This window comes from Lentzea sp. NPDC060358, assembly GCF_042725365.1.
Lineage (GTDB): Bacteria > Actinomycetota > Actinomycetes > Mycobacteriales > Pseudonocardiaceae > Lentzea.
The window spans coordinates 1-52,328 of sequence record NZ_JBHXCW010000028.1; the positions used below are offsets into that span (position 1 = coordinate 1).

General features: G+C 71.5%; 51 protein-coding genes and 1 riboswitch. Of the genes, 24 read left to right on the forward strand and 27 right to left on the reverse strand.

Going from position 1 to position 52,328, the window contains the following annotated elements:
- Positions 1-25 precede the first annotated feature (25 nt).
- Positions 26-2,356 carry a Tex family protein gene (locus ACFWGZ_RS08825; protein ID WP_382450896.1) on the reverse strand — a complete coding sequence of 777 codons (2,331 nt, stop codon included), beginning with the start codon at positions 2,354-2,356 and terminating at the stop codon, positions 26-28.
- A 48-nt stretch (positions 2,357-2,404) separates the two neighbouring features.
- Between ACFWGZ_RS08825 and ACFWGZ_RS08830 the strand changes: the two genes are divergently transcribed.
- From ACFWGZ_RS08830 to ACFWGZ_RS08840, 3 genes are all read left to right on the forward strand, one after another.
- The gene (locus ACFWGZ_RS08830) at positions 2,405-3,502 is read left to right on the forward strand and encodes an alkaline phosphatase family protein (protein ID WP_382450897.1); all 1,098 of its coding nucleotides are present in this window, start codon (positions 2,405-2,407) and stop codon (positions 3,500-3,502) included.
- Positions 3,503-3,547: 45 nt separating this feature from the next.
- The gene (locus ACFWGZ_RS08835) at positions 3,548-4,408 is read left to right on the forward strand and encodes a patatin-like phospholipase family protein (protein WP_382450898.1); all 861 of its coding nucleotides are present in this window, start codon (positions 3,548-3,550) and stop codon (positions 4,406-4,408) included.
- Positions 4,409-4,517: 109 nt separating this feature from the next.
- A complete protein-coding gene (locus tag ACFWGZ_RS08840; protein ID WP_382450899.1) occupies positions 4,518-6,698 on the forward strand; it encodes a hypothetical protein in 2,181 nt (726 codons plus the stop codon).
- Here ACFWGZ_RS08840 and ACFWGZ_RS08845 read toward each other — a convergent pair.
- The gene (locus tag ACFWGZ_RS08845) at positions 6,695-7,504 is read right to left on the reverse strand and encodes a phosphotransferase (protein ID WP_382450900.1); all 810 of its coding nucleotides are present in this window, start codon (positions 7,502-7,504) and stop codon (positions 6,695-6,697) included. The genes ACFWGZ_RS08840 and ACFWGZ_RS08845 overlap by 4 nt on opposite strands.
- Before the next feature lie 24 nt (positions 7,505-7,528).
- On the opposite strand from ACFWGZ_RS08845, the gene ACFWGZ_RS08850 reads away from it, so the two are divergent.
- The 3 genes from ACFWGZ_RS08850 to ACFWGZ_RS08860 are packed head-to-tail and all read left to right on the forward strand — an operon-like array spanning position 7,529 to position 9,855.
- Positions 7,529-8,104, forward strand: a complete 576-nt coding sequence (locus ACFWGZ_RS08850; protein ID WP_382450901.1) for an RNA polymerase sigma factor — start codon at positions 7,529-7,531, stop codon at positions 8,102-8,104.
- Complete coding sequence (locus ACFWGZ_RS08855) at positions 8,101-8,913, forward strand: hypothetical protein (protein WP_382450902.1); 813 nt, start codon at positions 8,101-8,103, stop codon at positions 8,911-8,913. The genes ACFWGZ_RS08850 and ACFWGZ_RS08855 overlap by 4 nt, the downstream gene beginning before the upstream one ends.
- A 27-nt stretch (positions 8,914-8,940) precedes the next feature.
- Entirely contained in the window at positions 8,941-9,855 is a 915-nt protein-coding gene (locus ACFWGZ_RS08860) for an alpha/beta fold hydrolase (RefSeq protein WP_382450903.1), read from the forward strand.
- On the opposite strand, the gene ACFWGZ_RS08865 is transcribed toward ACFWGZ_RS08860, so the two are convergent.
- Positions 9,765-10,268, reverse strand: a complete 504-nt coding sequence (locus ACFWGZ_RS08865; RefSeq protein WP_382450904.1) for a hypothetical protein — start codon at positions 10,266-10,268, stop codon at positions 9,765-9,767. The two genes, ACFWGZ_RS08860 and ACFWGZ_RS08865, sit on opposite strands and share 91 nt — an antisense overlap.
- A 50-nt stretch (positions 10,269-10,318) precedes the next feature.
- Entirely contained in the window at positions 10,319-11,839 is a 1,521-nt protein-coding gene (locus tag ACFWGZ_RS08870; RefSeq protein ID WP_382450905.1) for a wax ester/triacylglycerol synthase family O-acyltransferase, read from the reverse strand.
- A gap of 221 nt (positions 11,840-12,060) precedes the next feature.
- Here ACFWGZ_RS08870 and ACFWGZ_RS08875 point away from each other — a divergent pair, with 221 nt between their 5' ends.
- Positions 12,061-12,876 carry an esterase/lipase family protein gene (locus ACFWGZ_RS08875; protein WP_382450906.1) on the forward strand — a complete coding sequence of 272 codons (816 nt, stop codon included), beginning with the start codon at positions 12,061-12,063 and terminating at the stop codon, positions 12,874-12,876.
- A gap of 1 nt (position 12,877) precedes the next feature.
- Here ACFWGZ_RS08875 and ACFWGZ_RS08880 read toward each other — a convergent pair whose 3' ends face one another.
- Positions 12,878-13,663: a helix-turn-helix transcriptional regulator gene (locus tag ACFWGZ_RS08880; RefSeq protein ID WP_382450907.1), complete on the reverse strand. Its 786-nt coding sequence runs from the start codon at positions 13,661-13,663 to the stop codon at positions 12,878-12,880.
- A 68-nt stretch (positions 13,664-13,731) separates the two neighbouring features.
- On the opposite strand from ACFWGZ_RS08880, the gene ACFWGZ_RS08885 reads away from it, so the two are divergent.
- Positions 13,732-14,469: an SDR family oxidoreductase gene (locus ACFWGZ_RS08885; protein WP_382450908.1), complete on the forward strand. Its 738-nt coding sequence runs from the start codon at positions 13,732-13,734 to the stop codon at positions 14,467-14,469.
- Between the two features lie 25 nt (positions 14,470-14,494).
- On the opposite strand, the gene ACFWGZ_RS08890 is transcribed toward ACFWGZ_RS08885, so the two are convergent.
- Complete coding sequence (locus ACFWGZ_RS08890) at positions 14,495-15,478, reverse strand: DUF2332 family protein (protein ID WP_382450909.1); 984 nt, start codon at positions 15,476-15,478, stop codon at positions 14,495-14,497.
- Positions 15,479-15,565: 87 nt separating this feature from the next.
- On the opposite strand from ACFWGZ_RS08890, the gene ACFWGZ_RS08895 reads away from it, so the two are divergent.
- A complete protein-coding gene (locus ACFWGZ_RS08895) occupies positions 15,566-16,324 on the forward strand; it encodes an enoyl-CoA hydratase/isomerase family protein (RefSeq protein WP_382450910.1) in 759 nt (252 codons plus the stop codon).
- Between the two features lie 71 nt (positions 16,325-16,395).
- A complete protein-coding gene (locus ACFWGZ_RS08900; RefSeq protein WP_382450911.1) occupies positions 16,396-16,836 on the forward strand; it encodes a hypothetical protein in 441 nt (146 codons plus the stop codon).
- 55 nt (positions 16,837-16,891) lie between these two features.
- On the opposite strand, the gene ACFWGZ_RS08905 is transcribed toward ACFWGZ_RS08900, so the two are convergent.
- The 7 genes from ACFWGZ_RS08905 to trxA all read right to left on the reverse strand — a co-directional run bounded on the left by ACFWGZ_RS08905 (position 16,892) and on the right by trxA (position 20,601).
- Complete coding sequence (locus tag ACFWGZ_RS08905; RefSeq protein ID WP_382450912.1) at positions 16,892-17,491, reverse strand: MBL fold metallo-hydrolase; 600 nt, start codon at positions 17,489-17,491, stop codon at positions 16,892-16,894.
- Complete coding sequence (locus ACFWGZ_RS08910; RefSeq protein ID WP_382450913.1) at positions 17,491-18,579, reverse strand: S-(hydroxymethyl)mycothiol dehydrogenase; 1,089 nt, start codon at positions 18,577-18,579, stop codon at positions 17,491-17,493. Before ACFWGZ_RS08910 ends, ACFWGZ_RS08905 begins: the two co-directional genes overlap by 1 nt.
- A 13-nt stretch (positions 18,580-18,592) precedes the next feature.
- A complete protein-coding gene (locus tag ACFWGZ_RS08915; protein ID WP_382450914.1) occupies positions 18,593-19,111 on the reverse strand; it encodes a VOC family protein in 519 nt (172 codons plus the stop codon).
- A 127-nt stretch (positions 19,112-19,238) separates the two neighbouring features.
- Positions 19,239-19,508, reverse strand: coding sequence for a DUF4235 domain-containing protein (locus ACFWGZ_RS08920; protein WP_382450915.1), 270 nt, complete (start codon positions 19,506-19,508; stop codon positions 19,239-19,241).
- A complete protein-coding gene (locus tag ACFWGZ_RS08925) occupies positions 19,505-19,792 on the reverse strand; it encodes a DUF3618 domain-containing protein (protein ID WP_382450916.1) in 288 nt (95 codons plus the stop codon). Before ACFWGZ_RS08925 ends, ACFWGZ_RS08920 begins: the two co-directional genes overlap by 4 nt.
- On the reverse strand, positions 19,789-20,178 hold the full coding sequence (locus tag ACFWGZ_RS08930; protein ID WP_382450917.1) for a phage holin family protein: 390 nt from the start codon (positions 20,176-20,178) through the stop codon (positions 19,789-19,791). The genes ACFWGZ_RS08925 and ACFWGZ_RS08930 overlap by 4 nt, the downstream gene beginning before the upstream one ends.
- 51 nt (positions 20,179-20,229) lie before the next feature.
- Positions 20,230-20,601: a thioredoxin gene (gene trxA, locus ACFWGZ_RS08935; RefSeq protein WP_382450918.1), complete on the reverse strand. Its 372-nt coding sequence runs from the start codon at positions 20,599-20,601 to the stop codon at positions 20,230-20,232.
- Positions 20,602-21,135: 534 nt separating this feature from the next.
- Between trxA and ACFWGZ_RS08940 the strand changes: the two genes are divergently transcribed.
- The 9 genes from ACFWGZ_RS08940 to ACFWGZ_RS08980 all read left to right on the forward strand — a co-directional run bounded on the left by ACFWGZ_RS08940 (position 21,136) and on the right by ACFWGZ_RS08980 (position 30,916).
- Complete coding sequence (locus tag ACFWGZ_RS08940; RefSeq protein ID WP_382450919.1) at positions 21,136-22,041, forward strand: ABC transporter substrate-binding protein; 906 nt, start codon at positions 21,136-21,138, stop codon at positions 22,039-22,041.
- Positions 22,031-22,864, forward strand: a complete 834-nt coding sequence (locus ACFWGZ_RS08945; RefSeq protein ID WP_382450920.1) for an amino acid ABC transporter permease — start codon at positions 22,031-22,033, stop codon at positions 22,862-22,864. Before ACFWGZ_RS08940 ends, ACFWGZ_RS08945 begins: the two co-directional genes overlap by 11 nt.
- Entirely contained in the window at positions 22,851-23,609 is a 759-nt protein-coding gene (locus tag ACFWGZ_RS08950) for an amino acid ABC transporter ATP-binding protein (protein WP_382450921.1), read from the forward strand. Before ACFWGZ_RS08945 ends, ACFWGZ_RS08950 begins: the two co-directional genes overlap by 14 nt.
- A gap of 1 nt (position 23,610) precedes the next feature.
- Entirely contained in the window at positions 23,611-25,275 is a 1,665-nt protein-coding gene (locus tag ACFWGZ_RS08955) for a PAS domain-containing protein (protein WP_382450922.1), read from the forward strand.
- A 322-nt stretch (positions 25,276-25,597) separates the two neighbouring features.
- Positions 25,598-27,871, forward strand: coding sequence for a chitobiase/beta-hexosaminidase C-terminal domain-containing protein (locus tag ACFWGZ_RS08960; protein WP_382450944.1), 2,274 nt, complete (start codon positions 25,598-25,600; stop codon positions 27,869-27,871).
- 103 nt (positions 27,872-27,974) lie between these two features.
- Positions 27,975-28,355 carry a TIGR03618 family F420-dependent PPOX class oxidoreductase gene (locus ACFWGZ_RS08965; RefSeq protein ID WP_382450923.1) on the forward strand — a complete coding sequence of 127 codons (381 nt, stop codon included), beginning with the start codon at positions 27,975-27,977 and terminating at the stop codon, positions 28,353-28,355.
- The gene (cbiE, locus tag ACFWGZ_RS08970; protein WP_382450924.1) at positions 28,336-29,481 is read left to right on the forward strand and encodes a precorrin-6y C5,15-methyltransferase (decarboxylating) subunit CbiE; all 1,146 of its coding nucleotides are present in this window, start codon (positions 28,336-28,338) and stop codon (positions 29,479-29,481) included. Before ACFWGZ_RS08965 ends, cbiE begins: the two co-directional genes overlap by 20 nt.
- Positions 29,478-30,218, forward strand: a complete 741-nt coding sequence (cobM, locus tag ACFWGZ_RS08975; protein ID WP_382450945.1) for a precorrin-4 C(11)-methyltransferase — start codon at positions 29,478-29,480, stop codon at positions 30,216-30,218. Before cbiE ends, cobM begins: the two co-directional genes overlap by 4 nt.
- Positions 30,215-30,916: a cobalt-precorrin-6A reductase gene (locus tag ACFWGZ_RS08980; RefSeq protein WP_382450925.1), complete on the forward strand. Its 702-nt coding sequence runs from the start codon at positions 30,215-30,217 to the stop codon at positions 30,914-30,916. The genes cobM and ACFWGZ_RS08980 overlap by 4 nt, the downstream gene beginning before the upstream one ends.
- On the opposite strand, the gene ACFWGZ_RS08985 is transcribed toward ACFWGZ_RS08980, so the two are convergent.
- Genes ACFWGZ_RS08985 through ACFWGZ_RS08995 form a run of 3 tightly spaced genes read right to left on the reverse strand, consistent with a single transcriptional unit; the run spans position 30,888 to position 33,933 of the window.
- Positions 30,888-32,339 carry a precorrin-2 C(20)-methyltransferase gene (locus tag ACFWGZ_RS08985; RefSeq protein ID WP_382450926.1) on the reverse strand — a complete coding sequence of 484 codons (1,452 nt, stop codon included), beginning with the start codon at positions 32,337-32,339 and terminating at the stop codon, positions 30,888-30,890. The genes ACFWGZ_RS08980 and ACFWGZ_RS08985 overlap by 29 nt on opposite strands.
- On the reverse strand, positions 32,336-32,956 hold the full coding sequence (locus ACFWGZ_RS08990) for a precorrin-8X methylmutase (protein WP_382450927.1): 621 nt from the start codon (positions 32,954-32,956) through the stop codon (positions 32,336-32,338). Before ACFWGZ_RS08990 ends, ACFWGZ_RS08985 begins: the two co-directional genes overlap by 4 nt.
- The gene (locus tag ACFWGZ_RS08995) at positions 32,953-33,933 is read right to left on the reverse strand and encodes a hypothetical protein (RefSeq protein WP_382450928.1); all 981 of its coding nucleotides are present in this window, start codon (positions 33,931-33,933) and stop codon (positions 32,953-32,955) included. The genes ACFWGZ_RS08990 and ACFWGZ_RS08995 overlap by 4 nt, the downstream gene beginning before the upstream one ends.
- Positions 33,934-33,982: 49 nt before the next feature.
- A riboswitch (cobalamin riboswitch) is annotated at positions 33,983-34,054 on the forward strand.
- A gap of 55 nt (positions 34,055-34,109) precedes the next feature.
- Between ACFWGZ_RS08995 and cobN the strand changes: the two genes are divergently transcribed.
- Positions 34,110-37,676, forward strand: coding sequence for a cobaltochelatase subunit CobN (cobN, locus tag ACFWGZ_RS09000; RefSeq protein WP_382450929.1), 3,567 nt, complete (start codon positions 34,110-34,112; stop codon positions 37,674-37,676).
- Here the strand turns inward: cobN and ACFWGZ_RS09005 are convergent.
- From ACFWGZ_RS09005 to ACFWGZ_RS09015, 3 genes are read right to left on the reverse strand one after another with little or no spacing between them, the layout of a single operon-like run.
- Positions 37,637-38,326, reverse strand: coding sequence for a helix-turn-helix transcriptional regulator (locus ACFWGZ_RS09005; RefSeq protein WP_382450930.1), 690 nt, complete (start codon positions 38,324-38,326; stop codon positions 37,637-37,639). The two genes, cobN and ACFWGZ_RS09005, sit on opposite strands and share 40 nt — an antisense overlap.
- Entirely contained in the window at positions 38,311-38,832 is a 522-nt protein-coding gene (locus ACFWGZ_RS09010) for an EF-hand domain-containing protein (protein WP_382450931.1), read from the reverse strand. Before ACFWGZ_RS09010 ends, ACFWGZ_RS09005 begins: the two co-directional genes overlap by 16 nt.
- A 54-nt stretch (positions 38,833-38,886) precedes the next feature.
- Entirely contained in the window at positions 38,887-41,430 is a 2,544-nt protein-coding gene (locus ACFWGZ_RS09015; protein WP_382450932.1) for an AAA family ATPase, read from the reverse strand.
- A 281-nt stretch (positions 41,431-41,711) separates the two neighbouring features.
- On the opposite strand from ACFWGZ_RS09015, the gene ACFWGZ_RS09020 reads away from it, so the two are divergent.
- Positions 41,712-44,327, forward strand: coding sequence for a LuxR C-terminal-related transcriptional regulator (locus ACFWGZ_RS09020; protein ID WP_382450933.1), 2,616 nt, complete (start codon positions 41,712-41,714; stop codon positions 44,325-44,327).
- On the opposite strand, the gene ACFWGZ_RS09025 is transcribed toward ACFWGZ_RS09020, so the two are convergent.
- The 3 genes from ACFWGZ_RS09025 to ACFWGZ_RS09035 all read right to left on the reverse strand — a co-directional run bounded on the left by ACFWGZ_RS09025 (position 44,281) and on the right by ACFWGZ_RS09035 (position 46,234).
- Positions 44,281-44,640 carry a lipopolysaccharide assembly LapA domain-containing protein gene (locus ACFWGZ_RS09025; protein ID WP_382450946.1) on the reverse strand — a complete coding sequence of 120 codons (360 nt, stop codon included), beginning with the start codon at positions 44,638-44,640 and terminating at the stop codon, positions 44,281-44,283. The genes ACFWGZ_RS09020 and ACFWGZ_RS09025 overlap by 47 nt on opposite strands.
- Before the next feature lie 100 nt (positions 44,641-44,740).
- On the reverse strand, positions 44,741-45,094 hold the full coding sequence (locus tag ACFWGZ_RS09030; RefSeq protein WP_382450934.1) for a DUF742 domain-containing protein: 354 nt from the start codon (positions 45,092-45,094) through the stop codon (positions 44,741-44,743).
- A 216-nt stretch (positions 45,095-45,310) separates the two neighbouring features.
- Positions 45,311-46,234 (reverse strand): anti-sigma factor RsbA family regulatory protein, encoded by a 924-nt coding sequence (locus ACFWGZ_RS09035; RefSeq protein WP_382450935.1) that lies wholly within the window; start codon positions 46,232-46,234, stop codon positions 45,311-45,313.
- A gap of 101 nt (positions 46,235-46,335) precedes the next feature.
- Here ACFWGZ_RS09035 and ACFWGZ_RS09040 point away from each other — a divergent pair, with 101 nt between their 5' ends.
- Positions 46,336-47,157 (forward strand): MerR family transcriptional regulator, encoded by an 822-nt coding sequence (locus ACFWGZ_RS09040; protein WP_382450936.1) that lies wholly within the window; start codon positions 46,336-46,338, stop codon positions 47,155-47,157.
- Between the two features lie 19 nt (positions 47,158-47,176).
- On the opposite strand, the gene ACFWGZ_RS09045 is transcribed toward ACFWGZ_RS09040, so the two are convergent.
- Genes ACFWGZ_RS09045 through ACFWGZ_RS09060 form a run of 4 tightly spaced genes read right to left on the reverse strand, consistent with a single transcriptional unit; the run spans position 47,177 to position 50,187 of the window.
- Positions 47,177-47,809: a GTP pyrophosphokinase family protein gene (locus tag ACFWGZ_RS09045; protein ID WP_382450937.1), complete on the reverse strand. Its 633-nt coding sequence runs from the start codon at positions 47,807-47,809 to the stop codon at positions 47,177-47,179.
- A 16-nt stretch (positions 47,810-47,825) separates the two neighbouring features.
- The gene (locus tag ACFWGZ_RS09050) at positions 47,826-48,806 is read right to left on the reverse strand and encodes a D-cysteine desulfhydrase family protein (RefSeq protein WP_382450938.1); all 981 of its coding nucleotides are present in this window, start codon (positions 48,804-48,806) and stop codon (positions 47,826-47,828) included.
- On the reverse strand, positions 48,797-49,657 hold the full coding sequence (locus ACFWGZ_RS09055) for a cobalamin-binding protein (RefSeq protein ID WP_382450939.1): 861 nt from the start codon (positions 49,655-49,657) through the stop codon (positions 48,797-48,799). The genes ACFWGZ_RS09050 and ACFWGZ_RS09055 overlap by 10 nt, the downstream gene beginning before the upstream one ends.
- Positions 49,657-50,187 carry an NUDIX domain-containing protein gene (locus ACFWGZ_RS09060; RefSeq protein ID WP_382450940.1) on the reverse strand — a complete coding sequence of 177 codons (531 nt, stop codon included), beginning with the start codon at positions 50,185-50,187 and terminating at the stop codon, positions 49,657-49,659. Before ACFWGZ_RS09060 ends, ACFWGZ_RS09055 begins: the two co-directional genes overlap by 1 nt.
- A 177-nt stretch (positions 50,188-50,364) precedes the next feature.
- Between ACFWGZ_RS09060 and ACFWGZ_RS09065 the strand changes: the two genes are divergently transcribed.
- Both ACFWGZ_RS09065 and ACFWGZ_RS09070 read left to right on the forward strand, forming a co-directional pair.
- Positions 50,365-50,712 carry a hypothetical protein gene (locus ACFWGZ_RS09065; protein ID WP_382450941.1) on the forward strand — a complete coding sequence of 116 codons (348 nt, stop codon included), beginning with the start codon at positions 50,365-50,367 and terminating at the stop codon, positions 50,710-50,712.
- Positions 50,713-50,781: 69 nt separating this feature from the next.
- Complete coding sequence (locus tag ACFWGZ_RS09070; protein ID WP_382450942.1) at positions 50,782-51,795, forward strand: hypothetical protein; 1,014 nt, start codon at positions 50,782-50,784, stop codon at positions 51,793-51,795.
- Here the strand turns inward: ACFWGZ_RS09070 and ACFWGZ_RS09075 are convergent.
- The coding region (locus tag ACFWGZ_RS09075; protein ID WP_382450943.1) for an IucA/IucC family C-terminal-domain containing protein at positions 51,785-52,328 on the reverse strand (544 nt) is incomplete at its 5' end. The genes ACFWGZ_RS09070 and ACFWGZ_RS09075 overlap by 11 nt on opposite strands.

The window sequence follows — 52,328 nt, forward strand, 5'->3', positions numbered from 1 at the left end:
CGGGAGGGGCCGTCGTCGTCGGGGACTACTTGCCGAAACCGGCCTTGCGGAGCGCGTCCGCCATCGACCCGTTCGCGGGCGCCGGCGCGGTGCGCTGCTGCCCGCCGCGCTGCTGGCCACCCCCGCGCTGCTGCGGACGGCCACCGCGGTCGCGGCCACCGCCGCCGCCCTGCTGCTTCGGAGCGGGCTTGCCCGGCTCGTCGGTCAGCCGCAGCGTCAGGCCGATGCGCTTGCGGGCCTCGTCGACCTCCAGCACCTTCACGCGCACCACGTCACCGGACTTCACGACGTCGCGCGGGTCCTTCACGTAGGTGTTCGACAGGGCGGAGATGTGCACGAGACCGTCCTGGTGCACGCCGATGTCGACGAACGCGCCGAACGCGGCCACGTTCGTCACGACGCCCTCCAGCACCATGCCGGGCTTGAGGTCGGCGATCTTCTCGACGCCGTCCGCGAAGGTCGCCGTCTTGAACGCCGGGCGCGGGTCGCGACCCGGCTTCTCGAGCTCGCGCAGGATGTCCGTGACGGTCGGCAGACCGAACTTCTCGTCCACGAACTGCTCCGGCCGCAGCTTCGTGAGCACCGCGGTGTTGCCGATGAGCTCGGCGCCCGCCGCGGTCTGCATCTTCCGCACGACCGGGTACGCCTCGGGGTGCACCGAGGAGGCGTCCAGCGGCTCGTCGCCGCCCCGGATCTTGAGGAAGCCCGCGCACTGCTCGAACGCCTTCGGGCCGAGCCGTGCGACCTCCATCAGCGCCTTGCGGGTCTTGAACGGCCCGTGGGAGTCGCGGTGCAGCACGATGTTCTCCGCGAGCCCGGCGGTGATGCCGGAGACGCGGGTCAGCAGCGGCACGGACGCGGTGTTGAGGTCCACGCCGACCGCGTTCACGCAGTCCTCGACCACCGCGTCGAGCGAGCGCGACAGCTTCGACTCCGCGAGGTCGTGCTGGTACTGGCCGACGCCGATCGACTTGGGGTCGATCTTCACGAGCTCGGCCAGCGGGTCCTGCAGGCGGCGCGCGATGGACACCGCGCCGCGGATCGACACGTCGAGGCCGGGCAGCTCCGACGAGGCGTAGGCCGACGCCGAGTACACCGACGCGCCCGCCTCCGACACCACGATCTTGGTGAGGTTCAGCTCGGGGTGGCGCTTGATCAGGTCGGCGGCCAGCTTGTCGGTCTCGCGCGAGGCCGTGCCGTTGCCGATGGCGATCAGGTCGACGTCGTGCTGCTTCGACCACGCCGCGAGCTTGGCGATCGACTCGTCCCATCGGTTCGCGGGCACGTGCGGCTGGATGACGCCGTGCGCGACGACCTTGCCGGTGGCGTCGACGATCGCGACCTTCACACCGGTGCGGTAGCCGGGGTCGAGACCCATCGTGGCGCGGGTGCCGGCCGGGGCGGCTAGCAGCAGGTCGCGCAGGTTCGACGCGAACACCTTGACGGCCTCGTCCTCGGCGAACGCGCGCAGGCGTCCGCGCAGGTCGATGCCCAGGTGCACGAGGATGCGGGTCCGCCACGCCCACCGCACGGTGTCGGTGAGCCACTTGTCGCCGGGACGGCCCCGGTCGTCGATGCCGAACTTCGCGGCGATGCGCACCTCGAACGACGAGGGACCCTCCTCGCGCGGCTCCTCCGGCTCCAGGACGAGGTCGAGGACCTCCTCCTTCTCGCCGCGGAACAGCGCCAGGATGCGGTGCGACGGCAGCTTCGCGAACGGCTCGTCGAACTCGAAGTAGTCGGAGAACTTGGCGCCGTCGGTCTCCTTGCCCTCGCGGACCTTGGAGACGACGCGGCCGCGCGTCCACATCTGCTCGCGCAGGTCGCCGATCAGGTCGCCGTCCTCGCCGAACCGCTCGACCAGGATGGCCCGCGCGCCCTGCAGGGCGGCCGCCGCGTCCGCGACCTCCTTGGCGGGGTCGACGAACTTCGCGGCCTCCTCCTGCGGGTTCAGGCCGGGGTCGCCCAGCAGCGCGTCGGCGAGCGGTTCGAGACCGGCCTCCTTCGCGATCTGGGCCTTGGTGCGGCGCTTCTGCTTGTACGGCAGGTAGAGGTCCTCGAGCCGCGCCTTGGAGTCGGCGGCGTGGATCTGCGCCTCCAGGGCGTCGGTGAGCTTGCCCTGCTCGCGGATCGAGTTGAGGACGGCCGCGCGGCGCTCCTCCAGTTCGCGCAGGTAGCCGAGGCGTTCCTCGAGCGTGCGCAGCTGGGCGTCGTCGAGACCCCCGGTCGCCTCCTTGCGGTACCGGGCGACGAACGGGACGGTCGCGCCACCGTCGAGGAGTTCGACAGCAGAGCCGACCTGGCCAGCGGCCACGCCGAGCTCGTCAGCGATCTTCTGGTGGATGAGCGTTGTCACAGCGCGCCATTCTGCCCGCTGCCGGTTTCGACGTGGCACGGTGTCCAGGTGACCATCGCCGAGGTCGTCCCCTCATTGCTCGCGGGCCTGGACGTTCCGGGTGCCGACAACACGCTCGGACTGCCGCCCGCCCGGCGTGTCGTCCTGCTCCTCGTGGACGGGCTCGGGCACGAGCTGCTCCGCGCGCACGCCGCCCACGCCCCGTTCCTGGCGGGCCTCGCGCCGCGGCGGATCGACGCCGGCTTCCCGTCGTCGACCGCCACCAGCCTCGCCTCGATCGGCACCGGGCTGCTCTCCGGTGAGCACGGCATCGTCGGCTACACGTTCGCCGTGGGCGACGAGGTGCTGAACTCGCTCACCTGGTCACGCGCCGGCGACCACCACCACGACCTGCGCAAGGCGCTCGTGCCCGAGGTCGTGCAGCCGCACCCGACGGTGTTCGAACGCGCGGCGGCCGCCGGCGTGGCCGTCAGCTCCGTCGCCCCGATCGCCCACCGCGGCAGCGGGCTCACGCGGGCGGTGCTGCGCGGCTCGTGGTTCCGCGGCGCGGCGGGCTTCGGCGACCTCGCGCTGGGCGCGGTCGCGGGCGTCGAGCAGGACCGCTCGTTCTGCTACGCCTACCACCCCGACCTCGACGCGATCGGCCACCTCTACGGCCCGGGGTCGCCGGAGTGGTTGCTGCAACTGGAGTTCGTGGACTCGCTCGCGTCCCGGATCGCCGGCCGGATGCCCGCCGGCTCGCTGCTCGTCGTGACGGCCGACCACGGCATGGTCACCGCGGGCGACCGCATCGACTTCGACACGGAACCGGTGCTGTGGCAGGGAGTCCGGGTGATCGCGGGGGAGCCGCGGGTGCGGTACCTGCACACGGAGAGCGACGAGGTGCTGGACGTGTGGCGCGAGTTCCTCGGCCCGCGGGCGGACGTGCTCACGCGCGAGGACGCGGTGGACGCCGGGTGGTTCGGCCCGGTCAGCCCGCTGGCGGCCGACCGCATCGGCGACGTCGTCGTGGCGATGAAGGACACCGCGGTGCTGCTGCGCGGCCAGGCCGAACCGATGTGGAGCGGCATGACGGGCTTCCACGGCTCCCGCACGAACGACGAGATGGCCATCCCGCTCCTCGTGCACTCAGTAGCTTCAGCGTAGCCTGAAACAAGCCCTTCGCGCTGGTCAGCTCTAGGATCACCGGACGTGACGATCGAACTGCCAGGACCTGTCGCGTTCGTGCTCGGCGGCGGCGGGAGCCTGGGCGCGGCGCAGGTCGGCATGCTGCGCGCACTGCACGAGCACGGCGTGCGCCCCGACCTCGTCGTCGGCACCTCGGTCGGCTCGGTCAACGGCTCCCTGCTCGCCCTCGACCCGGATGGGGCCGCGTCGAGGCTGGCGGTGATGTGGGAGGGCATGACGCGCCAGCGCGTGTTCCCCGGCGGCCCGCTGGCGCAGCTGAGGTCGTTGCGCACCAACAAGACCTACCTCTTCCCGAACACCGGCCTGGCGGGCGTGCTCGCCGAGGGCCTCGGCGGAAGCGAGTCCTTCGAGGACCTCACGCTGCCGTTCGGCGCGGTGTCGGTGGACTGCGTGACGGGCGAGGCCGTGAACATCACCACGGGCCCGCTGGTCCCGGCGATCCTCGCCAGCGCCGCCATCCCGGGCGTCTACCCGCCGGTGAAGATCGACGACCGCGTCCTCTACGACGGCGGCGTGCTGGCGAACGTGCCCATCCGCCAGGCCCTCGCGATGGGCGCGAAGTCGTTGGTGGTGCTGGACTGCGCCTTCCCCGGCCACCTGCCGACCGTGCCGGGGACGCTCGCCGAGACGCTGCTGTTCTGGGCGACCCTGGGCATGCGCAACCAGGCCGTGCTGGAGGTGGAGCTGGCGTCGCAGCAGGCTCCGGTGCTGTACCTGCCGGGGCCGCCGGTGCAGGCGGTGACGCCGCTCGACTTCTCGCACACGGCGGAGCTGGTGGAGGCTTCTCACCTGGCTTCGGCGGCTTTCCTGACTTCGCTGGAGGTGGCGGGGGCCGGGTTGTACGGGCACCCGTCACACGGCTGATCGGGTGAACGTTCGTCGACCGGCTAACGAGCGACTGCCCCGGTTGGACTTACTCCACACATCAGATCGCGCTTGGCGGACGCGGTCGCGGCCTGGGAGTGCGCGCGACATGACGCCTGCTGAGATGGAGTTGTACAACGCGATCGAGCGGGGAGGACGGGTCGAGTTCGCCGGTGGAGGCCGGGAGATCGGAGCCGAGTTCCTGGCGGTGCAGCTGCTGCGGGGCATCGGTTGCCGTCCGCGCAAGCTGACTCTGCACGAGGTCGTCGTGACGGGAACTCTCGACGTCGAGGCAGGTGAGATCGGCTTCGCGGTGAAGTTCGAGCGGTGCACCTTCAACCACACCCCCAACTTCGAACAGACGAGCGTCGCGGGCCTTTATTTCAAGGACTGCATGCTTCCAGGCCTGCTCGCTTCGCAGGTGCGAGTGCTCGACGGACTGTCGTTGCAGGGCTGCACCGTGAACGGGTGCGTGCAGCTCACCGGCGCTCAGGTGGGCGGGCAGCTGAACATGCGCGACTGCGTCATCGATGGGCCGGCGGGTGGCGCGTTGAAGGCGGACGGGCTACGCGTGGAGCAGGACGTCTACTACTGCGGCAAGTTCAAGGTCACCGGCCTGACGCACATGATTGGTGCGCACATCGGCGGGCAGTTCATCTGCGAGGGTGCGACCTTCCGCAACCCCAGCCGGGAACGCGCGGCGGATCTGAGCGGGCTCGTGGTGAAGGAACACGTCTTCTGGGGCAAGGGGATGTCCGTGGAGGGCGAGGTGAACTTGAGCGGAGCTGACATCGCGGGGCGGCTGGTGTGTGAGGACACTCGCTTTCGCAGCTCTGGTGCCACGGCGGTACTGGCGACGGGCTTGAAGGTCGGTCAGTACGTGGAATTCTCCAAAAGGTGCCAGGTAGAGGGTGAGCTGCGTCTGCTCGGCTGCCAGGTCGGCGGGTGGATGAGGTTCGCCGGCGGCAAGTTCTCCAACAGGAGCGGCGTTGCCCTCAACCTGGCACGGATCACGACCGGACTTAATCTCGTTCTGCGCAAGGGAACCGTCGTTCGCGGTCAGCTCTCCCTGGTGGGAGCGCGGATTGGCGGCACTCTGGGTATTCAGGGAGGCAGTTTTCTCAACCCGAGCGGGACGGCTGTCAAGGCTACCGGGATGAAGGTGAACGGGGACCTCATTCTCGGCGTGCGCCGCGACGTGCGCTTCCATTCTCAGGGCGAGGTCGTGCTGAGCGAAACGCAGGTGGGAGGCAACCTCATTTGCACAGGAGGGCTGTTCGAGAACGAGGACGGTGACGCTTTGGTGGCCCGCGGCATCAGGGCGGGCATGGACGTGGCTCTGTGCAGGCCGTTCATCGCCCGCGGCCGCGTCGACTTCGCCGGTGCCAGGATCGACGGGAAGCTCGACTTCACCGGTGCGACGCTGAAGAGCGAGGGAGACGCGGTTCGGTGTGACAGCGTCAGAGTCGGTCACACGGTGTCATTCGAGGCGGCACTTGCGACGGGATGCGTGCGGATGTGCGACGCCAAGATCGGATCGGAGATCAGCTTCGTCGGAGCGCATCTCAAGGGCACGGAGGCGCTGAAGCTGACCGGCACCCAGGTCCGAGGCCCGCTGAGGCTGAAGTTCGCCCGGCATCCGGCAGGATCGATGGACCTCCGGCGGGTCCGCGCAGGGTCACTCGCCGATCAGGAGGGCGACTGGTCTCACGAGACCAAGATGGACGACTTCATCTACGGCGCGCTGCTCGACGACTCGATGTCTCCGTCCCAGCGGCTTTGCTGCCTTCCTGTCGGCGACGCCTACGTCCCGCAGGTCTACCTCCAGCTCGCCTCCGTCTACGCGAACGCGGGACTGCACGATGCGGCGACCGATGTGCGGATCGCGAAGGAGGACGTCAAACGGCGGAAGCTGAAGGGCGCGCTCGGACGGCTGCATCGGATGGTGTGGTGGCTGCTCAAACCCACTGTCGGGTACGGGTACCGCCCGCTGCGCATCCTCTGGTGCCTGGGCGTGCTCACCGTGCTGGGTGGAGTGATCTTCCACCTGCTGCGGCAGGACGGGCAGAACTTCGCCCCCATGAGAGCGGACCTGAAAACCGGTTGGTTCGAACCGTGGCTCTACACGATCGACCTCCTCCTGCCGATCATGAGCCTCGACCACAGCCAGCTGTGGGTACCGCTGCACGCCGCGCGGTGGGCCTCGCTCGCGTTCACGGTGCTGGGCTGGGTGCTGGCGGTCTGCCTGGTCACCGGGATCGGCCGGCTCTTCAAGCGCGACGAGCGCTAGCAGCCCAAGACGCGTTCGACGTTGTCCTCGGCGATCGCCGCCATCGCATCCCGGTGCGGGAAGTCGCCGTCCAGCAACCGCAACGGCCCCTCCACGAGCGAGAGGTGCGTGGCCAGCCGGTACAGGTCGAGCCGTGCGGGGTCGAGCCCCGGCGCCGGGCGGTAGTGCGGGCCGAACCGCAGCTGCAGGAACACGTGCTCCCACTCCACGTCGAAGTACATCGCGCCCTCGATGTCGATGAGCACCGGGCGTCCGTCGGCCACGAGGACGTGGTCGGGGCCCAGTTCGCCGTGGACCAGGCCGTAGCGGGTGCGTGGCGAGATCGCCGCATGTCGTTGGCGCAGCAGGGTTTCCAGGCGCGAGCGCGCCTCGGCGATGCGCGAGACCCGCGCGCTGCACGCGTCCAGGTGTCCGAGGGCGCGGTCGAGCACGACGTCCGGCACGGGGGGCGCGTCGGGTGGTTGCAGTGCGCTCGGGCGGCCGTACCGCGGGCTGAGGCGCTGGTGCATGGCCTCTATGTCGTCCCACAGGCGTTCCGGGGCCGGGTGGTCCTCCAGGAACGTGCTGCCCAGGTCCTCGACGACGACCACGTCGTGGTCCACCAGCACCAGCCGCGGCACGCTCATGCCCGCCTCGGACAGCGCCGTGTGGGCCGTGAGGAACAGGTCGCGGCCGCTCGCGTTGCCGAACAACGGGTCGTGTTCGTGCGTTGGCCAGTAGTCCTCGGACGCGCGCGTGCGCGACGTCCGCCAGCCCGGCCACCCCCAGGTGTGCCACGCTCCCCAACCTAGAGGTGCCAACACCACGGGGGCGAGCGGACACGAACGGGTATGACGACCGAAGACCCTGACGACCGCGCGTTGTGGTCGCAGGCCGCCGGGGGCAGTGCGCAGGCCTTCGGGGTGCTGTTCGACCGGCACGCGAAGGCGGTCTACAACCACTGCTTCCGGTTGACCGCCTCGTGGGCGGAGGCCGAGGACCACCTGCAGGGCACGTTCCTCACGGCCTGGCGCAAGCGCGCGGACGTGCGGATCGAGCGCGAGTCGGCGTTGCCGTGGCTGCTCACGGTGGCGACGAACGTGGTGCGCAACGAGCAGCGGTCCCTGCTGCGCAGGCTGAGGAACCTGCGGCGGGTCGGGGCGGAGCCGCCGGTGCCCGACCACGCGGACCGGGTGGCCGAGCGGCTCGACGACCAGCGGCGGATGAAGGCGCTGCTGGATGCGGTGGACGGGTTGCCGCGCAACGAACGCGAGGCGCTCGCGCTGTGCGTGTGGTCCGGCGTCTCGTACGCCGACGCGGCCGCCGCGCTCGGCATCACCGAGGGCAGCGTGCGGGCGCGCGTCAGCAAGGCCAGGGCCAGGCTCCAGCACCACCAGGAACTCGTGCACACCGGGGAGGACCGATGACCGAGCTGCTTCCACCCGTGCGCGACCTGCCGCCGGGCCGGCACACGCGCATCCGCGCCGAGATCGAGCGGGCGGCCGGGCGCAGGCGCGGCCGGCTCGTGCCGGTCCTCGCCGGTGCCGCCGCGGTGGCCGCCGTGGTCACCAGCGTGCTGCTGCTCCAGCCGCCCCCCGAGCCGACACCCGCCGTGCACGTCACCAGCGCGCCACCGGCCCCTCTGCCCCCGGAGGAGGTCAAGGCGGTCGAGGAGGGGTGTTCGAGCTCGGCCGGCACCGGGCAGGCGAAGCTGCGCCAGTACCGGGACGAGGAGACGCGCTGGGCGTTGCTCTACTCCGGCAACGCCGCCCTGACCTGCACCATCGGCGCACCGGACCAGCAGTACAACTCCGGGTTCGCCCAGACCGCGATCGGGTGGCTGCCGGGGCACTTCTCCCTCGACACGGTCAGCGCGAGCGTCGGCGGCGACCGCGACGGCAGGCCGGGCTTCGCCGGGAGGCCGGGTTACCGCACGATCGTGGGCCGGGTCGACGGCCAGGTCACGCGGGTCGCGGTCGAGGTGGACGGCCGGACCCTGGAGGCCGGGGTGGCCGCCGGCACGTTCGCCGTGCGCGTCTACTACCCGCCGGACTGGCAGATCCCGGTGGAGGACGGCGACATCACCGTGCGCGCGTACGACGCCAACGGCGCGTTGCTCGGTGACAGCTCCGACCTGGCGAAGTCCTGCTGGGCCGACCCGCAGACCGGTGCCGTCCTCTACGGCGACACCCGCGGGCCGCGGGACCAGTGCCTGCCCGCGTCGCCCTGGAAGTAGGGGCGGTCAAGCGACATACTGGTTGGTATGACGACCGTGGCGAACTTCGGCGGCACCAGCCACTACGCGGACCTCGACGGATCCGTGCACTGGGTCGACTTCGGCGGGCCGGACGACGGCCCGCGGGTCGTCCTGGTGCACGGGCTGGGCGGGTCGCACCTCAACTGGGTGCTGCTGGCACCGCTGCTCGCCCGGCGGGCGCGGGTGGTCGCCGTGGACCTCGCCGGTCACGGGCTCACCCACCCCGAGGGCCGGCAGACCACGGTCCCGGCCAACGCCCGGCTGCTCGGCCGGTTCGTCCGGGAGGTCGTCGGCGAACCGGTCGTGCTCGCCGGCAACTCGATGGGCGGCATGATCTCGCTCCTGCACACCGCCGAGGACCCCGAGCTGGTCCGGGGACTGGTGCTGGTGGACCCGGCGCTGCCGATGGTGTTCGGCACGCGGCCCGACCCGGCGATGCTCGGGACGTTCTTCCTCTACTCGGTGCCGGGGCTGGGCGAGCGGTTCCTGGCGAGGTCGCGCGCCGTGGACGCCCGCAAGCAGGTCGACCGGCTGCTCGACCTCGTCTGCGCCGACCCGAAGGGCATCCCCGAGGAGCTCAAGCTCGCGTCGGAGCACCTCATCGGCGAACGGGCCGAGGTCGACGGGCTCGACGCGGCGTTCCTCGCGGCGGCGCGCAGCACCGTGCTCACGACGTCCAAGCGCGGTGCCTACTACGCGGCGATGCGCAAGATCCGTGTGCCGGTGTTCCTGATGAGCGGGGACAAGGACCGGCTCGTCAACGTCGCCGCGGCCCGGTTCGTGGCCCGCAGGAACCCCCACTGGCGCTACGACGAGTACGCGGGCGTCGGTCACGTGCCCCAGATGGAGATCCCCGAGGTCGTGTCCGAGCGGGTGCTCGAGTGGATGGACGCCAACCGCCTCAGCACGCCCGCCAGCTGACCGAGCGTGAGCCGCTCCCGCAGCACGGGAGCGGTCCCGGTCAGCACGAAGTGGTCGTCGTGCTGCTCGATGCCGGTCAGCGCGATGCCGCGCGGCAGGTCCGGCACCGCGACCACCCGCGGCGGCAGCCACCGGTGCAGCCGCACGTGGACCTCGGACCCGGCCAGCCACACGGTCAGCGGCAACCACCGCAGCCGTTGCAACTCCGGAATGTCCGAGAAGGCCACTTCGAGACGGAACTCGACGGGCGACGACACCAGCGTCGCGGGCGGGTTCACGTGCACGTCGTGGCACACGACCGAGGCGCGGCGGGCACGCCAGCGCGACCACCGCACGTCCTCCAGCTCGATGCGGACGTCGTCGAGCTGGCCCAGCGCCAGCCCCACGGCGCCGAGCCGGGCGTCGAGTCCCACCACGGTCAGGTGCAGGTCGTGCTCGCCCGCACGGACCGTCAGGTCGTGCCTCAGGCCCCGGTCTCCGGCTTCGTCCCGTTGGTCGCCGCTCGGGAAGCAGCCTTCGGCGCTGCCCCGGTCGCCGTCCGCGGGGCGCGAGCGCGAGGAGCGCGCGGCTTCGCGGGAACGGCCGGCGCCGCCACGACCTCGGTCTCCTCGGCCGCCAGCGCGACCATCTCGTCGAACCCGGCGCGGATGCCGTCGGCGAGCAGCTGCACGTCCGGCACGCCGTCGAAGTCCGCGTTGATGCCGAACGTGAACCGGTCGAGGTAGGAGAAGATGCCGACGGTGATCCGGATCGTCGACGCGATCGGCACGTACGGGAACATCTCCACGAGCGGGCGGCCGAGCAGGTAGAGCGGGATGCGCGGGCCGGGCACGTTCGTGGTCACGGTCTGCAGGATCTGCTGCGGGAACCGCATCGCGGTCCGCGAGCCCAGCGCCATCAGCGTCGGCGCGGCGAAGTTCGACAGGTTCGTGATCACGTCGGCACCGGCGGCCTGGCGCGAGCCCTTCAGGTCGTCCATCTGCTCGCGGATCGACGCGAGGCGCTTCACCGGGTCCGCCTCGCCGACGGGCAGGTTCACCAGCACGGCGCTGACGCGGTTGTTGAGCTCGTTGTGCTGGTCCGCATTGCGCATCGACACGGGCACCATCGTGCGCACGACCATGCCCTCGGTCAGCTCGCCGCGCTTGTCCAGCAGGTCGCGGAAACCGCGCGTGATCGCGGTGAGGATGACGTCGTTGACCGTGCCGCCGGCGGCCCTGCGGATCTGCTTGATCTCGGCCAGGTCCGCCCGCGCCCACACCCAGCGGCGGTGCGGCCCGATCGGGCCGTTCAACGACGTGGCCGCCCGCGTCACCAGACGCTTCGCCGTGCCGGGAAGGGATCCGAGGACGGACTTGCCGAAGTCGACGATCTCGCTGAACGAGCGCAGGTTCCGCGCGAGCGCGGGCAGCGCGGCCAGGTGCTGCACCGGCGTCACCACGGCGTCGCGCACGCCGTCGACCACGAGGTCCAACGTGGACGGTGCCGGCGCGGGCCGCCACCGCGGCGGCTCGGGCAGCACGCTGTCCCTGCGGAAGTCCAGGATCAGCTGGAGCATGTCCGAACCGGACACCCCGTCGATCATGCAGTGGTGGACCTTCGAGATGATCGCCCAGCGGCCGTCCTCGAGGCCCTCGACGAGCCACGCCTCCCACAGCGGCTTCGAGTCGTCGAGCTTCTGCGCGAAGATCCGGCCCGCGAGGTTGCGCAGCTGGTCCTCACCGCCCGGCGACGGCACCGCGGTGTGCCGCACGTGGTAGAGCACGTTGAAGTGGTCGTCGTCGACCCAGACCGGACGACCGACGTGGAACGGCAGGGCCTTCACCTTCTGCCGGTAGCGCGGCACCTGGTCCATGCGCGCGAGGAAGAGGCGGATCACGTCGCCGTACGACGGCACCGGACCGTCGAACACGAGGACGGAGCCGACGTGCATGGGCACGTTCTCGTCCTCGATGAAGTAGAACCCTGCGTCGAGTGAGCTCATCCGATCCACTCGAAAAAGACTAGAGCACGATTGTGTCTCGATCGACGTCCATGCAGGTGAGAGGCGTTTCACCGCTGTGAGGTTGCCGACGCGTTACCTCCGGGTGGCGAATCGAGACTCGAAAGTGCTGGCGAAAAGATCGATCACGAAACATCATGGACACACCGGGCGGAGCTGCTCGGGGCGCCGGCTCGGGGTTGTCGACGTGTGGGGAGGCTCGGATGTCTGCCGTACCTTCGGACGAAGTCCTCGAAGCTGCTGCTTCGCCCCTGCGGCTCGTCAGAGAGAGCGCTCCCGGTCTCTTCTGGTACCTCACCGAGCCCACCCGCTGCGCCCTGGACGTCGGCGAGTTCGTCGCGACCCGGTCGATGCTGCGCGGTGCGCCCTCCGGTGACGGCCACCCGGTCCTCGTGTTCCCCGGCCTCGGCGCCGCGGACCCGTCCACGGTGATGCTGCGCCGGTTCCTGTCCGGCCTGGGCCACGACGTCCACCGGTGGGGCTTGGGAACGAACATCGGCCCGACGCGGCGCGCGGTCGACGGCATGCACGCGCTGGTGAAGAAGGTCTCGGACGCGCACGGCGGCCCGGTGTCCATTGTGGGCTGGTCGCTCGGCGGGATCTTCGCGCGCGAGATGGCGCGCGACCACCCGCACCGCGTGCGCCAGGTGATCACGCTCGGGTCGCCGTACAACATGAGCGATCCCGTGCAGTCGCGGGCGATGCCCGCGTTCGCGCTGTTCTCCCGCCTGCACATCCCGCGCGAGGAGTTCCCGCCGCCGGAGGCCACGCGGCCGCCGATCCCGGTGCCCGCCACGTCGGTCTACTCCAAGACGGACGGGATCGTGTCGTGGGAGTCGTGCGTGGAGGAACCGGGACCGCGCCGCGAAAGCGTGCAGGTGTCCTCGTCGCACCTGGGCTACGGCTTCAACGCCACCGTGCTGTGGGTGGTGGCGGACCGGCTGGCGCAGGCGGAGGGCACGTGGGCGCCCTTCGCCGCGCCACCGGGGATGGCACGGCTGTACCCGCGCGCCGCCTGAGTCAGCACGGCCGGGGGTCCGAGTAGACCACCAGGGTCTGCTCGGGCTGCTCGGCCGGGTGGAACGCCGTGAACGCGTAGTCGAGCGGCCCGAGTCCGGGGTGGCGCAAGCGTTTCCGCCCCGCCGGCCGCTGCGCCTGCACCTCGTGGTGCGGCCACCAGGCGCGCACCTCCGGGCTCGCCTCGTGCAGGTCGTCGATCAACCGGGTGAACCGCTCGTCGCCGGGGTGGCGCCCGGCGAGGGCGCGCAGCCGGGCGAGCAGGCCGCGCGCCTCCCGCTCCCACTCCACCACGACGTGCCGCGCCTCCTGAGCGGTGAACGTCCAGCGCACGAAGTTCGGCGTCTGCCCGGCGAGGCTGGGGAAGAGCGCGGCAGCCGCCTCGTTGTGCGCCAGGACGTCGTAGGTGGCGCTGATGACATACGCCGGGTGCGGCTGCAGGAGTCCCGGCACCGCAGCGACCTCCGCGGCCAGCGGCTCGGGTTCGGCGACGTCCTCCCTGGCGCGCCCGGCGAGCCGGAACAGGTGGTCCTCCTCGGGTCGGTCGAGCCCGAGGGCGGTGGCGAGCGCGCCGAGCACCTGGTCGGACGCCTGGACGTCGCGGCCCTGCTCCAGGTACGTGTACCAGGTGGCGCTGATGCCCGCGAGCACGGCGAGCTCCTCCCGGCGCAGGCCGGGCGTGCGGCGCCGGGACGTGCGCGGCAGGCCCGCCTCGGCCGGGGAGAGCCGCTCGCGGCGGCTGCGCAGGAACCGGCCGAGCTCGTGCCGCTGGTCGGCGGGGTTTCGCATGCTGGCACCTCCAGTTCCAGAATAAACGGGCTCTGGATACCAGGCTGAGCGCCGCGCAGGCTGAACGCATGGTTGGGATCGAGGACAAGGTCGTGGCGATCACCGGTGCGAGCAGCGGGATCGGCGAGGCGACTGCTCTGCTGCTCGCGGAACGGGGAGCGCGGCTCGTGCTCGGGGCGCGCCGGGAGGACCGCCTCGCGAAGCTGGTGGCGAGGATCGAGGAGCTGGGCGGCACGGCCGTGCACACGCGCGTCGACGTGACCCGGCGCGAGGACCTGCATGCGCTGGTGGCGCTGGCCCGCGCACGGTTCGGCCGGCTCGACGTGCTGGTGGGCAACGCGGGCGTGGGACCGATCTCCCCGCTCGACGACCTGCGCGTCGACGAGTGGGACGAGATGGTCGACGTCAACATCAAGGGCGTGCTGCACGGCATCGCGGCCGCGCTGCCCGTGTTCCGGGAGCAGCAGGCCGGGCACTTCGTCACCACCGCCTCCACGGCCGCGTTCACCGTCGTGCCGAGCATGGCGGTCTACGCGGGCACCAAGGTCGCCGTCCGGGCGATCTGCGAGGGCCTGCGCCAGGAGGCGGGCCCCTCGGTGCGGGTGACCACGGTGTTCCCCGGCTTCGTGCACACCGGCTTCGCCGAGGCGTCGAGCAACGACGAGGTGCGCACGCGCATCGCGGGAATGCGGGACGAGATCGCGATCCCGCCGGACTCGATCGCCCGCGCCGTCGCGTTCGCGCTGGAGCAGCCGGACGACGTGGACGTGAACGAGATCGTGGTGCGGCCTGCCGCGCAGAGCTGAGTCGCCGTCCACAGTGGACGGCCGGTCAGCTGTAGATGGTGACCGTCAGGCGGGGGTTCGAGCGGAAGTCCGTCGACTCGTGGGCAACGCGCGCGAGCGGCATCGACCCCGCCGCCGCGGTCAGCGTCGTCTCGATCTCGTGGCGCTCGTCCTCGGTCAGGTAGGACCAGAACGAGCTGTGCCAGACCACCGTGCAGATGTCGCGGTCCTCCGGTGGCACCAGGTTCTCGCGCAGCCACCGCCCGGCGGGGGAGCGGTCGACCCGCACGCCGACCTTCGTGGCGAGCTCGATGGCGTCGTCGAGGTCCCACCGCAGCGAGTCGTGCTCCGGCGGGATGAACGACTGCAGGATCATGGCGTGCCTGGGGTCGGCGGGGTCGCGCGGCTGCAGGTCGCAGCCGGCCCGGTCGACGATCTCGAGCGCCGGCGGCCGCGGCCCGGTGGCGGCCAGCCGGACAGGGGAGTCCTTCTCGCCCCACTCCCAGCCGAGCCCGAACCACCGGTACCGGTCCAGGATCAGGTTGAGCCCGGCGCACGCCCCCAGTTCGAGCAACCGGACCCGCGGAGCGCCGATCATCGTGAGACCGCGCAGCAGGAACCCGGCCGTCTTGGGCTGGTGCTGCTGCACCGTGCGGTCCAGCGCCGCGAGGATCTCGCCCGCGTTCTCGACGATCGCGGTCCGCGCCGCGAGCCAGGCGAGCAGCGCCGCCGAGTCGGACTCGCCCGCCATCGCCGCGGCGTGCGCGCTGGCGAACCGCCTGCTGAGCTCCGGCGCCTTGCCCGACAGCATCAGCAGCCGCACGCCCGCGAGCGCCTGGACGCCGAACAGGGGGCTGTGCACCGCGGTGTGCGAGCAGAGCAGGTCGGCGACCGGCCCGCCCCGGTCGAGCTCGCCCGCGAGCTCCGACACGATCCGCGCGGACACCGGCGCGGTGGTGCGCAGCCGCGCGGAGAAAGTGCGAAGGGTGGAAGCGCCTGTGCTCGCCGCCGTCACGTTGCCTCCCCTCACCGGCACCGGAACCTTACAAGCACGTGAACGCCGGTGAACCATGTGAGGTCACATGTTCCGCGCAGTCCCGTCGGTATCGTGCGGCCCGTGAGCGAGTTCCTGGAGCTGTCCGCGGCCGGTCCGGTCGCCACGTTGACGATCAACCGCCCGGCCAAGCGCAACGCCATGAGCTACGACATGTGGTCGGCGCTGCCCGGCCTGATGGCCGAGGTTTCCGCAGCTGAGAGCATCCGCGTACTGGTGATCAGGGGTGGCGCGCACTTCTCGGCGGGCGCCGACATCGCCGAGTTCTCGACCCTGCGCCGGGGCGCCGCCGGAGCCGCGCACTACGGCGAGGCGGTGCACAACGGCGAGCGCGCGATCGTGCAGCTCGACAAGCCGACCATCGCGGCGGTCTCCGGGTTCTGCGTCGGCGGCGGCTGCGAGATCGCCCTCGCCTGCGACATCCGGGTGGCGGCACCGGACGCGCGCTTCGGCATCACGCCCGCGAAGCTCGGCATCGTCTACAACTTCACCTCGACCAAGCAGCTCGTCGACGCGGTCGGCCCGGCGTGGGCGAAGCAGATCCTGTTCTCGGCGGATCTGATCGACGCCGCGACGGCGCTGCGGATCGGTCTCGTGAACGAGGTCGTGGAATCGCTCGACGCCCGCGTGCGGGAGCTGGCGGAGCAGATCGCGGGACGGGCGCAGGTGTCGGTGCGCGGGGCGAAGAAGATCGTCAACTCGATCACCGACGGCGGGCACGAGGACGACTTCGTGCGGGAGCTGTACGCGGAGGCGGCGTCCAGCGCCGACTACGCGGAGGGCGTGTCGGCGTTCCTGGAGAAGCGGGCGCCGAGGTTCTGAACGGCACCACACCCGGTCCGGAACGGCGAAAAGCACGGTCGGAGACGCGCTCGCCGCCCTAGGATCGAAGCGTGACCACGAGTCCCACCGAAGTCGTCCTCACCAGCCGGGGCTCGGGCGTGATCCAGCGCGTGCTCGCCGGGGTCTCGATCGTCGCCGCCGTGGCGGGCGGTGTCGCGGTCGCCCGGTCGGACCAGCCGTGGTGGGGCATCGCGTTGTGCGAGCTGGGCGTCCTGGTGGGCGTGTTCGTCATGCTGGCGATCTGGTCCTCGGCGGCGGACAACGCCGAGGAGACCACCGCGTTGCGCGCCACGGGCAGGACGGTGCTCGCCGACGTGCTGGACAGCGAGGCGCACGACAACGGCGACGGCACCTCGCACCTGCTGACCCTGCGGATCCCGGTGCCCGGCGACGGGTTCGAGGTCCGTCACTGGTGTCATCACTACGACGGCGAGCAGCAGTTCCCGGTGTTGATCGACCCCGCCACGCGCACCTGGGCCGTCATCCACTGAGCACGCCGGTGAAGGGCCCCGTCGGGTTGTGCGGCAACGCCCGACGGGGCCGTTCCTAGAACACCTCGTCGCCGATGGTGGTGTCCGGGCCGTGCCCGGTGTGCACCACGGTCTCCTTCGGCAGCGTCAGCAGCTTCTCCCGGATCGACTGCTCGATCGTCGGCCGGTCCGAGAACGACCGCCCGGTCGCGCCCGGCCCGCCCTGGAACAGCGTGTCGCCGGTGAACACCGCACCCAGCGACGGCACGTGGAAGCACACGGCGCCCGGCGAGTGGCCGGGCGTGTGCAGCACGTGGATCTCCTCGCCGGCGACGGTGAGCACCTGGCCGTCCTCCAGCGCCTGGTGCGGGAGGACGCCCGTGTGCGTCAGCGACCAGACCACGTGGTCGGCCTGGTGCAGCGCCATCGGGGCGTCCGTGGCGTGCGCCAGGTCCGGTGCGACGCGGACGTGGTCGTCGTGCGCGTGGGTCAGCAGGACCGCCACGACACGGCGCCCGTCGACGACCTTGAGGATGTCGTCGACGGAGTGCGGGGCGTCGATCACGACGCACTCGGTGTCGTCGCCGATGACCCACACGTTGTTGTCGACGTCGAACGTCTCGCCGTCGAGCGAGAACGTGCCGGACGTGACGGCGTGGTCGACCCGCAGCGCCATCAGAACACCACGACCGATCGCAGCACGTCGCCGTGGTGCATCTTCTCGAACGCGCCCTCGACGCCGTCGAGCGCGATCTCCTCGGTGACGAACGCGTCGAGGTCGAAGCGGCCCTGCTGGTACAGGTCGACGAGCATCGGGAAGTCGCGGCTGGGCAGGCAGTCGCCGTACCACGAGGACTTGAGCGACCCGCCGCGCGAGAAGAAGTCGATCAGCGGCATCTCGAGCTGCATGTCCGGCGTCGGAACACCCACCAGGACAACGGTTCCGGCGAGGTCGCGGGCGTAGAACGCCTGCTTCCACGTCTCCGGGCGGCCGACCGCGTCGATCACGACGTCCGCGCCGAACGAGTCCGTCAGGTCCTGGATCGCCGTCACGACGTCGTCGACCTCGCGGGCGTTGATCGTGTGCGTGGCGCCGAAACCCTTGGCCCACTCCAGCTTCCGCGGGTCGGTGTCCACGGCGATGATCTTGCCGGCGCCCGCGATGCGCGCGCCCGCGATGGCGCCGTCGCCGACACCGCCGCAGCCGATCACGGCCACCGAGTCGCCGCGCGTGACGCCACCGGTGTTGACGGCCGCGCCGACACCGGCCATCACACCGCAGCCCAGCAGGCCGACGGCGGCTGCGCGGGCCGACGGGTCGACCTTCGTGCACTGTCCGGAGTGGACGAGCGTCTTCTCCGCGAACGCGCCGATGCCCAGCGCGGGCGAGAGCTTCGTGCCGTCCGCCAGCGTCATCGGCTGCGCGGCGTTGAACGTCGAGAAGCAGTACCACGGCTTGCCGCGCTTGCAGGCGCGGCACGTGCCGCAGACCGCGCGCCAGTTCAGCACGACGAAGTCGCCGGGCGCGACGTCCGTGACACCCTCGCCGACCGACTCCACGACGCCCGCGGCCTCGTGTCCCAGCAGGAACGGGAAGTCGTCGTTGATCCCGCCCTCGCGGTAGTGCAGGTCGGTGTGGCAGACACCGCACGCCTGGACCTTCACCACGGCCTCGCCCGGTCCGGGATCGGGCACCAGCACCGAGGTCAGTTCCACGGGTTGACCCTTGCCCCGGGCGACGATGCCCTTGACCTCTTGCGCCACTGCGACTCCGTTCCTACTTGATCAGCGTCGTGCCTTCGAACTCACCGAGAACTTCCCGGTAGAACTCAATCCCTACACCGTTGGGGTCGCGGATGTACAGGCTGTCCTCGACGCCCCGGTCGGGTCCCAGGTACTCGATCCCGGCCTCGTCGAGCTTGCCCTTGATCTCGTCGAACCGCTCGGGGGAGGTGGACAGCGCCAGGTGCTGCACCGCGCCGATCGTCTCGGAGAACGGCGGGTGGTCGTGGCCGGGGAAGTCGAAGAACCCCAGCAGGTTCTTGGCGCCGAGGTCGAAGAAGAAGTGGCTGGAGCCGCGGTAGTCGCGGTTCTCGACGAGCTCCACGAGCGGGAAGCCGAGGAACTCCTGGTAGAACTTGATCGTCTCCTCGACGTCCTTGCAGATCAACGCGATGTGGTGCACGCCGCGGGTGGGCGAACCACCTCGGTCGGCGAGCGGCTTCACATAGCGGTCGCGCAGTTCGTCGCGCTTGGCCCTGATGGCATCGAGCTCGGCACCCTCTGGCTGTGGCATGCCAGCAGAATAGTTGAGGGTTCAAACGTTCGCAGGACCAGAAAGCCCGGCCGCCGGGGTCCTCGGCCGCGACTGTCGCGGACGAAACGCACAGGACCGGTCCGGGGCCGGGCTCGCCAGGTCGCCGTCAGTCTTCCTCGTCGCCGGGCCACTCGCCGGTGAGCCGCTGGAAACCCTTGGCGCCACCGCGGTCGATCGCGGCCTTGACCAGGCCGAAGATCGCGCCCTGCAGTGCCGCGGCCAGCAGCACCTCGCTCCAGGCGCGGTTGCGCATGGTGGCGCTCGGCGCCTCCTTGTCCCCCGCGATCAGCTTCCACAGCTGACCGAAGATCGCGGTCGCCAGGAACCCTCCCAGCGCACCGACCAGCATGCCCAGCGGGCGGTAGAGCAGCTTCACCGGTTCCTCCTCGAGATCGCCCAGATCGCCACGACGAGCGCGATCAGCGCCGCGGCGAGCGCACCGGGGTGCCGGCGCGCCTTCTCGACCTGCTCGGCCACGGGCTGGGGCAGCGAGTCGACGGCCTGGTTGGCCGCCGCTGTCATCCGCACGACCGTCTCCTGCGCCTGCTCCTTCACGCGACCGGGCACGTCGACCTTGTGCGCCAACGCTTCCACGGTCTCACCCAGCTCACGCCGAGTGCGCTCGACGTCGCGCTGGAGCTGTTCCTTCGGGTCGCTCATCGGTGCGCACTCTCCTTGATCGTCGCGATGTCCCGCTGGACGTTGTCCATCGCCTGCCGCGGCACCGGCGGGGCGGCCTGCTTGACCTGCCCCTTGCCCACGAGCGCGAAGACGCCCGCGAACAGCAGAAGGGCGGCCGCGACGATCAACGCGGCCGCCCACGGCGGAACGACGAGTGCCAGCAGCAGGATCAGACCCGCCACGACGCTGAGACCACCCCACCAGGCGAACACGCCGGCCGCGCCGAACATCCCGGCGCCGACTCCGGCGTGCTTGCCCTTGTCCTTGAGCTCGGCGACGGCGAGACGGATCTCATCGCGCGCGAGCCTGCTCACCTGCTCGGACAGCTGGCTCACCAGCTGCGCGGTCGACGTGTCGGAGTTCATGCACGTCGTTTACCCCGAGTCCGGTACCGCCAATCAGCCCTGTCGCGCCGATCAGCCCTGCTGGGCCTGGGCTTCGGCGACCTTCGCGTGGACCTCGTCCATGTCCACCTTGCGCGCCTGGTCGATCAGGTCGTCGAGGGCCGGGGCGGGCAGCGCGCCCGGCTGCGAGAACAGCACGACGCCCTCGCGCACGATCATCAGCGTGGGGATCGACCGGATGCCGAACGTGGCCGCGAGCTCCTGCTGCGCCTCCGTGTCGACCTTGCCGAACGTGATGTCCTCGTTCTTGTCGGACGCGGCCTCGTACGTGGGCCCGAACGCGCGGCACGGACCGCACCACTCGGCCCAGAAGTCGACCAGGACGATGCCGGAACTGCCGACCACCTCGTCGAAGTTCTCCGTGGTCAGCTCGACCGTCGCCATGTGTGTCCTCCTCGTTTGCTGGTGCTCTCCCGTCAACGAAGCGGGCGGCGGTGGAATTCCCCGCGGTGCGTCCGGTCACGCGCCGCGGCCGGGGCGGGCGGGGACGGCTCGGTTGGTGGGGGAGTGGGTCGACGGCCGCACGCTGTCCACCAGGCACGCCGCCCACCAGGCGCGCTGTCCACCAGGCACGCCGCCCACCAGGCACGCCGCCCGCCCGCCAGGCGCGACGCCCGCCCGCCAGGCGCGACGCCCGCCCATCAAGCACAACGCCCGCCCGCCAGGCGTGACGCCTGCCCATCAAGCACAACGCCCGCCCGCCAGGCGTGACGCCCGCCCATCAAGCACGACGCCCGCCCATCAAGCACGACGTTCGTCCGCCACGCTTCAACAATGTGTGGAAGCCTTCAACCGCACGTGTGCGCAGGTCAGGCCACCGACACCACCGATCGGCCCACCTCCCACGACCAACACGTCCGAAAAGTTCTGTTCAACTTTTTGTGGACGTCTTCAACTCGGCGTTGTACGGTCCCCGCCATGAAGCCGCGCCTGCTCGTGACCTCGCTGCTCGTACTGGGGCTCGCCGCCTGCGGGTCCACGTCTGACACCAGTTCGCAGACGTCCACGCCCCCGTCGTCCGACCTGGGCTCGGTCAAGAAGGACGACAAGCTCGCCGCGCTGCTGCCGCCCGAGATCGCCTCGGCGGGCAAGCTGCGGGTGGGGTCGAACATCCAGAACCCGCCGAACAACTTCTACGACCAGGACGGCAAGACGCCGCTCGGGTCGGAGGTCGACCTGGTCAAGGCGATCTCCGCGAAGCTCGGGCTCACCGCCGAGCACAGCGACATGGCGTTCAGCTCGCTGATCACCAGCCTCGAGACCGGTCGCGTCGACGTGACGATGGCCGCGATGAACGACACGGCCGAGCGCCAGCAGAAGATCGACTTCGTCGACTACTTCACGTCCGGCATCACGATCATGGTGCAGAAGGGCAACCCGCAGGGCGTCAAGTCGGTCGACGACCTGTGCGGCAAGGGCATCGCCGTCAACCTCGGCAGCTCGCAGGAGCAGTTCGCCAAGGAGCAGAGCGAGAAGTGCAAGGCGTCGGGCAAGCCCGAGGTGCAGCTCAGCGTCACCGACAGCGACACCGGCAACCAGAACCAGCTGCGCACCGGCCGCGTCGCCGCGATCCTGAACGACCTGCCCACCGCCGTCTACGTCTCGAAGACCGCCGGTGACGGCCAGTACTTCGAGGTCGTGCCGCTCGCGCCGATCAACGGCGGCCCGTACGGCATCGGCGTGAACAAGAAGAACGCCCAGCTGTCCGAGGCGATCAAGGGCGCGCTCCAGTCGCTGATCGACGACGGCACGTACGAGAAGATCCTCACCACCTGGGACATCAAGCAGGGTGCGATCACCAAGGCCGCGATCAATGGCAAGTGATCTCCAGACCGGCGAGGTCCGGCGGGACGAGCTCGTCGTCGTCCCGCTGAGCCACCCGTGGCGGTGGGTCAGCGGCGCGGTGATCCTCCTGGTGCTCGCGGGCCTCGGCTGGGCGATGGCCGAGGCGCAGATCCAGTGGGAGGACGTGCCGGGGTTCTTCACGCACCCCGCGATGCTCGAAGGCGTGGTCAACACCATCGTGCTCGCCGTCGCCGCCCAGGGCGGCGCGATCGTGCTCGGTGTCGTGGTGGCGCTGATGAGGCTGTCGGCGAACCCCGTCGCGCGGTGGTTCGCGGTCGGCTACATCTGGCTGTTCCGCGGCCTGCCGGTGCTGCTGCAGATCCTGATCTGGTTCAACCTCGCGCTGGTGTTCCAGAACATCAGCATCCCGATGCTGTTCTCGGTGCCCACCAACGTGGTCATGACGGCGTTCGTCGCGGCGCTGCTCGGCCTGGGCCTCAACGAGAGCGCGTACATGGCCGAGATCGTCCGCGCCGGCCTGAGCAGCGTCGACTCCGGCCAGACGGAGGCGGCCAAGTCGATCGGCATGACGCCGCTGACGACGTTGCGCCGGGTCGTGCTGCCGCAGGCGATGCGCGTGATCATCCCGCCCACGGGCAACAACTTCATCAACATGATCAAAGGCACCTCGATGGCGTCGGTGATCGCCTTCCTGGAGCTCATCCACGCCGCGAACAACATCTCGTCGCGCAACCTGGAGATCATGGAGACCCTGTTCGCCGCCGCGGCCTGGTACCTCGTGATGGTCTCCCTCGCGTCGATCGGGCAGCACTACCTGGAGCGTGCTTATGGCCCTCGTTGAGGCGATCGGTGTCCGCAAGTCCTTCGGCCACACCGAGGTGCTCAAGGGCATCGACCTGGAGGTGGAACGAGGCGAGGTCGTCTGCCTGCTCGGGCCGTCGGGCGCGGGCAAGTCGACGTTCCTGCGCTGCGTGAACCACCTCGAGACCATCGACGCCGGCCGGATCTGGGTCGACGGCGTGCCGGTCGGGTTCCGCTCGCACGGCGGCAAGCTCCACGAGCTGCGCGAACGCGAGGCCGCCCACCAGCGCCGCGACGTCGGCATGGTGTTCCAGCGGTTCAACCTGTTCCCGCACCGCACGGCGCTCGAGAACGTCATGGAGGGCCCGGTCCAGGTGCTCGGGCGCGGCCGCGCCGAGGTGCGGGCGGAGGCGCTGGCGCTGCTGGAGCGGGTGGGGCTGGCCGAGAAGGCCGACGCCTACCCGGCGCAGCTCTCGGGCGGGCAGCAGCAACGTGTCGCGATCGCGCGCGCCCTGGCGATGAAGCCGAAGCTGATGCTGTTCGACGAGCCCACGTCCGCGCTGGACCCGGAGCTGGTCGGCGAGGTGCTCGACGTGATGACCTCGCTGGCCCGCGACGGCATGACGATGATCGTGGTCACCCACGAGATCGGCTTCGCCCGCTCGGTCGCCGACCGCGTGGTGTTCCTCGTCGACGGCGCCGTCGTGGAGACCGGCGGCCCGTCCGACGTGCTCGACAATCCGCAGCAGCCGCGCACGCAACAGTTCCTGGCAAAGGTGCTCTGAGTTGATCGACGCCTCGTACCTGTCCCAGTTCCGCGAACCGGAGGGGTACCTCGACTTCGCCCGCTTCGGCCCTCCGTCGCTGCCGGTGGTGACGGCGACCGCGCGGCTGGTGGAACAGGCCTCGCTGGCCGGCCCCACCACGGTCGACACGCTGATGCGCGAGGAACAGCGCGTCAAGGCCGCCGTGGCGCGGTTGTGCCGCACCGACACCGACCACGTGGCGCTGGTGCCGAACACGTCGATCGGCCTGTTCCAGGCGGCCTTCGGGCTGTCCGGCACGGTCATGTACTCGGCGTCGGAGTTCCCGTCCAACACCTACCCGTGGGTGCGGGCGGGACTGCCGTCGGCGGTCTTCGAGGGCCCGGTCGCCCCGGCCGCCGTGGCGACGCGCCTGACGCCGGAGGTCTCGGCGCTGTCGGTGTCCGCCGTGGACTTCCGCACCGGCTACCGCGCGGACCTCCCGGCACTGCGCGAGGTCGTCGGCGACCGGCTGCTGATCGTCGACGGCATCCAGGGCTTCGGCGTGGTCGACGAGCCGTGGGAGGTCGCCGACGTGCTGGTGGTCGGCGGCCAGAAGTGGCTGCGGGCCGGCTGGAGCACCGGCTTCGTCGTGCTCTCCGACCGGGCGCTGGAACGGCTCTCGCCCGTGCTGTCGGGCTGGACCGGCGCGGTGGACGCGGGCCTGTTCGACAACGCGGTGCACGACGCCGCGCCCGACGCCGCCTCCTGGAACATCACGAACCTCTCGCCGGTCGTGTCCGGTGCCTTCGCCGAGGCCCTGGAACTGGTGGAGCTCGCGGGTGTTCCCGCGCTGGACTCCGCGGTGAGCTCGCTCGTGGCCGAACTGGAGGAGATCGTGCTGTCGTGCGGCGGCAAGATCGTCTCCGCCCGCGACCGCCGGGCGGGCATCCTGGCGTTCACGATGCCCGAGGCCGCCTCGGTCGTCGGCGAGGCCCTGAACGCCTTCGGCATCACCGCGACCGTCCGCCCCGAGCACGTCCGCCTGTCACCGCACGCCTCCACCTCGCGCGGCACGCTGGAACGCGTCCGCGCCGCCCTGAAGTCGCTGTCGGGCCCGGCCTCCTCACCGGTTCCGGCGGCGTTGTCGGCCCTGGTGCCCACGGTCGACTCGCTGGCCTCCGCGCTGGGCCCGGACACCGAGGTCGTGGTGCACGACCTGTCCCGGCTGCCGAACTCGATCATCGCGATCGCGGGGTCCCTGACCGGCCGCCAGGTGGGCGGGCCGATGACCGACCTGCTGCTCGGGCTCGTCCGCCGTGGCACGACCACCGACATGCCCGGCTACGAGACTTATGCGCCGGACGGCCGGGCGATCTGGTCGTCGACCACCTTCGTGCGTGACGCCGCCGGTGTCGCGGTGGGCTGCCTGTGCGTCAACAAGCTCGCGGCGCACGAGGCGTCCGGGCCGGTCGAGTCGTTCCCGCAGGACGTGGACACGCTGCAGCGGGTGCTGGTCGAGAAGGCCATCGCCGACGTCGGCGTGCCGGTCGAGCTGATGAAGAAGGTGCACAAGTCGCAGGTCGTGCGGGTGCTGGACGAGGCGGGGTTCTTCCTGATCCGCGACTCGGTCGACCACCTGGCCGGGGTCCTCGAGGTCACCCGGTACACGATCTACAACTACCTCAACGAGAACCGGGGGACCTGAGCCGGCGGCGGGGGAGAACGCGGGGGTGTGGCTCGCGTTCTCCGGGACGCGCGGCTCGTCGACCGCGCACCGGTTGCCGCTCGGCCCGGTGCAGGTCTCCCGCAGCCGTCCCGAGGTCCCTGCTGCAGGCGGTGGATGCAGTCATGCGCCGAAGCTATGGCTCGAAACCGTCGCAAGCTCCACCTCGTTCGGGTGAAAACAGTGGTCGCGCGGGTTCGTGCACCGGTCGAGCCCCCGGTCTTTCCCGCAACTTGCCTCTTCCCTTCCACGTCACATCGTGTTTACCGTTCAAGCCGTGAGAGCGCTCTCAAAGGTGAGATGGCTGGCCGGTCTGGCCGCCGCAGCGATTGCCCTGTCGTCATTCGCGTCGTCCTCGGTCGCCTCCGCGGCCGACGACTACACGCAGAGCGTGACGGCGCTGGACGCCACTCAGGCGAGGATCAACTTCACGCCGACGACCCCTGCCCTGTACGTCGACGTGCACTACCTGGTTTCCGGTGCGAACCAGCAGAACTTCCGCATGACCAACAACTCCGGCACGTGGCAGAAGACCGTCGGGTCGCTGTCGTCGGGGACGCAGCTCGAGTACTGGTTCACCTACGAGAAGAGCGGGCCGCAGTACGACACCCCGCACTTCACCTACACCCACGGCAGCACGCAGGCGCCGGTCGCGACGCCGTCCTTCAGCCCGCCGGGTGGCGCGTACACGTCCGGTCAGACCGTGACGATCTCCACCGCCACCAGCGGCGCGACGATCCGGTACACAGTGGACGGCTCGACGCCGACCACCTCCAGCCCGGTCTACAGCGGGCCGATCTCCGTGCCCAGCAGCCGGACGGTCAACGCCATCGCCACCAAGTCGGGCCTGGCGAACTCGTCCGTCGGCAGCGCCACGTACACGATCGGCACGACGCAGGGGTGCGTCCAGTCGGACAACCCGAGCTTCGGGCCGAACACCCGCGTCTTCGACCCGAGCATGTCGGCGCAGTCGATCCAGTCGCAGCTCGACACGGACTTCACCAACCAGAAGGACACGCTGACCGCGCAGATGGCGCCCCGCCGGGTCGCGCACCTGTTCAAGCCGGGCACGTACAACGTGCACGACGACGTCGGCTACTACACGTCCGTCTCGGGCCTCGGGCGCAACCCCGGTGACGTCGTGATCAACGGCGACATCACCGTCGACGCGTTCAACGAGTCCGACAAGGGCGTGGCGCTGCAGAACTTCTGGCGTTCCGCCGAGAACATGGCCGTCAACCCCAGCAACGGCACCAACCGCTGGGCCGTCGCGCAGGCCGCGCCGTTCCGCCGCATGGACATCCGAGGCAACCTGGCGCTGTACCCGGCGTCCTACGGCTTCGCCTCCGGTGGCTACACGGCCGACACCCGCGTGTCCGGTCAGACGGCCTCGGTCTCGCAGCAGCAGTGGTACACGCGCGACACCAACTACGGCAGCTGGGCCGGCGGCGTCTGGAACATGGTGTTCTCCGGAACGCCGGGCGCCTCGGGCAACACGTTCCCGAACCCGCCGTCGACGAACCTGGCGACCACGCCGATCTCGCGCGACGTGCCGTACCTCTACTTCGAGAACGGCAAGTACCGCGTGTTCCTGCCCTCGTTGCGCACCAACGCCTCCGGCGCCTCGTGGATCAACGGCGGCACGCCCGGCAGCTCGCTGCCGATGAGCCAGTTCTACGTCGTGAAGTCCGGTGACACCGCCGCGACCATCAACGCGGCACTGGGCCAGGGCTGCAACCTGTTCTTCACGCCCGGCATCTACAACGTCAACCAGACGATCAACATCACGCGGCCCAACACCGTCGTGCTGGGCATCGGCTACGCGACGCTCGTGCCGCAGAACGGCGTCACCGCCATGCAGGTGGCCGACGTCGACGGCGTGCGGATCAAGGGCATCCTGTTCGACGCGGGCACGACCCTGTCCCCGTCGCTGCTGACCGTCGGCCCGTCCGGCTCGTCGGCGTCGCACGCGTCCAACCCGACCACGCTGCAGGACGTGTTCTTCCGCGTCGGCGGGGCGGTCGCGGGCAAGGCGACCAACAGCCTGGTCGTCAACAGCCACAACACGATCATCGACCACACCTGGATCTGGCGCGCCGACCACGGCAACGCGGGCACCTGGGGCTGGAACGAGGCCATCGGCGACACCGGCCTGGTCGTGAACGGCAACGACGTGCTGGCCACCGGCCTGTTCGTCGAGCACTACCAGAAGTACCAGGTGATCTGGAACGGCGAACGCGGCCGGACCATCTTCTTCCAGAACGAGATGCCCTACGACGTGCCCAACCAGGCCACCTGGAACCGGCCGAACGGCCAAGCGGGGTATGCGGCCTACAAGGTCGGCGACAACGTCCAGAACCACGAGGCGTGGGGGCTCGGCAGCTACTGCTTCTTCAACGTCAACCCGTCGGTGCGCGCCGAGAACGCGTTCGAGGTGCCCAACCGGTCCGGGGTGAGGCTGCACAACCTGCTGACCGTCTCGCTCAACTACCAGGGAACGATCACCCACGTGGTCAACAACGTGGGCGGGGTGACGCCGCCGGGCACGGTTCCGGTGAACGTCGTCAACTACCCGTGACGGCGGGATGAGGTGCGGCCCGTCACCCGGACGTGACGGGCCGCACCCGAGCGCGGCGGTGCTGATTTCGTTTCCCCGCGCCCCGCATTGCATGATGCGTGGCATGTCGATCGAGCGTGGTGCCGAGTTCGCCGAGTTCTGGTCCGAGCGGCACCTGTGCACGCTGTCCACCGCGCGTCCGGACGGCACCGTGCAGGTGGTGCCGGTCGGGGTCACGCTCGACCGGGAGACCGGCGTCGCGCGGGTCATCACCGACGGCGCGTCGTGGAAGGTCAAGCACGTCCGCGGGGCCGGGTACGCCGCGGTGTGCCAGGTGGACGGCCGGCGCTGGTCCACCCTGGAGGGACCCGCGGTGGTGAGGGACGACGCGGAGTCCGTCGCCGACGCCGAGCGCCGCTACGCCGAGCGCTACCGGCAGCCGCGCGTGAACCCGACCCGCGTGGTGATCGAGATCCAGGTGAAGCGTGTCACCGGAAGCGTCTGACGTCGTCGTGGTCGGCGTCGGCGCCGACGGGTGGGACGGGCTCTCACCGGCGGCGCAACGAGCGGTGCGCGGCGCGAAGGTGCTGATGGGCTCGCCGCGGCAGCTCGACCTGGTGCCGGGGGAGTTCGAGCGGGTCGCGTGGCCGTCGCCGCTGGTCCCGGCGTTGCCCGAGCTCTTCGAGAAGCACCGCGACGTGTGCGTGCTCGCCTCCGGCGACCCCATGTTCCACGGCATCGGCACGACGCTGGTCCGGCTGCTCGGCGCCAGGGTCCGGGTCGTCCCGCACCCCTCGTCGGTCTCCCTCGCGGCGGCGCGGCTCGGGTGGGCGTTGAACGAGGTCGAGGTCGTGTCGCTGGTCGGGCGGTCTCCCGACCTGCTGCGGGCCGCGCTCAGCCCGGGACGGCGCGTGCTCGTGCTCGGCGGCGACCCGGAGACCGTCGCCGGGATCGCCGGGCCCGTCACCGTGCTGGAGCAGCTCGGCGGGCCCGCCGAGCGGGTGTACGAGTGGGCGGGGCAGGCCGCGGACCCGTTGTGCGTCATCGCCGTGGACTACGCGGGACCGGCGCACTCCCGCGCGCCGGGACTGCCGGACGACGCCTACGAGACCGATGGCCAGCTGACGAAGCGCGAGGTGCGGGCGATTTCCCTGTCGAGACTGGCACCGCTGCCGGGGCAGCTGCTGTGGGACGTGGGGGCCGGGTCCGGGTCCATCGCGATCGAGTGGGCGCGGACGCACCCGACGTGCCGCGCGATCGCCGTCGAGCAGTCCGCCGAACGGGCCGGGCGGATCGTGCGCAACGCCGCGTCGCTCGGCGTCCCCGGCGTGCAGGTCCACATCGGACGCGCCCCGGAGGTGCTGGAGCCGCTGGAGAAGCCCGACGCGATCTTCATCGGCGGCGGGCTGACGGTGCCGGGCGTGGTGCAGGCCTGCTGGGACGCGCTGCCGGCCGGCGGCCGGCTCGTGGTCAACGCCGTGACGCTCGAGTCGGAGGCCGTGGTGGCGCAGTGGTACGCGCGGCTCGGCGGCGACCTGGTGCGGATCGCGGTCAACCGCGGATCTGCCGTCGGCGGGTTCACCGGCTGGCGTCCGCACATGCCCGTGACGACGTGGAGCGTGACGAAGTGACCGTGCACTTCATCGGGGCCGGTCCCGGTGCCGCCGACCTCATCACCGTGCGCGGCCGGGCGTTGATCGAGTCGTCGCCGGTGTGCCTGTACGCGGGTGCGCTGGTTCCGGTGGAGCTGCTGGACTTCTGCCCCGCGGGAGCGCGCAGGGTCGACACCGCCTCGCTGACGCTCGACGAGATCGTCGCGGAGCTGGCGGCCGCGTCGGAGCAGGGCCTCGACGTCGCCCGCCTGCACTCCGGGGACCCGGCGGTGTTCAGCGCGATGGCCGAGCAGATGCGCCGCCTGGACGCGCTGGGCATCGCCTACGACGTCACCCCCGGTGTGCCCGCCTTCGCGGCCGCCGCGGCGTCGTTGCAGCGCGAGCTGACCGTGCCGGGCGTGGGGCAGACGGTGATCCTCACGCGGACGTCGCAGCGCGCCACGCCCATGCCACCCGGTGAGGACCTGGACACGCTCGGCCGCAGCCGCGCGACGCTCGTGCTGCACCTGGCCGTGCAGCGGATCACCGAGGTCGTCGCCGAGCTCGTGCCGAACTACGGCGCGGACTGCCCGGTCGCGGTGGTCGCGTACGCGTCCCGCGAGGACGAGGTCGTGCTGCGCGGCACGCTGGACGACATCGCCGCGCAGGTGCGGGCGGCCGGGATCAAGCGGACCGCCGTGATCGTCGTCGGGCAGGTGCTGGGGGCCACGCAGTTCCCGGACAGCCACCTGTACTCGGCCACGCGCGTCCGATGATCCTGATCCTCGGCGGGACGGGGGAGGCGCGGGAGCTCGCGTCCAGGGTCCCGGCGGTGTCGTCGCTCGCGGGCCGGGTCAGCAACCCCGCGCTGCCCGCCGGGCAGGTCCGGATCGGCGGCTTCGGCGGGGTCGACGGGCTCGCGCGGTGGTTGCGGGACAACGAGATCACCGCCGTCGTCGACGCCACGCACCCGTTCGCCCGGCGGATCACGGCGAACGCCTTCGAGGCCTGCGCACGGGTCGGCGTGCCGTTCCTGGTCCTGCGCCGGCCCGGGTTCCCGCCCCGCCCCGGCTGGCGCTGGGTGGACAGCGTCGCCGAAGCGGCACGGGGGCTGCCCGGTGACCGGGTGTTCCTCACGACCGGCCGGCAGGACCTCGCGGAGTTCGCCGCGTGCCCGCAGTGGTTCCTGGCCCGGATGGTCGAGCCGCCGCAACCGCCGATGCCACACCGGATCGAGGTCCTGCTGTCGCGTGGACCGTTCACAGTGGACGGTGAGCTGGAGCTGATGCGCACGCACCGGATCGACGTACTCGTCACCAAGGACAGCGGCGGCTCGATGACCTCGGCCAAGCTCGAAGCCGCGCGGCAGCTCGGAGTTCCCGTCGTGGTCGTGCGCCGGCCACCGCTCCCGCCCGCGGAGGTGGTGGCCGACGTCGACGCCGCCGTCAGGTGGCTGGGTACCGCCGGGGCGTGAACACCACGCCCGCACCGGTCACGACCGTCTGCGACGAGCCGATGATCAGCAGGCAGCGCATGTCGACGGTGGCCGGGTCGAGGGTGCCCAGGGTGAGCACCCGGATCTCCTCCTCCGGGCCGCCGACGTCCCGGCCGACGACGACCGGCGTCTCCGGCTTCCGGTGCTGCAGCAGCAGATCGCGCATGTCGGCGACCTGGTGCGTGCGGGCCTTGGACGCCGGGTTGTAGATCGCGATCACCAGGTCCGCCTTCGCGGTGGCGGCGAGGCGTTCCGCGATGACCTCCCACGGCTTGAGCCGGTCGCTCAGCGAGATCACCGCGTAGTCGTGGCCGAGCGGCGCACCGGCCTTGGCCGCCACGGCGTTCGCGGCCGTGACGCCCGGGACGATCCGCACGGGGATCTCCGGGGTCTCGGCGGCGACCTCGAGCACCGCCGTGGCCATCGCGAACACCCCCGGGTCGCCGGAGGAGACCACGGCGACGCGCGCGCCCCGGCGGGCCAGGTCCAGCGCGAACGCGGCACGTTCCGACTCGACCTGGTTGTGCGAGAGGTGCCGCTTCTGGCCGGGGCGTTCGGGTACCCGGTCGAGGTAGGTCGAGTAGCCGACCAGCTCGTCGGCAGCCTCGAGCTCCTGCCGGGCCTCGGGCGTGAGCCAGTCGCGGGAACCGGGGCCGAGCCCCACGACCACGACCTCGCCCTTCGGCAAGGCCGGCTTGGACCCGCTGGGCAGCACGGCGATCGAGAAGTACGGGACCGTGCCGGGGTCGACGTCGGCGAGCGGCATCATCTTCTGCCGGCGGGACGTGGCGCGCTCGACGTACCAGGCACCGTCGAGCCTGCCGGCGTCCGCCAGCGCCTGCCGGACGTTGCCGAAGGTGCGGCCCAGCTTGAGGACCGCGGCCGAGTCGGTGTCGGCGAGGCGGCTCGCGAGCTCGGCGGGCGGCAGCGTGCCGGGCAGGACCGTGAGGACCTCGTCGCGTTCGACGAGCGGGGTGCCCAGCACGGCGCTCGCGCCGCTCACCGACGTGACGCCGGGGACGACCTCCCACTCGTACCGGTCGGCCAGCCGCTTGTGCATGTGCATGTACGAGCCGTAGAAGAACGGGTCGCCCGCGGCGAGCACGACGACGTCGCGGCCCGCGTCCAGGTGGGCGGCGAGCCGGGCGGCGGCGACCTCGTAGAAGGCGTCGATCTCGCCCTGGTAGTCGTCGGTGTCCTCGGTGGTGACCGGGTAGACGAGCTGCTCGATGGTCTGGCCTTCGCGGAAGTACGGCTCCGCGATGGTCTTCGCGATGCTGCGGCCGTGGCGCGCGCTGTGGAACGCGATCACGTCGGCTTCCCGGATGAGCCGCGCGGCCTTGACCGTCACGAGTTCCGGGTCGCCGGGACCCAGGCCGACGCCGTACAGCTTGCCCGTCATTCTTCTTCGCTCGCAATCGCGTTGATGGCCGCTGCCGTCATGGCGCTGCCACCGCGCCGGCCGCGCACCACGAGGTGCTCCAGATCCGTTGCCGCCAAAGCCTCTTTGGACTCCACCGCCCCGATGAACCCGACGGGGATGCCCAGGACCGCCGCGGGCCGCGGGGCTCCGGCGGCGATCAGGTCGAGGAGGTGGAACAACGCGGTGGGGGCGTTGCCGATCGCGATCACGGCGCCCTCGAAGCGGTCCGCGAGCAGTTCCAGTGCCGCGGCGCTGCGGGTGTTGCCGATCCTGCTCGCGAGGCCCGGCGTGCGCGGGTCCTGGAGGTGGCACAGCACCTCGTTGTCCGCCGGCAGCCTGCGGCGGGTCACGCCGGACGCGACCATGGTGGCGTCGCACAGGATCGGCGCTCCGCCGAGCAGCGCCGCACGGGCGTCGCGGACGACGTTCGGCGAGAACGCCACGTCGGCCGGCAGGTCGGTCATGCCGCACGCGTGGATCATGCGGACGACGACTTTCGCGACGTCGGCGGGGAACCCGGTCAGGTCCGCCTCCGCGCGGATGGTGGCGAAGGACTGGCGGTAGATCTCCGCGCCGTCCCTGATGTACTCCGTCACCTGATCTCCTCGTAGCCGTCGCCGGTCGCGACGAACTCGATCACATCACCGGCGGGACGACCACACCGGCGTGAGCAACCCGACCAGTGCACGGGCCGCGAATGCGGGGTCCCCAGCCAGGCGCGGGCGTCCGCGCGCACGTCCGACAACGACTTCGCGCAGCCGGGCCGCCCGGTGCACGCGCTCACCCCGTGCCAGGGCGAGCCGGGGTCGGTGATCAGGCCGGACGTGTCGGTGCCCGCCGGCACGACCAGGCTGCGCCACGGGGTCAGCCGCAGCGGCACCCCGGCGAGCTGGTGGGCGTCGAGCCGGCCGAGTGGAACGCCTGGTGTCAAAGGTGAAGGTGCGACAGGAGTCACAGCCGGGGTGATGCGTTCGGCGGTGGCGGCCCCGAAGTGCGCGGTGATCTTTCGCACACCGTCGTCCACTTCGGACAGGCGCCACGCGGTGCCGCGCAGCTGCTGGAACAGCCGGGCGGCGGTGACGACGGCGTCGACCGGGTCGTGAACTCGGACACCTGTATCGGTACCGGCCAGCAGGAGCACGTTCCCGACCAGCCCGAAGTCGCCGCCGAGACCGCTCACCGCGGCTCCGACCGTGACGAGGAACCGGCCCGGCAGCGCGGCCAGCGCCGGGTCCGCGCACAGGGCGGCGTCCAGCGAGTCGACCAGCTCCTGGTTGTCCTCCAGCGGCGCGGCGATGATGTTGCGGATGCGCTCGTGGCTCACCGACGGCAGCAGTCCCGCCGCACGCAACCGGGCACCCAGCTCCAGGCCGTCCGTGACGCCCCTGAGCTGCAGGTTCGCCCGCGAGGTCAGCTCGATGACGCCGTTGCCGAGTTCGGTGGAGGCGGCCCGCACGACGTCCCACCGAGCGGCGGTGAGAGTGCCGCCCGGCACGCGGATGCGCGCCAAGCCGCCATCGGCCGCGGCGTGCAGCTCGACGGCGCCGGGACAGGCATCCGGGTGATTGCGCATAGGTCGGACTGTAACTCGCCGGTTAGGGTGAGCCGGAACGACGAAGCGCAGGAGGAAGCCGGTGCGAATCCGGCGCGGTCCCGCCACTGTGACCAGCGAACCCGCTGGGAGTCAGGAACTCCGCTTCGCCGCGACCCGCAACCTGGGGCGAGGACCCCACGAGGGATGGAGCCTGCGTGATCCTGCTGCTGTCGACCTCCGACACCGACCTGCTGTCGGCGCGTGCGAGCGCGGCCGAGTACCGGCTCGGCAACCCCGCGCGGCTCACCGCCGACGACCTCCCCGCCCTCGTCGACGGCGTCGATCTGGTCCTCGTGCGCATCCTCGGCGGCCGCCGGATGTGGGAGGAAGGTCTCGACTGGCTGCTCGCGAGCGGTCTGCCGGTGGTCGTGCTCGGCGGTGAGATGCAGCCCGACGCGGCGCTGATGGAGCTGTCGACGGTGCCGGGCGGCGTCTGCGCGCAGGCGCACCTCTACCTCGCCCAGGGCGGGCCGGCGAACCTCGCCGAGCTGCACAAGTTCCTCTCCGACACGGTGCTGCTGACGGGCCACGGCTTCGAACCGCCGAAGGCCACGCCCACCTGGGGCGTGCTGGAACGCGAGCCCTCGCCGGCGCACGGCCCGACGGTCGCGGTGCTCTACTACCGCGCCCACCACGTGGCCGGGAACACGGCGTTCGTGCACGCGTTGTGCGACGCGATCGAGGAGAAGGGCGGCAGGGCGCTGCCGGTCTTCTGCTCCTCGCTGCGCACCGCCGAGCCCGAGCTGCTCGACACGCTGCGCCAGGCCGACGCGCTGGTCGTCACGGTCCTCGCGGCCGGCGGCACCAACCCGGCCAAGGCGAGCGCCGGTGGCGACGACGACGCGTGGGACGTCGGCGCGCTGGCGGAGCTGGACGTGCCGATCCTGCAGGGCCTGTGCCTCACGTCGAGCCGCGAGACGTGGGACTCCAACGACGACGGGCTGTCCCCCCTGGACACCGCGACCCAGGTCGCGATCCCGGAGTTCGACGGCCGGATCATCACGGTCCCGTTCTCCTTCAAGGAGATCGACGCCGACGGCCTGACGGTCTACGTGGCCGACCCCGAACGGGCGCTGCGCGTCGCGGGCATCGCGGTCCGCCACGGCCGGTTGCGCCACATCCCCGTCGCCGACCGCAAGGTCGTCGTGATGCTGTCGGCCTACCCGACCAAGCACTCGCGCATCGGCAACGCCGTCGGCCTCGACACCCCCGCCTCCACGGTCCGGCTGCTCAGCGCCATGCGGGACCACGGCTACGACATCGGCGACGGGCTGCCCGGCGTCGACGAGCTCGACGGCGACAAGCTGATCCACGCGCTGATCGCCGCCGGCGGCCAGGACGCCGATTGGCTCACGCAGGAGCAGTTCGAGAGCAACCCTATCCGCATCGCCGCGGCCGACTACCGCGAGTTCTACGAGACGCTGCCCGAGGACTTCCGCGAGTCGATGGAGGAGCACTGGGGCGCGGCGCCCGGTGAGCTGTTCGTCGACCGCAGCAGGTCGGAGGACGGCGAGATCGTGCTGGCCGCGCTGCGCTCCGGCAACGTCACCGTGGTCGTGCAGCCGCCGCGCGGGTTCGGCGAGAACCCGATCGCGATCTACCACGACCCGGACCTGCCGCCGTCGCACCACTACCTCGCGGCCTACCGGTGGATCGAGTCGTCGTTCGGCGCCGACGCCGTCGTGCACGTCGGCAAGCACGGCAACCTGGAGTGGCTGCCCGGCAAGACCGTCGGCATGTCGGCGTCCTGCGGCACGGACGCCGCCCTCGGCGACCTGCCGCTGATCTACCCGTTCCTCGTCAACGACCCCGGTGAGGGCACGCAGGCCAAGCGCCGCGCGCACGCCACCCTGGTCGACCACCTCGTGCCGCCGATGGCCCGCGCCGACAGCTACGGCGACATCGCGCGCCTGGAGCAGCTGCTCGACGAGTACGGCAACATCTCCGCGATGGACCCGGCCAAGGTGCCGGCGATCCGCGCGCAGATCTGGACGCTGATCAAGGCCGCGAAGCTCGACCACGACCTGGGCCTCGACGACCGGCCGCACGACGCGGAGTTCGACGAGTTCATCCTGCACGTCGACGGCTGGCTGTGCGAGGTCAAGGACGTCCAGATCCGCGACGGCCTGCACGTCCTGGGCCAGGCTCCGGCCGGGAGCGTCCGGGTCAACCTCGTGCTGGCGATGCTGCAGGCCCGGCAGATGTGGGGCGGCCAGGTCGCCGCGCTGCCCGGCCTGCGCGAAGCCCTCGGCCTCACGAGCACCGCGCGCGAGGACGTCGACGAGATCGAGGAACAGGCGCGCGCTCTCGTCCAGGCCATGGAGGACGCGGGCTGGGACCGGTCCGCGGCGGCGGGCCTGCACGAGTCGGAGGACGTGCGGAAGATCCTCGAGTTCGCCGCCGTCGAGGTGGTGCCGCGGCTGGCGCGCACGACCGACGAGATGACGAACGTCCTGCACGCGCTCGACGGCGGGTACGTCCCGGCCGGCCCGTCCGGTTCCCCGTTGCGCGGCCTGGTGAACGTGCTGCCGACCGGCCGCAACTTCTACTCGGTCGACCCCAAGGCCATCCCGTCGCGCCTCGCGTGGGAGACCGGCCAGGCGATGGCCGACTCGCTGCTGGAGCGCTACCGCGCCGAGAACGACGGCGAGTGGCCGCCGTCGGTGGGCCTGTCGGTCTGGGGCACGTCCGCGATGCGCACGGCCGGCGACGACATCGCCGAGGTGTTCGCGCTGATGGGCGTGCGTCCGGTGTGGGACGACCAGTCCCGCCGCGTCACCGGCCTCGAGGTCGTCGGCCTGGACGAGCTGGACAGGCCGCGCGTCGACGTCACGGTCCGCATCTCCGGGTTCTTCCGCGACGCCTTCCCGCACGTCGTCTCGCTCCTGGACGACGCCGTGCAGCTGGTGGCCGCGCTCGACGAGCCGGCGGAGCGGAACTTCGTGCGCGCACACATGTTGCGCGACCTGGAGGAGCACGGCGACCAGCGCCGGGCCACGTTGCGGATCTTCGGCTCCAAGCCGGGCGCGTACGGCGCGGGCGTGCTGCCGTTGATCGACAGCCGCAACTGGCGCGACTCGTCGGACATCGCCGAGGTCTACGCGGTGTGGGGCGGCTACGCCTACGGCCGCGGGGTCGACGGCGTCGCCGCGCGCGCGGACATGGAGTCGGCGTACCGCCGGATCGCGGTGGCGGCCAAGAACATCGACACCCGCGAGCACGACATCGCCGACTCGGACGACTACTTCCAGTACCACGGCGGCATGGTCACGATGGTGAAGGCGTTGACGGGCAAGGCACCCGCCGCGTACGTCGGCGACAGCACCCGCCCGGAGGCGGTCAGGACCCGCACGCTCACGGAGGAGACGTCGCGGATCTTCCGCGCCCGCGTGGTGAACCCGCGCTGGGTCGGGGCGATGCGCAACCACGGCTACAAGGGCGCGTTCGAGCTGCAGGCCACGGTCGAGTACCTGTTCGGCTACGACGCCACGACCGGCGTAGTCGCCGACTGGATGTACGAGAAGCTCACCGAGACCTACGTGCTCGACCCGGAGACCCGCAAGTTCCTGCAGACCTCGAACCCGTGGGCGTTGCACGGCATCGCCGAGCGGCTGCTGGAGGCGGCGGAGCGCAAGATGTGGGAACACCCGGAGGAGTCCACTTTGGACGCACTGCGGTCGGCCTACCTGGAGACCGAGGGCGACCTGGAGGACGGCGTCTGATCGACGCGGACGCAGCAGCGCTGTGGTGACGGGTCGGGCCGCGCGGACGCCCCGTGCGCCCCGATCCCGTCGAGCAGCCCGCTGACCAGGCACAGGTTCATCCCGCAGACCAGCTGGGCGTGCCGGCGCGCCAGGCTGTCGAACGGGCAGTTGCCGAGCAGGATCGAGCCGCCGTCCTCGTGCGGCTCGAAACCGAAGTCCGCCAGCGCTTCCAGCACCCCGCCGGAGGTCTGGCCCGCCAGCGAGGTGCCCCACGCGTACGCGCGGCGGTCCAGGATCTCGCGGACGGGCCCGCCGGTGCTCCCGGCCTCCGCCAGGGAGTCGGTGAGCAGGTGGCTCGCGGCCTCGTATCGGCGGCCGGGCAGCGAGATCTCGATCTGCTGCTCCGAACGCAGGTAGAGCTTCGCCGGGCGGCCGGCGCCGGGGCCGGTGCGTCCCGAACGGCGCCGGCGGACCACCGTGAGCAGGCCCGTCTCGACCAGCTTGTCGAGGTGGAACGCGGCGGTCGTCCTGGGCAGCTCGACGGCCTGCGCCGCCTCGTCCTTGCTGATGGGTGCCGGCTGGCGCACCACGAAGTCGTACAGCCTGCGCCGGTTCGGCTCTCCCAGCGCCGCGACCGCGGCGACGGGATCGGTCAGCTCTTCGTGCACGCCGGGACCGGGCCGAACGCGTGGGAACCGGGGGCCTCGGCGTCGTCGCCGGCCCAGAACTCCATCCACAGCTGGACGAACTCGTGGCGCGACAGCCCGCCGTCGCCGTCGAGGTCGAGCCTCGCGAAGTCGACCGGGCCGTCGTGGCCGAGCCACGCGCGGATCATCGCGCGGTACTCGTCCTGCGAGACGCGGTCGTCGTTGTCCGCGTCCGCGGCGGTGAACATCGCGTCCGCCGTGCCGAAGACCGCCTCCGGGTTGTCCGGCAGCGCGTCGACCACGCTCAGCACGTCCTCCAGCGACACCCTGTCCCCGCCCGACGCCGACCGCAGCGCCTCCCACCAGCCCATCAGCACCAGCGTCAGCTTCTCCTCGTCGCCGCCGCCCAGTTCGGCCCAGCGCGCGGACAGCGCCCGGAAGTCGCTCTCGGCGAGGTGGCCGTCGCCGTCGGCGTCCATCGCCTCGAAGACCGGGGTCACCTTGCGTCTTTGGAACTCGCTCGCCATGCGCCGAAGATAAGCCGGACGCCGTAACGCGATCATCGGCCGAACGGGTCAGAACTAGTCCACGAACAGGGCATTCGCCAGCTGTGCACGGCCGCTCACGCCGAGTTTGCGGTAGATCCCGGACAACGCCGTCCCGACCGCCTCGGTGGTCATGAGCAGCATCGACGCGATCTCCTCGTCGGAACCGCCGCGGGCGGCCAGTTCCGCCACCTGGTGCTCCGCCGGGGTGAGCGCGGTGGGCCCGGTCTGGCGCATCCGCCGAGGTCCGGCGCTCGTCGCCACCAGTTCGGAGTAGGCCCGCGCGGCCATCGCGGTGGATCCGCACTTCTGCGCCAGGTCCACCGCGTCGCGCAGGCACGCCCGCGCACCGGCCGTGTCGCCCTGCCGCCGCACGACGACGCCGAGATCGACCAACGCGCGCGCCAGTTCCAGCCGGGCGGGGGAGTGGCGCAGCACCGCCACCGCTTCCTCGAGCAACGTCCGTCCGGCGGCCCCCGCGGTGACCCTGCCTTCCGCGCGCAGCGCCATGCCCAACGCGCGCGGCGCACCCCAGGCCCGTGCCAGCCCGACCTCTTCGAGCGCGAGCTCGCGCGCCCGTTCCGAGTCGCCGATCGCCGCGCAGGCCAGTGCCGCCCCGGACCGCCACGCGAGCGGCGCCGGGTTCCGGTACGGCCACGCCGCGCAGTGCCGCCCGGCGGCCAGGAACGCCTCCAGTGCCTCGTGGTCGTCGCCCCGCGCTGTCAGCAGACGTCCGCGCACGGTCAGCAGTCCGCCGTACTGCCACACGCGCCGGGCGCCGTCGGTCGAGGACTCGGTGATCACCGAGTCCGCCTCGTCGAACCGGCCCTCCTCGAGCAGGATGTCGGCGAGCAGCGCCGCGTGCCACGCCGAGACGGCGTGCCAGCGCCGGTCCTGCCGCAGGTGCTGCTCCGCCAGTTCGAGGTCCGACCGGGCGGAGACGAGATCTCCCTTGCGGCGCTGGACGTTCGCGCGCATCACGTACGTCAGCGCCCGCAACGCCGGTGCCCGCGCGTGGTCCACGTCGTCGAGCACGGTCAGCGCCTCGTCCAGCGAGTCGGCGAGGTTCAGGGTCATCGCGGACGCCAGCGACGACAGCACGTCACCGGTCGAGACCCGCGCCACGGCCTCGGCCGCGGTGATGTCGCCGACCATGACGTGGTGCAGCACCCCGGCGGGCGTGTCGAGCGGTACCGACGACGGCACGGCCTCCTGCCACGCCAGCCCGTGCACGGCCAGGTGCGCCCGCGTCCACGGCGAACCGCCCGAGAGCACCGCCGTCAGTTCACCCGCGTCTCCCTCGGCGTGCAGGGCGTAGGACAGCGCCACCGCCGTCTCCTCGTCGTCCACATCGGACTGCAGCGCCTCGCGCAACCGCGCCGTCGCACCGGGGAGGTTGCCGACCAGTTCGGCGATCCCCAGCAGCCGCAGGGCCCGCGCCGGGTTCGCCACCGGTTCGCGCAGCGCCCGCCACAGCAGTCGCGCCGCACCGGCGGTGTCGCCCTGGTTCACCGCCTCCTGCGCGGCCAGGTCGAGCACCTCGCCCGCCCACGGCTCCAGCCCCGGCGAGGTCTCCAGCAGGTGGCCGGCCACCGCCCGGTTCGGCGCGCCGTGCGCCCGCAGCGACCGCGCGGCCCGCAGGTGCAGGTCGGCCCGTGCCGGTGCGGGCACGTCGTCGAGGACCGCGGGACCGGGCACGCCGAGCAGGCCGGCGGTCCGCACGGCCTCCGCCAGTTCCAGGGGACCGAGCCGGGTCAGGTCGGCGAGCACGTCGGGATGGGGGGACGGGCCGAGCACGGCCAGGCAGTGCGCGACGGTCACCACGGCGGCGGGACGGCGGCGCAACCGGGCGGCGGCGATCTCGCCGAGCACCTCCGCGCCCCGGTGCGCGACCCGCCAGACCGACGCCGCGACCGGCGGCACCCCGTCCTCCGCCAGCGCGGCCACCAGGCGTGTCACGGCCAAGGGGTTCCCGTCCGTCGCGGCCACGCACGCCGTGACGAACTCCGGGTCGGGCGCGCCGAGCGACGAGACCAGCGCGGCGACCGCGTCGCGGGACAGGTCGTCCAGCACGATCCGGTGGCCCACGGCCAAGATCTCGCCGTGCGACGGGTCGTCGCACCGCTCGCCGGCACCCGCGGTCAGCACGATCGCGATGGGCAGCCGCTGGACCCGCAACGCCAGGTAGGCGAGCCAGCGCAACGACGCGGCATCGGCCCAGTGCACGTCGTCCACGACGATGAGCAGGTCGTTCTCGGCGGCCAGCGCCGCGGCCAGCCGGTAGACGCCGTGCAGCACGGCGAAGTCGGCGGCCGGCGCGGTCAGCCGCAGCGCGCTCTCGGCCTCCGCGGGCACGAGGTCCGCGTCCACCAGGTCGAAGAGCTGGGCCACCACGCCGAACGGCAGGTCGCCCTCCAGCGCACCGCACCGCGCCCGCAGCACGGTTCCCCGCCAGCGCGCGGCGACGTGGTCGAGCACCGCGGTCTTGCCCGTGCCGGGAGCGCCCTCGACGACGGTGGTGGTGCCCGGCGACACCTGTTCGCTGATTCCGGCGCACCACGCTTTCAGCGGGTTTTCCAAGATCTCTCCACAATCCGCGGCCGAAAGGATCAGCGGAATTGATGCTAGGAGAAAGAGCTCCACTTGCCCAGGTAAAGCTTCCCGCGCTACGGGCGTCTCAACAGGAGTGCTGCCCGTATGATCCCGCGGGCAACTGCTCGAATGGGCAGCGGCAGCGGGACGGCGCCTCCGGTGTGATCATCCCAACGGCCTGCGGGTGCTGTCCAGGGGCTGGTCGCGGCGCGGGCCGGCATGGTAAAGCGGATCTTGTCCTCCGCCGTCGCGGAGCGAAAGGAAAATGGGTGTCGGGGAATCGTGACGGGGTGTTCCGCGGCCGTGCGGGAGAACGGGAGCTCCTGAACGGTGTGCTCGACGCGGGCACCGGTGTGGTGCTCGTCGACGGCGCGGCGGGGACGGGCAAGACCCGGTTGCTCGCGGAGGTCGCGGCACTGGCCGCGCGCCGCGGCGCCGAGGTCGTCACCGCCCAGGACGAGCTCGACCAGCCGTTCCTGCTGGCACGCCTCGCGGAACGCCGCCCGGACGGCCCCGCGCTCGTCGTCCTCGACGACCTCCACCTGGCCGAACCGGCCACGCTCGCCGCCCTGCGCTCGCTGCTGCTCGCCTCCGCTCACGAGAAGGTCGTCTGGCTGCTCGCCCGCCGCGGCGGAGAGGCCGCCGGCCGCCTGTTCGCCGCCGCGCTCGCCCGCGGCGCCACGCGGATCGAGCTGCGACCGTTGCCGGACAACGTGATCGCGGGACTCGTCACCGACCTCGCGGGCGGCACCCCCGACCCCGGCCTGCTGGCGCTGGCGTCCACCGCCCGGGGCAACCCGGCCGCCGTGATCGCCCTGTTCCGCGCCCTGCGCGAGGACGGCCACGTCGAGGTCGCCGGCGGGCACGCGTCGCTGCGCACCGACCGCGTGCCGCTCGCCACCGAGGCGCTGCTGGGCGAGCGGGTCGCCGAGCTGAGCGGTGGGGCACGGCACCTGGTGCAGGTCGCCTCCGTCCTCGGGCCGCACTTCGAACCCGGTGACGTGGCGGAGATGCTGGCGTCGAGCACCGCGATCCTGTTGCCCGCGCTGGAGGAGGTCATCGGCGCGGGCGTCGTGACGTCGCTCGAGGACCGGCTCGCGTTCCGCCACGAGCTGCTCTGGCGCCTGGTCGCCGAGTCCGTGCCCCCGCCCGTGCGCCGCGCCCTGCACCGCGAGGCCGGCGAGATGCTGCTGCGCCGCGGCGACTCCGCCGTCCAGGCCGCCCGGCACCTGCTGCACGGAGCCCAGCGCGGGGACGCGCGCTCCATCGACGGTCTCGTCACCGCGGCGAAGGCCGTGCTGGTCACCGCGCCGGACGCCGCGGCCGAGCTCGCGGTGCGGGCGCTGGAACTGACCGACCCGGCCTCGCCGTCGCTGGTGCGCCGCACCGTGATCGCGGTCCGCGCGCTGATCGCGGCAGGCCGGCTCGCGGCGGCGCAGGCGCTCGCGCAGGACGCGCTGGCCCGCCAGGTCTCTCCCGAGCCCGCCGCCGAGCTGCGGCACTGCGTGGCCGTGACGACGCTGCTGACCGCCCGGCACGCCGAGTCGGCCGAGAGCTCCGGGGCGTTGCTCGCCGAACCCGGTCTGATGCCGGAACTCGTGCCGTGGGTGGAGATCACCCGCATGATGGCGCTGCTCGGCCACGACCGGCGCCGCGCGGAGGAGCTGGCGGAGAGCGTGGTCCGCGCCCACCGCGGATCGCCCGACGACGTGCTGGCGACGGCGCTGGCGGTGCTCGCCGCGATCGCCAGGGACGCCGGTCAGCCCGGTGCCGCGCTGGACCTGGCCCGCGAGGCCGCGCAGTCCGTGACGTCGCACGACCTCTGCGCGTACCCGCAGTTGCTGCTCGCGACGGTGTTCTCGGGACTGCGGGAGTTCGCGGAGGCCGAGAGCGTGGTGCGGCGGGCTCGCAGCGGGCCGTCGGCCGTGGTCACCAAGGGGATCATGACCGGGGTAGTGCAAGCCCGGATCCTGGTGCAGGCCGGGCGGATCGAGGAGGCGGCCGCCGAGGCGCGCACCGCGCTGACCGCGGCGGAGGAGACGGGACACGCGGCACTGGTGGCACCGGCGCTGGCGGTGCTCGCCCTCGTCGCGATCCACACCGGTGACCTGCCGGCCGCCGTCGAGCACGTCGAGCGCTGCCGCGAGAGCGTTCCCGCGGACGGGATCATGTTCTCCCACGCCTACTACCAGTGGACCGACGTGCTGGTCACCTACGTCGGCTCCGGGCTCGACAGGGCGATGGCGCTGCTCGCCGACGAGTACCCGGACCTGGTGTCGTCAGGGCTCTTCGCCGAGGAACCCCGTGCCGCCGGGTGGTTCGTGCGCCGGGCCCTGGAGGCGGGGGACGAGGGACTGGCCAAGGCCGTCGTCGACCGCGTGGAGCGGCTGGCGGAGGACAACCCCGGCTTCCCCGCGGTGGCCTCGGCCGCGCTGCACGCCCGCGGCCTGTTCGACGCCGACCCGTCGGTGCTGGAACTGGCCGCGCAGCAGCACGGCGACCTGTGGGCGCGGGCCAACGCCACCGAGGACCTCGGCGTGCTGCTGGACGACCGCGCCGCGTCGGTGAAGGCGCTCGAGACCGCGCTCGGGCTCTACCGGGAGATCGGCGCGTCCCGCGACAGCGCCCGCGTGCTGGGGCGGCTGCGCAAGCTCGGCCGGCGCCGGCGTGCCGAACCCGCGCGCCCTGCGTCCGGATGGTCCAGTTTGGACGACACCGAACGGGCCATCGCGAACCTCGTCGCCAAGGGGCAGACGAACCGGCAGATCTCGACGCAGCTCTTCATGTCGCCGCACACGGTGAACTTCCACCTGCGCAAGATCTTCCGCAAGCTCGGGATCAGCTCTCGGATCGAACTGGCGACGAGGTCGCGGGACGACCGGTGAGCCGCTTCGCCTGACGGCGCAGCTGCAGGATGCGGGCAGCGCCGACGACCGCGACCAGCAGCGCGCCGCCGATCGCCGCGAACAGCAGCGCCACCCCCAGCGGAAGGCTGAACTGGCCCCACAGGAAGTGGATCGTCGTCGAGCCGCCGTTCTGCAGGATGAAGACCAGCAGGAAGATCAGCACGACGATCGCGACCAGCACGGCGATCCAGGTGCCGCTGATCCTGGTCGGCCGCGTGGACTTCGGTGCGGCCGCCGGAGCGGACGACGGGGGAACGGTCGCCGGCGGTGCGCTCGGCCGCCCGGCCGGGATCGGCTCGGTGACCGGCGCGTTCGGGGTCTCGTCGCTGGAAGTCGCCACGAGGAGAATTATCGGCGACCAGGCGTGATCCCGCGCGCTGGCGAACGGGGGACTACAGCCTGCGCAGCCCCGACAGAACGCGTTCCAGCAGCGCCATGTTCGGCTTGTCGCCCGGCTCGTGCACCGCGACCAGGTTCAGCGTGATCAGGTCGCTCAGCAGCACCCGCGTGACACCGAGCGGGATCTTCATGAGCGCCGAGATCTCGGCGACCGACCGCGGCTGCAGGCACAGCCGCATCATCGCCGCCTGGTCGTTGCTGGCCCGGTACAGGCGTTCCTCGTCGGTCGAGAGCAGCGTCTCCAGGCGTAGGTCGTGGCGGGCCGCGGTACGGCCGCCCGTGCGGGCGTAGGGACGGATGAGCGAGCTGTCCCGCGCGGGGACGCCCTGTGGTTCTTCTTCCAGCATCGGCCACTCCGGGGGCGGCTCCGGTGGGCGTTGGCGCAACGGTTGCTGACGGGGCAGCTGCTGCGTCTCCGGTACGTGCGAGTCACCTCGCTCGTCGGACTGCAGCCAGCTGCGGGTCGCCGGGGATCCGAATCGCGCCCCGGTGTAACCGATTTCCGTCGCTTCCTCGTCGTGCACGTGCTCAAGCTATAACGAAGTCGCCCAAATGTATGTCGATCACGTTGCCTTTTTGTCACCCAGATCGAATCTGACCTGGATTGCAGTGCCCGACGACGTCGTTTGGGTGCGCACGAGGTCGGCCAAACGGTTGACAAGCAACAGACCGCGACCACCTGGTTCGTTTGCGTGAACAGGAGTGCGTCCAGCCAGAACATCGGTGATGTGGCCGTTGTCGTTGACTTGGCAAACAATGCTTTCGTTTTCCGTCCACACACGAACCGTGCTCTCGCCGCCGCCGTGCCGGACGCTGTTGGTCGCGAGCTCGGTGACCGCGAGGGCGAAGTCGTCGAGACGATCGGGCGCGAGCCCGAACTTCACGGCGTGCTCACGCGCGAACGCCCTCACCGCCGCCATCGCGCCGGCGCCCACCGACGTGCTCGCCGCGTCCACCGGCGTCGCCAGCGGGAGCGAGTGCGCGGCGACGACCACCCGTGCGGGGTGGAAGTGGTCGCTGGGCCGGTGACCACCCGCGTCGATCACGACGGGGTGGGTCTTCTCCGCCTCGGCCAGGACGTCGTGGCTGAGCGAGGAGGTGTCGTACGGGCAGAGGATGCTGAGGTCGCGCCCGCTGAACGCGTAGTTGACCAACGCCTCGTGCAGCGAGCAGGCCGGGTACTCGGCCTCGGTGCGCCGGTCCCGGACGGGCTCGCTGATGATGCGGACGGCCCCGCGGTGCCGGTCGGCGAACGTGCGGAGCTCGGGGATGATCCGGCCGGGGTTGCGGCCGGTGTCCGCCATGTCGACGAAGGTCACGAGGTGCGCGAACCCGCTCAGCGCTTCGCGGAGCAGCTCCAGGTTCCTGCTGTGCACCGCCACGGCTACGGGCTCGGCGTTCGCCAGGCCCTCCACCACGAACGGCACGGTCCCGTCGATGTAGGACTCCTCGTCGGAGTAGAACAACGCCGGATGTGCGAACGTCATGTGCCACCTCTCGTCAACGTCCCAGGATGCTCATCCTGGCCGTTGCTCAAACCATCATTTCTTGACCCTCACACCGTGTCAGCCCCTACACAGGAGCAGTCATGTTCACCATCGGAGACTTCGCCCATCTGGGGCGCGTGTCGGTGCGGATGCTGCGCCATTACGACGCGGTGGGGTTGCTCCCGCCGGCCCACGTGGACCCGTCGAGCGGCTACCGCTTCTACACCGCGGCCCAGCTGCACCGCCTCAACCGCCTGATCGCCCTGAAGGACCTCGGCCTGACGCTCGAGCAGGTGAGCGTCGTGCTCGACGAGAAGCTGTCCGTCGAGCAGCTGCACGGCATGCTGTCGCTGCGGCGGGCCGAGCTGCGCCAGCAGATCCTCGCGGACGAGTCGCGGCTGCGCCGGGTCGAAGCACGTCTCCGCGCTATCGAGAGGGAGGGCGCCATGCCCACCGACGAGATCGTCGTGAAGGCCGTCCCCGCGGTCCGCGTGGCCCGGCTCAGCGCCACCGCCGCGTCTTACGGTCCCGAGGACATCGGCCCGGTCATCCAGCCGCTGTACCCGCAGCTCTTCGAACGCCTGGGCCGGGCCGGCGTCACGCCGTCGGGCCACGGCATCGCCACCTACGAACCCGCCGCGGGCGAGGAGGTGCGCGTGCACGCCGGCGTCGTCGTGGCTGTCGACCCCGCTCCGGGCTTCGACTTCGAGGTCGTCGACCTGCCCGCACTGGCCGAGGCGGCGACCGTCGTGCACCGCGGCCCGATGGACGACGTCGACGCGACCTACCAGGCCGTCGCGGCGTGGATCGAGGCGCACGGGTACAAGCAGAACGGGTTCGCGCGGGAGGTGTACCTGCGCTACGGGGAGGGGGACCCGGCGGACTGGGTGACGGAGCTGCAGCTGGAGATCACCAAGCCGTAGTCGCCGCGGCGCGGCCGGATCAGCGGTCGTCCGAGTTGATGCGGCGGTGCAGCGACTCCATCCGCTCGTCCAGCTGCGCCGCGATCATCGCCGACGACATCAGCTCGTCCACGAAGTCCGCGGGCGGGCTGTCGTCGTACTTGTAGAAGAGCTTGTGCTCCAGGGTCGCCCAGAAGTCCATCGCGATGGTCCGCAGCTGCACCTCGACCTTCACGTGCTCGACCCGGTCCGACAGGAACACCGGGATCCGCACGATGAGGTGCAGGCTGCGGTACCCGTTCGGCTTCGGGTTCGCGATGTAGTCCTTGGTGTGCAGGATCTCCACGTCGTGCTGGCGCGCCAGCATCGCCGAGACGCGGTAGACGTCCGAGACGAACGGGCAGACGACGCGCACGCCCGCGATATCGTCGAGCACCGCGCCGATCGCGTCGAGGTCGAGTGGAAAACCCTTGCGGCGCAGCTTCTCCAGGATTCCCTCGGGCTTCTTCACCCGGTTGGTGATGTGCTCGATCGGGTCGTGCCGGTGGACCGAGTCGAACTCCTCGCTGAGGATGCGGAGCTTCGTCATGAGCTCCTCGATCGCGAACTTGTAGACGAGCAGGCGTCGTTCGAGGTCGCGCAGCAGGCTCAGGTCGTCGGCCAGGTCGGTCACCACACCAGGGTACTGATCACGCGGGACCGAACCGCGCCACGGCTTCGGCGGCGTAGCCGTAGAAGCCGGGAAGTCCACCCGTGTGGAGGAACACGACGGGCACGTCGCCCGACGCCGCGATCTCGCGGAACTTCACGGCCGCCTTGCCCGTGTAGACCGGGTCCAGCAGCACGCCCTCGGTCCGCGCGAACAGCTCCAGCACGTCCCACATCTGCGGCGTCGGCACGCCGTAGCCGTCACCGACGGTGTCGTCGGTGACGGTGACGTGCGCCAGTTCCGGCGCGGGCACGCCGAGCAGGGCGGCGGCGTCCGCGCACAGGACCTCCAGCGCCTGCCGCGCGTCCGCCGCGGTGTGGGAGACGCTGGCGGCGTGCACGCGGCCCGGCCAGCCCAGCAGTTCGGTGCCGAGCGCGATTCCCGCCGCCGTGGCACCGCTGCCGTCCGGCACGACGATCGTGGCCTCGCCGATGCCGCGATCGGTCAGCTGGCCGACGAGCTCTACCGCCGCCGCGACGTAGCCGAGGGTGCCCAGGCCGTTCGAGCCGCCGACGGGCAGCGTGACGGCGCCGGGGTGGTTGACCTCCTCGTACACGGCCGCGGTCTCGTCGGCGTCGGCGCAGATGTGCACGTTCGCACCGAACAGGTGGTCCAGGACGATGTTGCCGGACCGCTCGTACGCGTCGCCGGTCATCGGCACCTTGGCGGTCAGCACGAGCTCGCAGCGCAGGCCGAGCTTCGCGCACGCCGCCGCGGTCTGGCGGCCGTGGTTGGTCTGCAGCGCGCCGAAGGTGATGATCGTGTCCGCGCCCTGCGCCAGTGCCTGGCCGAGCAGGAACTCGAGCTTGCGCAGCTTGTTGCCGCCCGCGCCGAGGCCGTTGACGTCGTCGCGCTTGAGCAGGACCGGCGGGCCGCCGAGCGCGGCGGTGAGCCCCGGGGCGTCGTCGAGCGGGGTCGGCCAGCTGCCCAGGGCGACTCGGGGGAACGCGCTCAGGTCCATGGGGCGAGCTTAAACGCCTCGCCGGGGCCGGGTTCCCCGCCGATGCTGTGCAGGACGTGCGCGAGGACCTCGACACCGCGCACGACCCGCGGGCCGGGGCGGTTGAAGTACGACGGCCCGTCCAGCACCCACGTCTCGGGCAGCGGGTGGTCCGGCAGCTCGCGCAGCGTCCTGTCCGGCGGGAAGCCGCACGGCATCAGCAGCACGACGTCGGGACGGGCGTCGTGGACGGCCTGCCAGGTGGTCGGCCGGGTGTGCTCACCGGGGCGGGCGAGCAGCGGGACGCCGCCTGCCGCCGTGACCTGCTCGGGGACCCAGTGCCCCGCGGGCCACACCGGGTCGAGCCACTCGATCGCCGCGACCCGCGGCCGGGGCCGGTCCCCGACCTCGCGCGCCACGGCCCCGACGCGCTCGCGCAGCGCCGCGACCCGGTCGCGGGCGTCGACGCCGAGCACCGCGCCGACGGTCTCCAGGCAGCCGAGCACCTCGTCCAACGTGGACGGTTCGAGGCTCAGCACCGTCGGGCCGATGTCCATCACCCGCACGGTGTCGGTGACCGTGCGGTAGGAGATCGCGCAGACGTCGCACAGGTCCTGGGTGAGGATCACGTCGGGCGCGAGCTCCTCCAGGAGTGCCGTGTCGAGGCCGTAGATCGACGAGCCGTGGTGCACGGCCGCGTCGATCTCCCGGCTGCCCAGCGCGTCCTGGTCGACCAGCGTGCTCGTCACGACCGGCACGCGCGCGACCCCGGCCGGCCAGTCGCACTCGTGGGTGCGGCCCACGAGGTGGTCCAGCAGCCCCAGTTCGGCCACGACGTCGGTCGCGGCGGGCAGCAGCGAGACGATCCGCATCAGACTTCGCGGCCGAACTCGGCGTACCGCGTGGTACCGCTCTCGAGGGCCGCGACGGCCAGGGTGAGCCGCCGGTGCAGCGACGGGTAGATCCGCGGTGCCACCTCGTCGAGCGCCAGGTACACGACGCCCTCCAGTTCGGGATCGCACGCCACCGCGTCGTCCACGACGCCACCGTCGAACACGAACTGGTGGCAGTCGCGCCAGACCCCGTTGCGCGGCGTCCAGTCCACGACGAGCAACGGTCCGAGGTGGACGTTCAGACCGAGCTCCTCGCGGATCTCGCGCACCGCCGCCGCCTTCGGCGACTCGTCGTCCTCGGTCATGCCACCCGGGATGTCCAGCACCGGTTTGTAGGTGGGCACCACGAACAGCACGCGTCCGGTGGAGTCGCGGATCAGCGCGCCGCCCGCGGAGGTCTTGGCGGGGCGCCGCGACGCCACCCCCTGCTCGTGCTCGAGTTCGGCCGGGCCCTCGTCGAGGACGTCGGCGGCGAAGGCGGCGGGGTCTCCCGCGTGCTGTGCGGACACCTCTCGATGATCACACCACGGGGTGAAAACCGCACCGGCGACCTTGCCGTTCGGCGCAGGTGGGAGGCCGCCGGGCGATGATGGTCAGCAACCAAACGAATCGCTAGTACGCTCAGCGGTGTAACTCCGTGCGATCAATCGCCGATGTCCACGGCAACATCGGTGGAGGTGACGCCAATGGGGGCAACCGGTGCCGCCAAGCGCAGACACGACGGCAGATCGGCCCCGTGGTCGGTGGTCGGCCTGACGGTCGTGTTCGTCGTGGTGGCCCAGGTCCAGTTCGCCATCGCGGTCGCGGAGGAGGTCTGGTGGCCCGCCGCGCTCGGGGTGCTGCTGCTGGGCGCCGCGGTCGCGTTCGTGAAGACCGCCCGCAGGCTGCGCTGGGAGGACAGCGACTCCTACGAGGCCCCGCCCGAGGTGGCCCGCCCGCTTCCGGAGCACCACGAGGCGCACGTCGACGCCGACGGAAGCCTCGCCCGTGCGGTCGGCGAGGTCGTCCACGCGTCGAGGCGCTGGCGGGCCTGACCGGCTGACGTCGCGCAGGCCGGATCACGGGGTGGTCCGGCCTCTTCGCCGTCTCCGGATACTGGTGCGATGCCGACGCCCGCGCAGTGGCTCGAAGTCCGCGCCCACCTGCTGGCCCACCGCCACGCCCTCGCGGTCGAGGCGGCCGCGCTGTACCCGGACGTGCCGAAGGTGGCGGGGACGCCGCTGCTCACGGCGCCGCACTGGACGCCGCCCGCGCCGGTCCCGCTGGCCGGTCTCACGCTGGAGCTGCGGCCGTCGCCGGAGCTCCCGCGCAGCCGGAGCCCCCTGCTCCCCGACGGGTTCGGCAGCTACTCGGAGGCGGTGGCCGCGCTCGCCGCGCCGGCGGTGTTCCAGAACCGCGCGACCTACCGCCTGCTCGGGTTCACCGGCCGGCACCTCGCGTTCGGGCCCGGCACCTACTTCGACGGCATCGACGTCGGTGAGTCCTGCGCCCACGAGTACGCGGCCAGGTCGCTCGGACTCGTCGGCGCGCTGCCGCAGCGCACCGCGATCGGCGACCCGTGCGACCCCTCCCGCCGCCCCGTCAACGTCGCCGTCAGCACCCTCACCCTGCGGCACGACCCGGTCTCCGGCGAGGCCACCTTCTTCCTGCACTGGCGCGACCCGGAGCGCGTCGGGCACGCGGGCGGCCTGTACCAGGTGCTGCCCGTCGGGGTGTTCCAGGGAACGCAGGCCGGCGACTTCTCGTTGTGGCACTGCATGATCCGCGAGTTCGCCGAGGAACTGCTGGGTGCTGAGGAGATCCACGAACCCGACTACGGGAACTGGCCGTTCGCGGCGGAGCTGACCTCGGCGGCACGCGTGCACCACCTGGGCATGGGCGTCGACCCGCTGACGTTCGCCACCGACCTGCTGACCGTGGCGGTGATCGACGCGCCGCGGTTCGACGCGCTGTTCGGCGATCTGGTCTCGCACAACGACGAGGGCCGCGTGCTGCGCGGACTTCCCTTCACCGCCGGGAACGTCGAGCGGTTCGCGCACCACGAACCGACCCAGGCCGCCGGTGCCGCGCTGCTGTCGCTGGCCTGGCAGCACCGGGACGTGCTGCTCACGGCCTGAACGGGTTCGGCAGGTACGCCCACGCCGTCGTCGCGGGGTCCAGCCGCATCAAGGTGAGCGGCTTCGCCGGCAGCGGGTCGTGCAGCAACGCGTGCCGGTCGGGCGTGTCCGGAACGGTCTGGGCCACGACGTCCCACAGCTCGGCGTCCGGTGCGTCCAGGGCGCCGACCAGACCGGCCATCGCGGTCGCGAAGAACGTCGCGAACATCTTGGCGCGCAACGCCTCCGGGCTCGCGTGCAGGCGTGCCGGCAGGCCGGCGCGCGGGCTGACCCTGATGTCGGCGAGGTCGCGGTAGAGCACCCGGCTCGGCCTGCCGTCCACCAGGCCCACCACCAGGTTCTGCTCGTGGGCCTCCAGCGCCACGCCGCGGGCGAGCAGGGTCATCAGCGGTGGCACGGTCAGCTCCGCGAACTCCCGCAGCCACGCCACCGGGTCGGCGGGCGGCGTGAGGCTCAGCGCGGCCAGCGGCACCAGCGTCTCGCCTTCGCGCGGAACGGGTTTGTCGCGCAGCACGACCCCGAGCCGCCGGTCC

Coding starts and splice junctions, on each gene's coding strand:
- ACFWGZ_RS09030 (WP_382450934.1), bottom strand. CDS start 45,094: ATGCTGGAAGAAGAACCACAGGGCGTCCCCGCGCGGGACAGCTCGCTC.
- ACFWGZ_RS08915 (WP_382450914.1), bottom strand. CDS start 19,111: ATGCCACAGCCAGAGGGTGCCGAGCTCGATGCCATCAGGGCCAAGCGC.
- ACFWGZ_RS09040 (WP_382450936.1), top strand. CDS start 46,336: ATGTTCACCATCGGAGACTTCGCCCATCTGGGGCGCGTGTCGGTGCGG.
- ACFWGZ_RS08840 (WP_382450899.1), top strand. CDS start 4,518: ATGACGCCTGCTGAGATGGAGTTGTACAACGCGATCGAGCGGGGAGGA.
- ACFWGZ_RS08880 (WP_382450907.1), bottom strand. CDS start 13,663: ATGCGAAACCCCGCCGACCAGCGGCACGAGCTCGGCCGGTTCCTGCGC.
- ACFWGZ_RS08850 (WP_382450901.1), top strand. CDS start 7,529: ATGACGACCGAAGACCCTGACGACCGCGCGTTGTGGTCGCAGGCCGCC.
- ACFWGZ_RS08925 (WP_382450916.1), bottom strand. CDS start 19,792: ATGAGCGACCCGAAGGAACAGCTCCAGCGCGACGTCGAGCGCACTCGG.
- ACFWGZ_RS08985 (WP_382450926.1), bottom strand. CDS start 32,339: ATGACGGGCAAGCTGTACGGCGTCGGCCTGGGTCCCGGCGACCCGGAA.
- trxA (WP_382450918.1), bottom strand. CDS start 20,601: ATGGCGACGGTCGAGCTGACCACGGAGAACTTCGACGAGGTGGTCGGC.
- ACFWGZ_RS09035 (WP_382450935.1), bottom strand. CDS start 46,234: ATGACGTTCGCACATCCGGCGTTGTTCTACTCCGACGAGGAGTCCTAC.
- ACFWGZ_RS08950 (WP_382450921.1), top strand. CDS start 22,851: ATGGCCCTCGTTGAGGCGATCGGTGTCCGCAAGTCCTTCGGCCACACC.
- ACFWGZ_RS09050 (WP_382450938.1), bottom strand. CDS start 48,806: ATGGACCTGAGCGCGTTCCCCCGAGTCGCCCTGGGCAGCTGGCCGACC.
- ACFWGZ_RS09010 (WP_382450931.1), bottom strand. CDS start 38,832: ATGGCGAGCGAGTTCCAAAGACGCAAGGTGACCCCGGTCTTCGAGGCG.
- ACFWGZ_RS08940 (WP_382450919.1), top strand. CDS start 21,136: ATGAAGCCGCGCCTGCTCGTGACCTCGCTGCTCGTACTGGGGCTCGCC.
- ACFWGZ_RS08875 (WP_382450906.1), top strand. CDS start 12,061: ATGTCTGCCGTACCTTCGGACGAAGTCCTCGAAGCTGCTGCTTCGCCC.
- ACFWGZ_RS08995 (WP_382450928.1), bottom strand. CDS start 33,933: ATGCGCAATCACCCGGATGCCTGTCCCGGCGCCGTCGAGCTGCACGCC.
- ACFWGZ_RS08980 (WP_382450925.1), top strand. CDS start 30,215: ATGATCCTGATCCTCGGCGGGACGGGGGAGGCGCGGGAGCTCGCGTCC.
- ACFWGZ_RS09065 (WP_382450941.1), top strand. CDS start 50,365: ATGGGGGCAACCGGTGCCGCCAAGCGCAGACACGACGGCAGATCGGCC.
- ACFWGZ_RS08855 (WP_382450902.1), top strand. CDS start 8,101: ATGACCGAGCTGCTTCCACCCGTGCGCGACCTGCCGCCGGGCCGGCAC.
- ACFWGZ_RS08945 (WP_382450920.1), top strand. CDS start 22,031: ATGGCAAGTGATCTCCAGACCGGCGAGGTCCGGCGGGACGAGCTCGTC.
- ACFWGZ_RS09055 (WP_382450939.1), bottom strand. CDS start 49,657: ATGCGGATCGTCTCGCTGCTGCCCGCCGCGACCGACGTCGTGGCCGAA.
- ACFWGZ_RS09070 (WP_382450942.1), top strand. CDS start 50,782: ATGCCGACGCCCGCGCAGTGGCTCGAAGTCCGCGCCCACCTGCTGGCC.
- ACFWGZ_RS08885 (WP_382450908.1), top strand. CDS start 13,732: ATGGTTGGGATCGAGGACAAGGTCGTGGCGATCACCGGTGCGAGCAGC.
- ACFWGZ_RS08870 (WP_382450905.1), bottom strand. CDS start 11,839: ATGAGCTCACTCGACGCAGGGTTCTACTTCATCGAGGACGAGAACGTG.
- ACFWGZ_RS08965 (WP_382450923.1), top strand. CDS start 27,975: ATGTCGATCGAGCGTGGTGCCGAGTTCGCCGAGTTCTGGTCCGAGCGG.
- ACFWGZ_RS08860 (WP_382450903.1), top strand. CDS start 8,941: ATGACGACCGTGGCGAACTTCGGCGGCACCAGCCACTACGCGGACCTC.
- ACFWGZ_RS08905 (WP_382450912.1), bottom strand. CDS start 17,491: ATGGCGCTGCGGGTCGACCACGCCGTCACGTCCGGCACGTTCTCGCTC.
- ACFWGZ_RS08930 (WP_382450917.1), bottom strand. CDS start 20,178: ATGAACTCCGACACGTCGACCGCGCAGCTGGTGAGCCAGCTGTCCGAG.